The sequence below is a fragment of the Nitratireductor sp. J20-h4 genome, assembly GCF_056780505.1.
On sequence record NZ_CM165557.1, the window covers coordinates 2131022 to 2186904 of the forward strand.

Genomic DNA, 55883 nt, shown 5'->3' on the forward strand with positions numbered 1-55883 from the left:
CGCGCTCGTTGAGCCCCGTCACCGCGCCTTCTGCCGTCGACAGATAGGCATCCTCGCGAAACAGCGCCTCGGTTTCGGCAACCATCACGCCACCTCTTCGTAAGGCACGCTTATCTCGCTCGTCTTTTCGATCCAGTCGGGCACCGGCAACGACTTGCTGCGCAGAAAGTCCGGATTGAACAGTTTCGACTGGTAGCGGGAGCCGTAATCGCACAGCACGGTCACGATGGTATGGCCGGGACCGATCTCGCGAGCCAGGCGCACCGCGCCGGCTATGTTGATACCGGTCGAGCCGCCCATGCACAGGCCCTCTTCGCGGACGAGATCGAAAATGATCCCGAGCGCCTCGTCGTCGGCGATCCGATAGGAAAAGTCGGGCGCGAACCCTTCCAAATTGGCCGTGATGCGCCCCTGGCCGATGCCCTCGGTGATCGAGGAGCCTTCCGATTTCAGCTCCCCTTCGGTGTAATAGGAATAAAGCGCGGCCCCCATCGGGTCGGCGAGTGCGATCTTGACGTCCTTGTTGTGCGCCCGCAGCCCCTCGGCGATGCCGGCCAGCGTACCGCCGCTGCCGACGGAGGCGACGAAACCGTCGACCTTGCCCACGGTCTGTTGCCAGATTTCGACCGCAGTGGTTTCGACATGGCCCTGGCGATTGGCGACATTGTCGAACTGATTGGCCCAGATCGCGCCGTTGGGCTCGGTTCTGGCCAGTTGCTCGGCCAATCGGGCAGACAGTTTCACGTAGTTGTTCGGGTTCCTGTAGGGAACCGCCGGCACCTCGATCAATTCCGCGCCGAGAATGCGGATGGCGTCCTTCTTCTCCTGGCTCTGGGTTTCGGGAATGACGATCGCGGTGCGGTAGCCGAGCGCGCGGGCCACCAGCGTCAGCCCGATACCGGTATTGCCGGCCGTCCCTTCCACGATCAGCCCGCCCGGCCGCAACAGCCCGCGCTTTTCGGCATCGCGCACGATGAACAGGCCGGCCCGGTCCTTCACCGACTGGCCCGGATTCATGAATTCCGCCTTGCCGAGAATCTCGCAGCCGGTCTCCTCCGAAGCACGCTTCAGCCTGATCAGCGGCGTGTTTCCGATGGCGTCGATCACCGATCGGTCCATGTTTTCTTCCTTCGTCTGCCTAAGGGCCGCGCACCGGAGTGAAGGGCGGCATTCTTCCTCGTTCAGGTCTAAGCAGGCGACAGGAGGCTTTCAAGACGCGTTTTTTTGCCGAAACCGGCCAAACAGCGATTATTTTGCTGCCACACCGGCGCACCGCCCGGATCGGATTGCCCGGTTGATCCGGTTGGAGCCGCCGTCCGTATGTGGCACAAGAACGGCGCACAGGACCGGATCGAACCCGGTATTCGCGCACGGCCAGCCACTCGAGGTCCCATGACGTCCGCCGCACAGACCGTTGATTCGCTGATCGCAAGCCACGTAGCCGGCACCCTGCCGCTGCCGGCGCATGTGCTGGTAGCCGCCCATCTGCAACTCAGCGACCATAATCGCGGCTTTGCCGGCGATCTGGAACGGCTGGGCGGGCTCGGTCTGTCGCAGGCCCAACCGATCCCCCTGTCGGACCGCGACCGGCTCCTCGCCTCCCTGCTCGACGGCCCCGAACCGGCCGCGCCTCCCATGGTGCCGCAGCAACAAGTCGGTCTGTTTCCGCCCGCGCTGCGCGATTTCGTCGGTTTCGATGTCGCCGACGTACCCTGGCGCACCAAAATGCCCGGCTTCCGCGAGCACGATGTCGGCGAATTCGACGGCTGCCATATCAATCTGTTCTGGATCCGCCCCGGCCGCGCCATTCCGTGTCATACCCATGGCGGGCTGGAACTGACGTTGGTGCTCGACGGTGCCTTCAACGACATTAATGGCCGCTACGGCCGCGGCGACATCGCGATCGCCGACGAAGCGGTCGAGCATCGTCCGGTCGCCGAGACGGACCGGCCCTGCATCGGCGTGGCCGTCACCGACGCGCCGCTGCGCCTGACCGGCCCGCTCGGCCGCAGGCTGATCGACATCATCGGCGGCTGACGCCGCCGCGCCGAATTTCCCAACCGCACCCGACGAGGTTTTCGATGTCCCTTTATCGCGCCGGACCGCAGGATGGCATCGCCTGGGTGACGGGCGCAAGCAGCGGCATCGGCCGGCTTCTGGCGCTCGAACTCGCCCGCGAGGGTTACGCCGTCGCCGTCACCGCCCGGCGCGCGGAGCGGCTTGACGAACTCGCGCGCGAGGCCGGGCCGCTCGCCGGCCGAATCCAGGCTTTCGCCTGCGATGTCACCGACGAGGACGCCATGGCGGCCACGGTGGCGGCGATCGAACGCGACTGCGGACCGATCGCGCTCGCCATCTTCAACGCCGGAGACTATTTTCCCACTCGCGGCGAGGCCCTGGGCACACGCGAATTCGTCGACACGTTCACGATCAACGTGTTCGGCACGGTGTTCGGCCTCGTGCCGGTCGTCGAGCAGATGAAGGCCCGAGGCCGGGGCCACATCGCCATTGTCGGTTCGGCCTCCAGCTATGGCGGATTGCCGCGCGCCGCCGCCTACGGCGCGACCAAGGCCGCCCTCAACACCATGGCGGCCGGTCTGAAATTCGACTTCGATCCGCTCAATATCCGCATCCAGGTTTTCAATCCGGGCTTCGTGGCGACCCCGCTCACGAAACAGAACCGCTTCGCCATGCCGGCCCTGATGAGCGTGGAGGCCGCCGCGCGGCGCATCCGCGACGGCTTGCGCGCGGGCGGTTTCGAGGTGTCCTTCCCGCGCCGCTTCACCTGGGCGCTCAAACTGCTCGCGCTGCTGCCGTATCCCGCCTATTTCGCGGTCGTTCGCCGCGCCACCGGCTGGCACCGGCGACCCCGAAAAACCTAGAACCGCGTGCCGTACGACCGCGCGCGATTGCGCGGCCTGCCCAGCCGTCCTATTGCTCTAACGGCAAGGAAACGGAGGAGCACATGCGGCGCATGATCGGTTTCGTCGCGGTTGTGATCGCTGCGGGAGCGGCGGCCTGGTTCCTGGGACCGCGCGTGGCACGCGACACCACGATCAGCTTCGACCCCGCCGCGATCGGCCAGGATGTCGAAACCTGGCTCGCCGACAAGGAAGCCCGCGTGCCCAACCTGCGCCCCGGCGCTGAAAAGCAGATCGTGTGGGCGTTCCCCGCTTCGCGCGCCCGCACGCCGCTCGCCATTGTCTACGTGCATGGGTTTTCCGCCTCCAAGGGCGAGATGAGGCCGGTGCCCGACCGCGTCGCCGCGACGCTCGGCGCCAATCTGTTCTTCACCCGCCTGACCGGTCACGGCCGCGACGGCCCGGCAATGGCCGAGGCGAGCGTCAAAGCCTGGGTCGACGACTATGCCGAAGCGCTGGCGATCGGCCGCCGGCTGGGTGAGCGCGTCGTGGTGGTCGCCGTCTCGACCGGCGCCTCGATCGCCGCCTGGGCGGCGACCCGGCCGGACCTGGCTAAGAGCGTTGCCGGCTATGTGCTGATCTCGCCCAATTTCGGCGTGCAGGCCGGCGGCGCCGGCTTCCTGGCGGGCCCCTGGGGCCTGCGGATCGCCAAGCTCGTCGCCGGCGACGAGCGTGGCTTCGAGCCGCTCAACGACGCGCATGGCCGCTTCTGGACCACGCGTTATCCCACCGAGGCGCTGCTGCCGATGGCGGCGATGGTCGAACTGGCCGCGGCGGCCCCGGTGGAAAAAGCGACGGCCCCGGCGCTGTTCATACTGTCCGATCAGGACAAGGTCGTGCGGCCCGCCATCACCCGCGAAATCGCCGGACGCTGGGGGGCTGCGCACGAGCTGCGCACGGTCGAACAAAGCGACGACCCGTCCCATCACGTGATCGCCGGCGACGCGCTGTCGCCCGACAATAATGACCGGGTCGTTGACTGGATCGTCGAGTGGGTGCGCGCGCACGCCGAGTAGGCGTTTCCGGGCGCAGCGGAAGCCGGTTCACCATTCAAAAACACGTTAAAACAATAAGTCAGAAAACGGCTCTGGAGCCGCTGTCGGCCCACAAGCCTCCGCTCATGTCTCAGTCTGCCTCCCGGACGCGGCCAGGCGAGCCTGGTCAGGACTGCGGGCCCCCATCCCCGCCGCGTTCGTCCTCGACCGGTTTTTCCTCGTCGTCGTGCAGGATGCGTTCGGCCGCGCCGTCGAGATCGTCGTACTGCCCGCTCCTGAGCGACCACAAAAAGGCGGCAAGACCGACCACGCCCAGAAAAAGCGCGACCGGTATCAGGATGGCGAGATTGATCATGCCGTCTTGCCGGCGACCGGCGCGGCAGCAACCGGGGCCCGGTCCGAAACAAACGCGTCGGCTTTCGCGGCGGCCTTGCCGCCCCGCAGCCGCAGCGCATTGGCGATCACCAGCAGCGAGGACAACGACATCGCCGCCGCGGCGATCAGCGGGGTGACGAAGCCGGCGACGGCGATCGGCACCGCGATCACGTTATAGGCGATGGCGAGGCCGAAATTCTGCCGCACCAGCCGGTCGGCCCGGCGCGCGATCGTGATCGCGAACGGCACCGCCTGAAGGCTGTCGTGCAGAAACACGAAATCGGCGGCGTTGCGCCCGATATCGGCCGCCGTCGCCGGGGCCACCGAGACATGGGCCGCCGCCAGCGCCGGCGCGTCGTTGAGCCCGTCGCCGACCATCAGCGCCTTGTGGCCGTCGGCTGCCAGGCGCGCCAGCCTCTCGGCCTTGTCGCCGGGCAGCACGCCGGCGCGCACGGTCGCGATCCCGAGCTCCGCTGCCACGGTGTTGGCGTTGGCGGCCGTGTCGCCGCTCAGCAGTTCGATGTCGAACCCTTGGTCCCGCAATGCTGCGAGCGCGGCACCGGCATCGGCGCGCAGCCGGTCGCGCATGCCAAACCGCGCCAGGATTGTGCCGTCCCGCGCCAGCACCGGATCGCCGGCGTCCGCGCTCGTCCCCGCGTCGGCGCCCTTGCATGCCCAGCCCGCGCGTCCCAGCCGGTAGAGACTGCCGTCCGACCGGCCCTCGATGCCGCGGCCCGGCACTTCCTCGATATCGGTGAAAGCCGGCGCCTTGCCCTGCGGGTTGTCGAAGGCCAGCGCCAGCGCGCGCGAGACGGGATGGCGCGAATGGGCGGCCAGCGCGGCGACATGCGCGGCGGTCGCCGCGTCGATGCGGTCCATATCGGCGACAACCGGGCGACCGACGGTCAGCGTGCCGGTCTTGTCGAATACCACCGTGTCGATTTCGGCCAGCCGTTCCATGCCCGATCCGTCCTTGACCATCACGCCCCGTTCGAACAGTCGCCGCGCGGCGACGACCTGAACGATCGGTACGGCCAGGCCGAGCGCGCAGGGACAGGTGATGATCAGGACGGCGATGGCGATGGTGATCGCGCGGTGCCAGTCTCCCGTCGCCGCCATCCAGCCGACAAAGGTCGCCAACGCGGCGAGATGGACCAGCGGCGAATAAAGCGCGGAGGCGCGGTCGGCGATGCGCCGATAGCGCGCGCGGCCGCCTTCGGCCGCCTCCATCAGCCGCACCATTTCGGCCAGGAAGGACTCGCGCGCCGCCGCCGTCGCCTCGACCAGCAGCGAGCCGGTCAGGTTGACCATGCCGGCCCGCACCGCATCGCCGGCCGTCATCGGCTGCGGCGCGCCCTCGCCGGTCACCAGCGACACGTCGATGTCGGACCGTCCCTCCAGGATGCGCCCGTCCACCGGCACCCGGTCGCCGGCCGCGATCCGCAGCCGCATGCCGGGTTCGATCTCATCGAGCGTCAGAAACCGCGCCTGTCCGTCGGCGCCGATCACCGTCGCCCCGCCGGGCGCCATCCGCGCCAGCCCGCTGACGGCCACGCGCGCGCGTTCGCGCATCACATGGTCGAGCGTGCGGCCGATCAGGAGGAAAAACAGCAGCGACACGGAGGCGTCGAAATAGGCGTGCTGGCCGTGATTGATCGTCTCGTAGAGGCTGAGCCCGTAGGCCAGCGACACGCCGAGCGCGATCGGCACGTCCATGTTCATGCGCCCATGCTTGAGCGCGCCCCAGGCCGATCGGTAAAAAATGCCGCCGGCGAAAAACAGCGCCGGCATCGCGATCAGCGCCGACAGCCAGTGGAACAGGTCGCGCGTCGCCCCGTCCGCGCCCGACCAGACCGAAACCGACAACAACATGATGTTGCCGGCCGCAAACCCGGCAACGGCCAGCGCGCGCACCAGCTCCGACAGGGTCTTGTCCTTGCCGGCCGTGCCGTCGTCGCTCAGATGCGCGGCGTAGCCGAGGCGGTTGAGCGTGTCCACGATCGCCGGCTGCGTGTCGTCGCGCCAGCGCACCCGCACCCGCTTGGTCGACAGATTGACGCGCGCCTCCTCCACGCCGTCGAGCCGGCCAAGCGCGGTTTCGATCGTGTGGATGCAGCCGCCGCAATGGATCGCCGGCACGGATAGATCGCTCTGGCGCACCCCGCCGCCGAGGTCGCGGCTGCTCATGCGCAGCTCCTCCGGGCCGGGGCCGGCGGGAACGTCGTCGCGCCCTGCCCCCTCAACGCCCGGTGCGCAGCAGCTCATCTGATTCTGCCCCCGGCGACGCGGACCCGCTCGACCTGGCGATAGGGATCGGCCTGGCCGATATCGGTCAGGATTTCCACGATCCAGCCGCCATCGGCGATCTCGATCGTTCCGGCGAAATCGCCCGTGCCGTCGCGCGCGAGCGTCAGCGTGCGATCGCCCTGTTCCGACACGGGCCGGCGGAAGACCATGCGCACGGTCTCGACCGACACCGGATCGCCGGATCGGTCGGTCAGACGGTAGCGCACCATGCCGTCAGCGATTGTCAGCTCGCCGTGCCAGCCCAGCGCCTGCTGCGCGCGGGCAAGCGCCGCCTTGTCGTTGAACTGCTGGCTGGCGACATAGGAATTCTTGACCACCAGGCCCGTCCAGCTCCGGTTCGCAAACGTCGCCATGGTCAGGTTCACGGCGATGATGGTCCCGAAAAAGGCAAGCATGATGAACAACATGTGCCGACCGGTGAATTCGCCCTTGGGGCGTGTGCGGGACTTCATCACCTCGCCTCCGGCGCATTGAACGTCGCGGTGTAGGCGTCGCTTTCGAAACTCGCCTTGTCCTCGGCGACAAAGCGGAAACGCTGCGTCGTGCCGTCGATCAGGTCCTGCGGCTGGCGCACGAAGATTTTTAGCGTCCGCAGCCGGTCGGGTTCAACCGGAATCACCATCGACCGCCCTTCCGGCTGGTCGATGCCGTTCGCCGTCATCGTGGCGCCCGGCAGGCCGTCGAGCGACAGGAAGATCACGCGCGGCTCGGGGATCATGTTCAAGAGCTTGACCGTATAGCCGTTGCGGATCGAGCCATCGGCCAGCGTGACGAACTGCGGATTGCGGTCGTGCAACACGTTGACCTCGAGCCGGTCGCGCGAAAACAGCGCGTAGAGCAGCACGACGCCGATCAGCCCCCACATGCCGAAATAGACGAAGGTACGCGGGCGAAAGAGCTGGCGCAGACGGAAATGGCGGACCTTGTCCGACAGGCCGCCGCTGTCGTCGCGCACCCGCCGCGGGTCGATCGGCGCGGTGCGGCCAAGGGTCGCAAGGGACATGTTGGCATCATATTCGTCCAGCGTGGCGTAGGAGATCAGGCCGCGCTCCTTGCCGATCTTGTCCATAACCGCGTCGCAGGCGTCGATGCACAACGCACAGGTGATGCATTCGAGCTGCTGGCCGTCGCGAATGTCGATGCCCATCGGGCACACCGCCACGCAGGCATTGCAGTCCACGCAGTCGCCGACCGTCTGGCCCGCGGCCGCAGCCTTCTTGGCGCCGCGCGTGCGCGGTTCGCCGCGCCAGTCATTATAGGTCACGGTCAGCGAGTTTTCGTCGAGCATCGCCGCCTGGATGCGCGGCCACGGGCACATATAGGTGCACACCTGTTCGCGCATCAGCCCGCCGAACACATAGGTGGTGGCGGTGAGGATGGCGACGGTGATGTAGGCCACCGGCGCCGCCTCGCCGCGCGCGAAATCGACCACAAGGCCGGGCGCATCGGCGAAATAGAAGATCCACGCACCGCCGGTCGCCACCGCGATCACCAGCCAGATCGCATGTTTTGCGACCCGCTTGGCGATCTTGCCGGTGCCCCAGTCGGCCTTGTCGAGCTTGATGCGCGCGTTGCGGTCCCCTTCGACCCAGCGCTCGACAACCAGAAACAGGTCGACCCAGACCGTCTGCGGACAGGTATATCCGCACCAGGCGCGCCCCACCGTGGAGGTGATCAGGAACAGGCCGACACCGGCCATCACCAGCAGGCCGGCCACGAAGATGAACTCCTGCGGCCAGATTTCGATGAAAAAGAAATAGAACCGTCGATTGGCGAGATCGATCAGCACCGCCTGGTCCGGCGCGTAGGGCCCGCGGTCCCAGCGCAGCCATGGCGTCAGGTAGTAGATGCCGAGCGTGACCAGCATCACCAGCCATTTGAAGCGCCGGAACTGGCCGCTGGCCCGTTTGGGAAAGATCTTCTTGCGTGCGGCGTAGAGCGGCTGGCGCACCTTGGCCGAATTGACAGCCTCCGCCTCGTGGCGTTCGACTTCGCTCGTATTCAGCATTCTCGTCTCCTGGGCAGACGTGCCGCGGTCACTCGGCACGGAACAGGGCGGGACTGCTCGGCCCGTGCACGGCCGCGGCAGGCTGGAAATGCCCGATCCATATCGCGCCGACCTTGATTCAGGTCAACAAGGCCGACTAAAGATAAAAAAGGGGCCCGGCGCGAAGCCGGACCCCCCTCGCCCGGACGGCCCCAGGACGAATAGGGAGGTTCCCGCCATGCCCTATTCGCCGCCGCCAAGCGAATGCACGTAGACGGCCAGTTCCTTGACCGTCACGTCGCCGAGCCGCTCGCCCCAGGCCGGCATCACGCCGTGCTTGGGGGCGCGCATCTGGCTGGCGATATCGGCTACCGTCGATCCGTAGAGCCAGATCGCGTCCGTCAGGTTCGGCGCGCCGAGATCGGCCATGCCCGTCCCGTCATCGCCGTGGCACGCCGCGCAATTGTCGGCATAGACCGTCTTGCCGCGCTCGGCCGCCGCGGCATCGGCCGCGCCGCCCGACAGCGACGCCACATAATTGGCCGTATCCGTGATCTGGTTGCCCTCCAGATAGTCGAAGGCCGGCATTTCGGAAAACCGCGTCTCGTCATCGCCGGCGAAGCGGACGCCGTGGGCGATCGTCTGATAGATCTGCTCGATCGAGCCGCCCCACAACCATTCGTCGTCGTTGAGATTGGGATAGCCGGCCGAGCCCTGTGCGCCCGAGCCGTGGCATTGCACGCAATTCACCTTGAAGGCCGCCGAACCGGCCGACACGGCGAACTGGCGCAACTGTTCGTCGGCCAGAACCTCCGAAACGTCCTTGCTCGCCACCGCCGCGACATAGTCGCCCTTGGCGGCCTCGGCCACGTCGAGTTCGGTGCGCACGTCCTGGCGGCTCGAATAGCCCAGCATGCCGGTCGTCGCCGTCGAAATCAAAGGCCAGGCCGGATAGGCGATCGTGTAGCCGATCGACCAAACGATGGTGGCGTAAAACGTCCACACCCACCAGCGCGGCAAGGGATTGTTGAGTTCGCGGATGCCGTCCCACTCGTGACCGGTGGTTTCGATCCCGGTCACCTCGTCGATATGGTCCTTGCTCATGCCTCAGTCATCCTTCAGCGGGATCTGCGCCGCACGCTCGGCCGCCTTGCGCCCTCCGGGCCGGAAGACGAACAGCACGACGCCGATGAAAAAGATCATCAGGAACAAAAGCCCCCAGCTGTCGGCGAAGGCGCGCATGGTGTCGTAGTTGAAGAAGCGTTCCATCACCGGTATCCCGCAGCTTCGTCATAGGTGGAAAAGTCGACAAGCGTGCCGAGCATCTGCAGATAGGCGACAAGCGCGTCCATCTCCGTCAGCGCGGCCGGATTGCCGTCGAAATCGCCGACTTTGGCCTTCGGATAGCGCGCCTCGACGCCCGACGTATCGGCGTTCGGGTCCGCCTGGGCGACAAGGTCTGCCTTGGCCTCGGCGATCATCTCGTCGCTATAGGGAACGCCGACCCCCCGATTGGCCTTCAGATGATAGGCGATCTCGTCGACCGGCAGCGGCGTTTCCTTCAGGAACGCGTAGCTCGGCATCACCGATTCCGGCACCACCGAGCGCGGCTCGATCAGATGCTGGACGTGCCACTCGTTGGAGTAGCGGTCGCCGACGCGGGCCAGATCCGGCCCCGTGCGCTTCGAGCCCCATTGGAACGGGTGATCATACATCGATTCCGCCGCCAGGCTGTAATGGCCGTAGCGCTCGACCTCGTCGCGGAACGGGCGGATCATCTGCGAGTGGCACGTATAGCAGCCCTCGCGGACATAGATGTTGCGCCCGGCCAGTTCGAGCGGCGAATAGGGCCGCATGCCCTCCACCTTCTCGATGGTGTTTTCCAGGTAGAACAGCGGCGCGATCTCGACGATCCCGCCGACCGTGACCACCAGGAACGACCCCACCAGAAGCAGCGTGGCGTTCTTTTCGATAATTTCGTGTTTGTCCATCAAACCCATCGTGCGGGCTCCCCTATTCGGCCGGCTGGAGGGCGGGTGCGGATCCGCCGATCGGTGCTTCCTCGCGCTGATGGCCGAGGATCGTCATGGTGATGTTCCATACCATCACCAGCGCGCCGGTGAGGTAGAGGGCGCCGCCCATGGCGCGGACCACGTAGTACGGGAACATCGCGGCGACCGATTCGGCGAACGAGTAGACCAGGAAGCCCTGATCGTCGTATTCGCGCCACATCAGGCCCTGCTGGATGCCCGACACCCACATCACCGCCGCGTAGACGACGATGCCGAGCGTGGCCAGCCAGAAGTGCCAGGTCACCAGCCTGAGCGAATAGAGCCGCTCGCGGTACCACAGCTTCGGCACCATGTAATAGACCGCCGCGAACGAGATCATGCCGACCCAGCCGAGCGCGCCGGAATGCACGTGGCCGATCGTCCAGTCGGTATAGTGCGACAGCGAGTTGACGGCCTTGATCGACATCATCGGGCCCTCGAAGGTCGACATGCCGTAAAAGGCGATCGCCAGCACCATCAGCCGCAGCACCGGATCGGTCCTGAGCTTGTCCCAGGCGCCAGACAGCGTCATCAGGCCGTTGATCATGCCGCCCCAGGACGGCATCCACAGCATGATCGAGAACACCATGCCGAGCGTCTGCGCCCAGTCGGGCAGCGCGGTGTAGTGGAGATGGTGCGGACCCGCCCAGATATAGAGAAAGATCAGCGCCCAGAAATGGATGATCGATAGCCGGTAGGAATAGACCGGCCGGTTCACCTGCTTGGGCACGAAATAATACATCATCCCCAGAAAGCCCGCCGTCAGGAAGAAACCGACGGCGTTGTGGCCGTACCACCATTGCGTCAGCGCGTCCTGTACGCCGGCGAAGGCCGAATAGCTCTTGCTGCCGAAAACCGAGACCGGGATCGCCAGATTGTTGACCACGTGCAACATCGCGATCGTCACGATGAAGGACAGGTAGAACCAGTTGGCGACGTAGATATGCGGTTCCTTGCGCTTGAAGATGGTGCCGAGGAACACGACCAGATAGGCGACCCACACGACGGTCAGCCACAGATCGACATACCATTCCGGCTCGGCATATTCGCGGCTTTGCGTGATGCCGAGCAGATAGCCGGTGGCGGCCATAACGATGAAGAGCTGGTAGCCCCAGAACACAAACCAGGCGAGATCGCCGCCAAACAGCCGCGCCCGGCAGGTGCGCTGGACGACGTAGAATGAACTGGCGATCAGCGCGTTGCCGCCGAAGGCGAAGACCACCGCCGAGGTATGCACCGGCCGCAGCCGCCCGAAACTCAGCCAGGGTTCGATGTTCAGGTCGGGAAAGGCGAGCTGGAGGGCGACCACCACACCGACGAGAAAACCCGCGATGCCCCAAAACATGGTCGCGATCGTGCCGTAGCGAATTGGCCCGTCCATATAGCCCGAGCGTTCCTCCACGACCGGACCCGCGGGCGAGAAGCTCGTATTGCGCAACAGCACCACGGCCGACCCGAGCAGGACGAAGAACAGTACCCACATATGGGCGGCGAACTGCGCATCGCGCGCAAAGGCCGCTGCGACCAGGGCAAGAAAGGTCATAATGCCGATCCCTGCGATCGCGGTGCCGTGTCTCATTGCGAATCCCCTGACAATGCTCTCAAGCGACGAATCCCCTCTCCCGGCGATCCGCTTCATGCCTCTTCACGCAGCTAGCGTCCTGATGCCTTGATCTGAGTCAAGGTCGATTGCATCGGCCGCGACCACTGTGCCCAACAGAATAACCAGAACGGACAGTGATGCGGAACGTGGCGACCGGCAGCATGGACACGAGCTTTTCCTCGCCCTTTCCTCTCGACAACGGCTTGCCGCCGGCGGCGCTGCTGCGGCGCGCGCACGGCTTCAAGCTCGACCTTTGCCACGCCCTGGAGCGGATCGCCGACAATCTGCCCGACAATATCGACCGCATGGAATGCCTGCGGATCGCCAATATTCTGGCGCCGTCGATCCGCCAGATTCACGCCTACGAGGAAAAGCACATCTTTACCGCCTATGCCGCGGTGCTGGCGGCATCGGCGGATGCCGACATGGAGACCCTGCGGCGTCTCAAGGCCGAGCATGTCGAGGACCAGTGTTTCGCCGATGAGGTCACCGAAACCCTGCTCGGCATCGGGCATGGCCAGGCGATCGACAATGCCGAGGCGGTCGGCTTCATGCTACGCGGTTTTTTCGAAACCATGCGCCGCCACATCGCCTTCGAGCGTGCCCACATCCTGCCGATCCTCGATCGCTAGGCCATGAGCGTTCCACACCGCCCCGCGCCCGTGCGACGGCGATCCGGCTCAGTTGCCGCAGCGCAGCGCGAGCCTTTCCAGGCTCTCGACAATGACGCGACGGTTGTTTTCGATCGCAATCACCCCATCCGCGCGCAGCTTGGTCAGCTGCCGGCTTACCGTCTCGATCGTCAGACCCAGAAAATCGGCGATGTCGGCGCGGGTCAGCGGCAGGTCGAACGTGGTCTTTTCGGCCTCCGGCGAAAGCGTCGGATCGATGTTGCGCGCGATCAGGAGCAGAAAGCTCGCCACTTTCTCGCCGGCCGTCTTGCGGCCGAGCGTCACCATCCAGTCGCGCGCGTCGTCGAGTTCGGTCAGCGTCTGCTGCAGGAGCCGGTGTTCGAGCTTGGGCGATTCCTGCATCATCCGCTCGACCGCGGCTTTGGGAAAGCTGCACAAGGTCACGTCGGTGGTCGCCTCCGCGCCAAGCTTGCTTTCCACCTTGAAGGGGCGACCGAGAAAATCGGGCGCGAATTGCAGCCCGACGATCTGCTGGCGCCCGTCGGAGAGTCCCTTGGTGAGCTTGACCACGCCCGAAAGCACGTTGGAATAGGAATCGATCGCCTCGGCGTCGCCGACCAGCTCGGTCCCCGGCTCCACCTTGCGTTTCCACGACGCCTTCGACAGCGCCTGCAACTGCTGTTCGTCGAGCGCGGCGCACACCCCGCCATGGCGCGCCTCGCAAGACTGGCACAGGACAGGAATATCGGAATTGTGGATGTCTTTTCGGGTCGTCATCACGCCGCCTCGAATGCAGTCAGCACCTCATATAGCATCGGCCCGGCCGCAAATCCCGCGTCAGTTTGTCGTTCTCTCCGGCTTTGATCGTGAATTTGATCAACATCAAAGCGCCGGCGTATCAGGCTCGGCATGGCTGTTCCTGATCTCAGGCCCACGACGATCGGAGACGGCCCCATGCGCAAGGACATCATCGCACGCGCCGGCGAGCAGGTGCCCCGCTATACCAGCTATCCGACCGCGCCGCATTTCCACGCCGGGATCGACGCCTCCACCGCGGCGGACTGGATCCAGGCTCTGCCGGCGACCGAACCGGTCTCGCTTTACGTGCACATTCCCTATTGCGACCGACTGTGCTGGTTTTGTGCCTGCAACACCAAACAGACGCTGCGCTACGGGCCCGTGCAAACCTATCTGCGGGCGCTTCACCAGGAAATCGCCACGGTCGCAAACCTGTTGCAGCCGGACGTTTCGGTCAAGGCGCTGCATTTCGGCGGCGGATCGCCGACCATGCTCAGGCCGGACGACCTGGTCGCGCTGGCCGAACGGCTGCGCGCGGCTTTTGGCCTCAAGCCTGATGCCGAGATCAGTGTCGAGATCGATCCCAACGACATGGACGACGCCCGCTTCGAGGCCTTGGCGGCGATCGGCATGAGCCGCGCCAGCATCGGCGTCCAGGATTTCGACCCCAGGGTGCAAAAGGCGATCAATCGCGAACAGAGCTTCGCGCTGACCAGCGCGGTGGTCGACAAGGCGCGCCGGCACGGCGCGCGCTCGGTCAATCTCGATCTGCTTTACGGCTTGCCGCACCAGACACTCGAAAGCCTGACGGCGACGATCGGCCAGGCGCTGTCGCTTGGGCCCGATCGCGTCGCGCTGTTCGGCTACGCCCACGTGCCGTGGTTCAAGAAGCACCAGACCATGATCGACGAGGCAGCGCTTCCCGACGGCGCCGGACGTCTGGCGCAATTCCAGAAAGCCCGCGCCCTGATCGAGGCGGCCGGCTATCAGGCGATCGGCTTCGACCATTTCGCCCTGCCCGGCGATCCCCTGGCCGTGGCCGCGCGCCAGGGCCGCCTGCACCGCAATTTCCAGGGCTACACGGAGGACGATTGCGCGACGTTGATCGGCCTCGGTCCGTCCTCGATCAGCCGGCTGCCGCAGGGTTATCTGCAAAACACGCCCGCCACCGCCCAGTATGAACGGCTGGTCGCCGGCGGCAAATTGGCCACCTGCCGTGGGATCGCCTTTTCGCAGGACGATCGCGCCCGCTCCTGGGTGATCGAAAGGCTGATGTGCGATTTCAGCTTTTCCGCGCGCCAGGCCGAGGATTTGTTCGGCGCGCAGGGCCGCGAGATCGTCGTCGAAGCGGGCCAAATCGCCGCCGAAGGCGCCGACGCGATGCTGGAGCGGCGCGACGGCGATTTCGTCGTCCGGCCGGAGGCGCGGCCGCTGGTGCGCACGCTCGCCGCGCGCTTCGACCGCTATCTCGATGTCGGCGCCAAACGCCATTCGGCGGCCATATAGACCCGCCCCGTCAAGCCGGGTCCGTTGACGCCTTCGCGGCCCGTATAGCTCAGGCCCGCGCCTCGATCATCGCCGCCTTGAGGCTTGCCACCAACGACGAGACGGCGGCGGCCGGATCCGCGCCGCGCTGGCCGTCCGCATCGAGCGTGGCAGCGACCGTGTTGACGATCGCCGTGCCCACAACCACCCCGTCGGCCGCCGCCGCGATCGCAGCGGCCTGTTCGGGCGACTTGACCCCGAAGCCGACGCAGACCGGCAGCGGCGTGTGCGCCTTGATGCGCCCGACCGCCTGGCCGACCCGGCTCGTATCGGGCAGGGCCGAGCCGGTAATGCCCGTCATGGAGACGTAGTAGACGAAGCCGGACGTGTTCTGCAGCACGGTCGGCAGGCGCTTGTCGTCGGTGGTCGGGGTTGCGAGCCGGATGAAGTTGAGCCCCGCCTCCAGCGCCGGCACGCACAATTCGGCGTCCATTTCCGGCGGCAGGTCGACCACGATCAGCCCGTCAATGCCGGCCGCCTTCGCGTCTTTCAGGAAAGCCGCGACGCCATAGCTGTAGATCGGGTTGTAATAGCCCATCAACACGATCGGCGTCTCGTCGTCGCCGGCGCGGAAATCCGTGGCCATGGCGAGCGTCTTTTTTAGTGTCTGGCCGCCCTTGAGCGCGCGCAGCCCCGCGGCCTGGATCGCCGGCCCGTCGGCCATCGGATCTGAAAACGGCATGCCGAGTTCGATGATGTCGGCGCCGGCCTGTGGCAGGGCCCGCATCACCGAAAGCGCGCTGTCATAGTCGGGGTCGCCTCCCATCATGTAGGTGACCAGGGCCGGACGGCCTTGCTCCTTCAGCGCCGCCATGCGGCGGTCGATGCGCGTCGATGTCATGATGGTGTCGTTTCCTCTTCGATCCAGCGCGCGAACGCGGCGTTGGCGCTGCCGCCGTCGTGGCGGATGATGGCCGGCGTGTCATAGGGGTGGCGCTCGGCGATGAAGGTTGCCAGGGCCTCGGCGCGCGCCGTACTCGTCTTGAACAGGACGGACACCTCGTTCTCCTCGGCGATTTCGCCCTGCCACCAGTAGAGCGAGCGCACGCCCTGGAAAATGTTGGCGCAGGCGGCAAGACGCGCTTCGAGCACGGCGCGCGCCATCGTGCGCGCCTCATCGCCATTGCCGAACGTGACGTGATACTCGACGACGACGCGGCCTGGCGCGGCCGGTTCATTCGACATGTTCGCGCACCTCGATGGTGACGGCGAAGGCATAAAATCCGTCGCGCTCGATCCGGCTCTTTGCCTCGTCGGCGTCGAAGGCGATGCGCGGGCGGTCGTCGTCGGCGATCCTGGTCATGAACGCCAGATTGCCGCTTTCACGGATGCCGCGCGCGTTCTCGCCCGTGTCGTCGGCGCGTATCGCGACATAATGGTGCCGGTTCTGCCTTGACCGATAGATCTCGAACATGCCGATCCGCCTCCCGTGCGCTGGCTTGCCTTCACATATCCAGGCCGAGCATCTTGGCGACGGTGAAAATATCCTTGTCGCCGCGCCCGCACAGATTCATCACGATGATGGCCTCGCGATCCATCGTCGGCGCCCGCTTGACTACCTCGGCCAGCGCGTGCGCCGGCTCCAGTGCCGGAATGATGCCTTCGAGCCGTGTCAGGAGCTGAAAGGCCTCCAGCGCCTCGTCGTCCAGGATCGGCACGTAGTCCACGCGGCCCGCTTCCTTCAGCCAGGAATGCTCGGGGCCGATGCCGGGATAGTCGAGCCCGGCCGAGATCGAATGCCCGTCCTTGATTTGACCGTCGTCGTCCTGCAGCAGATAGGTCCGGTTACCATGCAGGACGCCGGGCCGGCCCGCCGTCAGCGAGGCGCAATGCTCCTCGCCCGACAGCCCCCTGCCGCCGGCCTCCACGCCGACCATGCCGACATCGGGATCGTCGAGGAAGGGATGAAACAGCCCGATCGCGTTCGATCCGCCGCCGACGGCCGCAACCAGGAGGTCGGGCAGCCGCCCTTCCGCGACCAAGATCTGTTCGCGCGTCTCGCGGCCGATCACCGACTGGAACTCGCGCACCAGCTCGGGATAGGGATGCGGGCCGGCGGCGGTGCCGATCAGGTAATAGGTGTCCTCGACATTCGTCACCCAGTCGCGCAGCGCCTCGTTCATCGCGTCCTTGAGCGTGCCGTGCCCGGACGTCACCGGCCGCACTTCCGCGCCGAGCAGCTTCATGCGGAACACGTTCGGCGCCTGTCGTTCGACATCGGTCGCGCCCATATAGACCACGCAGTCAAGCCCGAAACGGGCCGCGACCGTCGCCGTCGCCACGCCGTGCTGGCCCGCGCCGGTCTCGGCGATGATGCGGGTCTTGCCCATGCGTTTGGCAAGCAGGATCTGGCCGAGGCAATTGTTGATCTTGTGCGAGCCGGTATGGTTGAGTTCGTCGCGCTTGAAATAGATCTTCGCCCCGCCGAGATGCTCCGTCAGCCGCGCGGCGAAATAGAGCGGGCTCGGCCGGCCGGTATAATGCCGGTTCAGATCGTCCAGTTCGGCCTGAAACTCGGCATCGTTGCGCGCGCGCTGCCAATGGTCCTGCAGATCGAGGATCAGCGGCATCAGCGTCTCGGCGACGAACCTGCCGCCGAAAATGCCGAACATGCCGGCTTCGTCGGGTCCGGCGCGGAACGAATTCAAGCTGGGAGCGGCGCTGGTGGTCATGATGCGGTGTCCTTGACGCGGCGAAGGGGCCGGAACGGTCTGTATTCCTTTATCTGCGCATGGCATAAGGTGACAAGTCAAACACCCGAAACACCGCCGACTCGCGATTCGACCCACGGAAATGGCGGGTTTCGACCGTCTTGTCGCCTGAGGAAGGTAAACAACTTGTCCCTATCGTGCATCGACCGGCGGCGGCCGGCTCCTTCCTCCCCGAGGCCGGACGCCGCGCGTCCGATCATGGACCGCGCGTCGTGACCCGCACGCTGCCCGCCTATCGGCGCCTGGCGCAGCGTCTGGCCGCGGAACTCCGCACCGGCTTGTGGCGCCGCGGCGACGCCCTGCCGGCGGAAAGCGAACTCGCCCGCGGGTACGGCGTCAGCCGGCGCACCGTGCGCGGCGCGCTGGCGCTGATGCAAAGTGACGGGTTGATCGACAAGGGACAGGGTCGCAATGCCCGCTATTGCGCGCGCGTCATCGAAAGCCAGGGGCGTAACCTCGACGATTTCCCCACCGCCGCCCGCCAGGTCGGCATGACGCCGGCAACCCGTGTCCTGGGCGTTGCCGGCCGCAGGTCCGGCCTTGCCGAAAGCCGCGCGCTCGCCTTGCCCGTCGGCACGACGGTGACGGAGATCGAACGGTTGCGGCTGCTCGACGGGCGGGCCGTCGTCCGCCAGTCCAGCGTGCTGCCGCAATGGGTGGCCGACACGCTGCCCGTCGACCGGCTGATGCGGGATTCGCTCTACGATCTGATCCGCCGCGCCACCGGCTCGACGCTCAGGATCGGAACGCAGCATTATTCGGCCGTCGCCGCTTCGCCCGGCCAGGCCGCCGATCTCGGCCTGGAACCCGGTGCCTGCCTGTTGCGGCTGTGCCGGCTGGTCGTCGACGCCGAAGACCGGCCGGTCGAATATTCCGATTCGCTGGTGCGCGACGGCTATTTCCGTTTCGACGACTGACGGACGCCGAGCCGCCGCCGCGACGGAAAATCAAATTGATTCAGATAAATACACCCAAAAGCCGACTCACGTCGGCAAGGACCTGAATCGGTACTGAAACAAAAACGACCGGCGCACGGGGCGCCGGCCGTTCGCTCCAACCGGTGGTACCGGCTAGCCTTCGCAATCCCACCAGAAGCGCGAGAAATCCGTATCCCAGCTCTGCATCGGCACCCAGGCATAACCCTGCAGGCAGCTATTGGCGGCGAAGCGCTTCTTCTGGGTCAGCAGATAGATGTCGGACTGCCGGTCATGCAGTTTCTGCTGGATTTCCTTGTAGATCGCGTTGCGGGCCTCGACATCGGTCTCGCCGCGCGACTTGTCGATCAGCGCGTCGATCTCGGGATCCATCACCCATTCCATCGACGACCACGTGCCCTTCGCCTTGGAATGGTACTGGACGTAGAAGACGGAATCCGGGGACGGATAGGTCGGCCCGTAGAAGACCTGGGTCGAAGCCGGCGTCGTGTCGACCGCCGAGGCCAGTTCGGTGATCCGGTTCCACGGCTCCGGCTGCAGTTCGACCTCGAAGCCGATGGTCTCGAGCGTCGACTTGAGCAGCAACCCGATCTCTTCCTCGAACGCGGTCTTGGCGACATAGGCGTGGGCGAGTTTGATCGGCGTGTCGCCGGCATATTTCGACTTGGCGACCTCTTCCTTGGCCTTCTCCAGGTTGAATTCCGGCGACGGCAGGCTGTCGAGATGGGCGTCGGCGAACACCGGCGCCAACGGCCCCTTCAACTCGCCGCCCGGATAGATCACGTCCCGGATCGTGGCGTAGTCGGTCGCATAGGCGATCGCCCGGCGAATATGGACGTCGTCGGTCGGCGCCACCTGGTTGTTGAGCTTGATGTAGAAGCCGGTCGCCGTGTCGGCGGCGATGATCTTGTAATTGTCGAGCTTGTCGATCGCGTCATAGGTTTCGTTCGACTGGTACTGCGACGACATGCCCAGCTCGCCCTTGGTGGCGAGCGCCTTGACGGTCGCCTCGTCGCGCGTGATCACGAACCGCAACTCGTCGATCGGCTTCTGCTTCGGCCAGCCCATGTGGTAGTCGCCGTAGCGTTCCATCACCATCTGCGAGCCACGCGTCCAGCTCGCCAGATTGTAGGGCCCCGCGCCGGCCGAGGCGTCGGCCAGATAGGTCTCGCCCCATTCCTCGTCGCTCTTTTCCTTCACCAGGTCGGAATTGACGACCAGGATCAACGGCGTGTTGGAGATGAACGGCGCATAGACGCGGTTGAGCGTGATCTCGACCGTGTGATCGTCGAGCGCCTTGACGGCGTCCGGCTCCACCAGGCCGGTAAACAGATAGGCCGGGCCTTCGTTGATCGACAGCAGGCGCTGCATGGAATAGACCACGTCCTTGGCCTCGACCGGGCTGCCGTCCTGGAAGGTCGCGTCGGCTTTCAGCTTGAAGGTGTAGGTCTTGCTGTCGTCCGAAATCTCCCAGCTTTCGGCGAGCTGCGGCACCACCGCGCCCGTCGCGTCGACGGTGGTCAGCGCGTCGTAGAGATTCACGATCGCCATATATTCGGTGTAGTCGTTGACCTTGGCGGGATCGACCGTGCCGAAGATCTGCACCGCGTTGACGACCAACGACACCTTGTCCTGGGCAAGGGCCGCCGGCGCCAGCGCGCTGGTGCCCAGGAGGGCTGCAAATGCGACTGGAAGCATATGTTTCATGACTTTCTCCTCTGGATTTATAGTTGCGGTTCTTGAACGTCAGGCGGCTTTGGTCAGCTTTTCCAGGGGAACGAAATCCTGGTCGTAGCCGAAGTAGCGCGGGCCAACGAGGTCGAGTCCCGCCTTGGTGCGCCATTGCGGATCGCTCGGCATGCCGATGAACGACAGGGCAAGCCCGTAGCGAAGCTGCTCGGTGGTGATCGGCAGTCCGCCATCGGCGTCGAGGGCGCAGATCAGGTCGGGCGTGGTGGCAAGCGCGGTGCCCTCGCCGTCGCGGGCAATCAGGAACTCGTTCTGGAATTCGACCGAGAAACTGCGCCCCTGATCGGCGTCGACCCCCTTCAGGATCGCCTTGCCGCGCGCGAACCCGCCGGTCGTGCGCCGCTCGATATCGACCACGCGGGCGGTAAACAGGCGCCGCCCGTCGAGCCTTGTGATCAGCGCCTCGGCCGGATTGCGGTTTTGCGCCCGCTCGGTGGCGATCGTCTCGCCGACCTCCTTGATCAGCGAGAGCGTGTTGCGCAAGATCCCCTTCTTCATGCGCGCGCCCGGCATGGGATAGATCGCCACCAGCGCCGCGCCGCCCATCTCCACGGTCTGGGCGCGCGCCAGCTTTTCCGTCCACTGGTTCGAGATCGTGTTGATGACGGAGGAATTGCCCTTTTCGTCGGCGATCACCATCGGCGTGGCCGCCACCCCGTGCATGGTGAAGCTCACCATCTGCAGCTCGGGAAAGGCACGCCCCATGCCGTCGCCGTCGATCAGCGGCAGCCCGGTCGCCGCGGCGACCGCGAAGGGAATGGTCGAGTTGAGCCCGCCCGCCTCGATGCAGATCAGCGCGTCGGCCTTGCGCCCGAGAAAGGTCTCGAGCTGGGCCAGCGCCTCGCGCGCCTCGTCGCCGCGCGGCAGTTTTTCCACCATCACCGTCGGCGCGCCCATCATCGCCACCGGCACGCATAAAGCGTCGTCGGCAACCTCCTCGGCGTCGATCACACGCACCGGACCGTATTGCTCGATCGCCGCGCGCGCCATCAGCTTGCCGATATGCGGGTCGCCGCCGCCGCCGGTTCCCAAAAACGCGCCGCCCAGCGCGATCGGCTCCATATCGTCGGCCGAAACGGTGAATGTCGTCATGTGGCGCTCCCATGTGTCGGATCATCGGCTTCCATCGGCCGGTAGGCGATGTCGTCGAAGCCGAATCCCTTCGGGCCGACGACCTCCAGCGCCTCGGGCGTGCGCAGAAGCGGGTGGCAGGGCAAGGCCACCACCGCGACCCGCTGGCCGTAGCGCAGCATTTCGGTGGTGATGGCGTTGCCGGTGTCGATGTCGAGAATGATGATCAGGTCGGGCACGGCGATCTCGACCACGCCGTCGCGCTTGAACACCAGGTTCTCGTTCTGGATCAGCACTGCGGCCGTCTGGTCGTTACAGCCGTCGAAGCCTTCGATGATCGCCTCGCCGGTGACGAAGCCGCCCTTCAGGTGCCGCTTGAGGTCCTTGATCTTGCCGGTGAAGCAGACCTGCCCGCTCTCCATCTCGCAGATTGCGGCGATCGGGTCGGCGTGGCGCTGACGCGCCTCGATCACCGCGCGGCCCAGCGCCACCGCCTTGGTGTAGGACTCGGGGATGGAGAACTGCTTGACGAAGGCGCCGCTCATCGGCGCGCTGGCCAGCGTCGAAGCCCCGCCCTGCGAGATCACGCAGGCGCGCGCCATGCGCTCGTGCCATTTCTCCGAGATCGCATGGTCGAAAATGACGACATTGCCATGCGGGTCGCACATCACCGACGGCGTCGACCGGTGGCCGTAGATCGAATAGGTCGTCATCTGCATTTCGGGAAAGGCGCGCCCCATGCCGTCGCCGTCGACCACCGGCAGCCCGGCCAGCGAGGCGGTGATCAGCGGCTCCATCGCGTTCTGGCCGCCGATTTCCTCGCAGGCGATCGCGTCGGCCTTGAAACCGAGGCGCTCCTCCAGCGCGCGCACGCAGCGCAGCCCCTCGCGGCCTTCCTTGATGCGCTCGAACGAAATCAGCGGCGCGCCGATGCCGCCGAGCGACACCACCTTGGCGTCGTCGGGCAGATCCTCCATCTTGATCACGCTGAGCGTGTTGCCGGCGCGCAATGCCTGGCGCGCCCTGAGTTTGCCGATATAGGGATTGCCGCCGCCGCCGGTGCCCAGGATCGCCGAGCCGATCTCCAGCGCCTCGATGTCGGCTTCCGTCAACGTCCAGAGTTTGTCAGGCCGGGAGAGCATCGCCGCCTCCCATCTCGCCGACCACCTTGACGTGGATGCGCGTCGCGTTGCCCGGCAGATAGGCCAAGGGCACGTCCTCGCGCTCGATGACCTCGATCGTGGCGGCGGCGGCGCCGGCGCCGATCGCCTTTTTGGTGGCCTCCTCCTCCGCCTGTTGCAGGCAGCTTTCCCGCGTCAGCCCGTTTTCCAGCGAATAGATCCGGTCGACCTCGCCGCTGATCTGTGCGATCGCCGCGCCGACGGCGTTGGCGACGGCGAAATGATCCGGCCGCAGAACCTCGAGCTCGCCGAGCCGGTCCGGCATCAGGATCGAGCCGCCGCCGACCGCGATCACCGGCAGCGGTTCGGGCGAGATCCGGCTGCGCTCCACCGCCGCCTCCAGCATCGCCGTCATGGCGTCGCGTGCGCCTTGCGCGAGACCGGCATCGACCGAAGCGACCCTGGACTTGTCGCCGATCTCGGCTTCGCCGAGGGCGACCGCGATGTCGGTCGCCGTCAGCGTGTCGCCGCCAAACACCAGCGCCTCGCGGGTCAGGCGGTAGCCGACCGATTGCGGACCGACCGTCACCGCTCCGTCGGGACCGCGCCGCACCAGCGAGCCGCCGCCCAGTCCGATCGAAAACACGTCCGGCATGCGGAAATTGGTCCGCACGCCGCCAATGTCGACCACCGTCGCGGCCTGGCGCGGAAAGCCCAGTTGCAGCGCGCCGACATCGGTGGTCGTACCGCCGATATCGACGACGATGCCGTTCTTGATGCCGGTCAAAAACGCCGCGCCGCGCATCGAATTGGTCGGCCCGGACGCGAAGGTCAGCACCGGGAAGCGCTTGACCGTCGCCGCGTCCATCAGCGTGCCGTCGTTCTGGGTGATGAAAAACGGGCAGTGCAGGCCGGTCGATTTCAGCGCCGAACCAAAGGCGTCGACCGTGCGCTCGCTCAGCGCGAGCAGGCTGGCGTTCATGATCGCCGCGCTTTCACGCTCCAAGAGCCCGATGCGACCGATATCCGACGACAACACCACCTGCAGGTCGGGGCATTTTTTCAACAGCCGGTCCCTGGCGTCGAGCTCCATCTGCCGGTTGATCGGGCTGAAGACCGAGCTGATCGAGGCCGTGCTGATCTTCTTGGCCAGAATGTCGTCGGCGATGCGGTCGATCTCCTCGCCGTCGAGCGGCGCGATCTCGCGCCCGTCGAATTCGTAACCGCCGCGCACCAGATAGCCCAGGTCGCCCGCCGCTTCCCGCAAGTCCTGCGGCCAGTCGACCATCGGCGGCAGGCAGGCGGTCGCCGGCAGGCCGAGCCGGATCGCGGCCACCGGGCTGATATGCTTGCGTTCGATGACGGCGTTGGTGAAATGCGTGGTGCCGATCATCACATTGGCGATCTTGGCGCGGTCGACGCCGGCCTTCGACAGCACGTTTTCCAGCGCTTCCAGAACGCCGGAGGTCACGTCCTCCGTGGTCGCCGCCTTCACGCCGGCAAGCACCTCGCGGTCATGCATGACCACCGCGTCGGTATTGGTTCCCCCTACGTCGATACCCAGACGATACACCGCATTTCTCCTTTCGTGATTTGCCGGCGGCGCTCAGGCGACCGCATCGACAAGAAATCGTTGTCTTTCCTCCGCCGAGACGAAGGGTTTCATCTGTTCTTCCTCGTCGCCCATCACCGGAACGGCCGCGATCAGCGCGCGCGTATAGGGATGGGCCGGGTCGGCGAAGACCGTCTTCGGCTCGCCCTCCTCCACCAGTTCGCCGCGCAGCATCACAGCGATCCGGCTGCAGAAATTGCGCATCAGTGACAAATCGTGCGAGATGAACAGGTAGGTCAGGCCCAGCTCGTCGCGCAGGCGCTGCAAAAGCGCGATGACGTTTTTCTGCACCGACACGTCGAGCGCCGAGGTCGGCTCGTCGAGCACGATGATCTTGGGATTGGCTGCCAGCGCGCGGGCGATCGCCACGCGCTGCTTCTGGCCGCCGGACAGTTCGTGCGGATATTTCGACACGTAATGCGCCGGCAGGTCGACATGGCGCAGCAATTCGGCGATCCGCGCGTCGAAACGCGCCCGCTCGAGCCCGGCAAAACGCAGCGGCACCGACAGCGTCTGTCCGACCGTGCGTTTCGGGTTCAGCGAGGTGCCGGGATTCTGGTAGACAATCTGGGTCAGGTGGCGGAAGGCGTCGCTGCGCCCGGTCCCGGCCATCGTCACGCCGTCGACGGTGATGGAGCCGGCGCTTGGCGCGATCAGTCCCATGATCATGCGCGCGACAGTGGTCTTGCCGGAGCCGGATTCGCCCGCCAGCCCGAAAATCTCACCCTTGCGGATCGCCAGATCGACGTCCTTGACGGCGGTGTGTTCGCTGCCGCGCCCGATCAGCCGGCGCTCGGAAAACACCTTCGACACGCCCTCGAGCGCGATGATCGTCTCGCCCTCGACAGGAGGCTGGTCGACCACTTTGGGCCCGTAGAGCGGCGGGATCGCATCGACGAGTTCGCGCGTATAGGCCTCGCGCGGACTGGTGAAGAGTTGACGCAGCGGCCCGTGCTCGACGATTTCGCCGTGGCGCATGACATAGATGTCGTCGGCCATCTGGCGCACCACGCCGAGATTATGGGTGATCATCAACAATGACAGGCCGTTTTCGGAGACCAGCCGGTTGATCAGCTTCATGATCTCGTCCTGGGTGGTGACGTCGAGCGCCGTGCCCGGCTCGTCGGCGATCAGCAGCTTGGGCTGGTGCAACAGCGCAAGCGCGATCAGCACGCGCTGGCGCATGCCGCCCGACAATTGCGCCGGATAGGCCGAAAACACCCGTTCGGGATCGGACAGCTGGACCTTGCGCAGCACCTCGTAGATGCGTTTTTGGCGCTCCGCCGCGCCGGAGCGTTCGCCCAGCCGCATATCGGCGAAACGCATCACGTCGTCGAGATGGCGTCCGATGCGGAAGACCGGATTGAAGGAGGAGAGCGGGTCCTGCATGATCACCGAAAAGGACGTGCCCTTCATGCGGTCGCGCTCGGCTTCGGCAAGCTGCAGCACGTCGCGGCCCTCGAACAGGATCGAACCGCCTTCCACATGGGCGTTGCCCGGCAGGGTGCCGAGGATCGACTTGGCCGTCACCGACTTGCCGGACCCGGTCTCGCCGATCAGCGCCACACGCCCGCCCTCGGGGATCGACAAGGAGACGTTCTTGAGAACGTGGGCGCGGTAACCGTAGGTGCGGAAGGCGACGTCGAGATCGCGGATGTCGAGAAGGGTGTCCATCTTCACGCCTCCACGTCGAACATGTCGCGCAGCCCGTCGCCGAGCAGGTTGAAGCCGAGCGTGGCGTAGAAAATGGCGAAACCCGGCGCCAGCACCTCCCACCACATTTCCGGCAGGAACTGCCGACCGTCGGCAACCATCGAGCCGAGATCGGGCGTCGGCGGCTTCACGCCAAGCCCGAGGAAGGACAAGGTCGCGCCGAACAGGATGACGAAGGCGGCGTCCAGCGTCGTCTTGACCGAGATCACCGAGATGCAGTTCGGCAGGATCTCGCGCGTCAGGATGTGCCAGTGGCTGGCGCCGGCGAGCCTGGCGGCCTCGATGAAATCCTCCGCCGCGATCGATTTCGACACCCGGTAGACGAGCCGCGCATGCCAGGTCCACCACAACAGCGTGATCGCCAGCATGGCGTTGACCAGGTTGGGCTCCAAAACGTTGCCGATCGCCAGCGCCATGACCAGCGGCGGGATCGCCAGCATGACATTGGTGAAGCCGGTGATGATGCGCTCGGTCAGGCCGCTGAAATAGCCGGCGGCCAGGCCCAGCGCCGCCCCGACCGGCACCGCCACGCCAAGCACGCCGACGACCAGAAGCAGCGACACCCGAAAGCCGAACACGACCCGGCTCAGAATGTCGCGTCCGACCTTGTCGGTGCCCAGAAGATGGGCCAGATCGGGCGCGGCATGACGGTTGCGGAAGTCGACCACCGCCCCGACATGGTCCGGATAGGGGGCGATCAGCGGCGCGAAGATCGCGGCCAGGATGACGGTCGCCACCATGAACGCGCCGATCACCGCCGCCGGATTGCGGGTGAAACGGTACCAGGCCATATAGCGGGTCGACAGCGCCTCGGGCTGCGGCATCGCGGGAACCGTCATCAGCGCGCCTCCTTGAAACGCAGGCGCGGGTCGATCATCAGCAGCACCACGTCGATGATCAGATTGGCGACGATGAAAAAGAACCCGGAGACCAGCACCACGGCCATGACGGCGTTGAGGTCCTTTTGCAGGATCGCCTCCAGCCCGTAGGAGGCGAACCCGCCCCACGAAAACACCAGTTCGACGACGAAGGCGTTGCCGATCAGCGAGGCGAATTCCAGCCCCATGATGGTCAGCGGCGCGATCGAGGACAGTTTCAGCAAATAGCGGAAGATGATCACCCGGTCGGGCACGCCGAAGGATTTCAGCGTCAGCACGTGATCGCGGCGCTGGTGCTCGATCATCGCCGAGCGGGTGATGCGGGTGACCTGCCCGATACCGGCCATGGCCAGCGCCAGCGCCGGAAACGCCAGATGCTGCAGCGCGCTGGAAAAAACGTCGAAACGGCCATGGGCAAGCGAATCGATCAACAGCAGACCCGTCGGCCCCTGCGGCACGGTCAGCGTGTAGTCGATGCGCCCCAGGATCGGCCAGCCGGGAAAGAAGTTCGCCGCCGCGAGCTGCAGAAGAATGGCGAACAGGAAGCTCGGCATGGTCACGCCGATGATCGAGAAAAAACGGCCGGTATTGTCGATCCAGCTGTTGCGGTAGCGCGCGGTGACGACGCCGAGCGGCACCGAAATCACGATCATCAGGAATACCGTCACCAGCACGAGTTCCAGCGTCGCCGGCAGAAGTTCGAGGATCTCGCTTGCCACCGGCTTGCCGGAGATCAGCGAGCGGCCGAAATCGCCGCGCAGGGCGCCGCCGACATAATTCACGAACTGGATCAGGACCGGATCGTCGAGCCCCATTTCCAGGCGCATTGCGTCGACCTGCTCCTGGGTGGCGCTGGGACCGAGCGCGATGCGGGCCGGATCGCCCGGCACGACCCGCGCCAGCACGAAGATCATCAGCGACAGGACCAGCATGACGCCGGCGAAGCCGAGCAGCCGCCGCAGCATGACGTCGAGCCAATTGGTGTTCATGTGCCTCCGGTTCCGCCTGGTGGCGGCATGTGTTGCCGCGCTGTCGTTGCCGAAAGTGTGTCGCGATCACCGCTGGTCGATCAAGGGCGACATAGGATAGGTTTTTATAGAATAGGTATAGGTTTTTGAGGAAACTGGTCGATTGTGGCCGCTCATTCGACCCAGCCCAGCGCCTTGGCGGTGGCGATCGCCTCGGCCCGGCGCCGGCAGCCGATCTTGCGGTAGATGTTGGAGAGATGAAATTTCACCGTCGCCTCCGACAGGCCGAGCTGGCGGGCGACGAACTTGTTGGTGCCGCCCTCCACCACCAAAAGCAGCACCTTCATTTCCTTGCGCGTCAGCCCCGCCCGCCGCGGCCCGTCCGAGGCCGGCATGTCGAGCGCCTTGAGCCGGCGCACGGCCTGTCGGACATCGTTGGAAACCAGCACGAAGGAGCCGATGCGCTTGTCGTCGAGAAGCGGCTTCACGAGATGCGGTTCTTCGGCCAGCGGCATGATCGTGCCGAGCCGCGCGCACGCCTCCAGCGCCTTCAGCATGTCGGACCGGGCAGCGGTGATGTCGCGGTGAAGGCGTGCCAGATGCGCCGACCACAGGCGCAGGGTCACGCGCTGACGGTCGGTGAGGTGATCGTTGCTCAACAGGGCGGCGATCTGGTCGCGCAGCATCGGGCGCCTCGGCACCTCCCAGATCAGATGACGCAACCACGCCATCACCAGCGCGATTTCCTGCGGATCGACAAGACGGATCAGGTTTTCGACCGCACCTTCGACCCAGGTGCGGTTCGCCCGCGCCTGCACGGCGGTGAGCAGGTCGGCGGCCTCCTGCCAGCGATTGCCGTTTTGCAGGATGGTGACCTCGCGCAGGGTGATGACCAGCCGGAACCGGTTCGAACGCCATTCCTGCACGCGCCATTTATCGAGAAACACCCGCGCCGCCGCGCTCGACACGTGCCGGCTCAACGCCTGGCCGCCATAATTGATCGCCAGTTCGGCAACCGTCGGCCAGATCTCGCCATAGGCGAACCGGTCGAACTCGTCGTTGAGAAACCGCACCAGGGTGCGCACATCGCCCTGCTCGTAGCGGATCACCGCCTTGACCAGGCCGAGCAGGCGCCCGTCGGACGAGGTGTCGAACGAAACCCGGGCCAATGTCTGCTCGCCATGGCGGGCATGGCCGTCGGCGGCCGTCAGCGCGCCGCGCAGCAGGCACAGGATCGCCTGGTAGAGATCGACGTAAAAGCCGAGCAGATGCGCGCCGGCCTGCCGGTAATGATGGCGCGACCGCCTGGCGATCTCGTCGGCCGCGTCATATTCGCGCCGGCGCACCGCGACTTCGAGCATGGCGTTGTAGAAGCTGCCGCGCTGCAGATGATCGTCGAGCGGCACCTCGCCGAGCGCATCGAACACCAGCGCCCGCGACCTGTCGGTGATGGCGATGTCCTCGTACATGGCCATCAGGAACCGAAACAGCCTGAAATCGAGCGGAAAACGGGCCGGATCGTCCAGTACCAGGTTGAGGTCCAGCGACTCGGCGCCGAAGCGGCGAGTAATCAGATGCCGCGCCCGGCTGACATTGCCCGATTTGAGCGCATGCATGGTGTAGGCGAAGACCAGCACGTTGTGGCGATCGCGCCAGTCCTCGGGAAATCCGTCCAGAACCTGAAGACATTGGTCCAGCCCATGGAAATGCATGAAGAATTCCCGGCCGCCGGCGTAAAACAGACGTAGCGCCTCGTCGAAATCGCCTTGGTTCTGCGCCGCCAGGATCGCCGCCACGGTACCGTCGTTGCGCGGCGCGCCGCCTGTTTCGGATGCGCCGGCGTCGTTTCCCTGCCGTGCCAACACCGGCGTAACGGCGGCGCGGAACGCCGCGGCGACCTCGGCGGCGCGAAAGGTGAGCAAGCCACGGCCCGCGTCGACCCGCACCAGGGCGGGAAAGCGGTCGCACAGCTCCACCAGCCGCCCGGCATCGACCCGGTCCGTGGCCAGGCCGTCCGGCGCGCGCGCCAGCGTCTCCAGCAGCGTCCTTAGGGGATCGGAGAGCAGTCCGAGCAGTTCGGCCGCAATCAACGTGCCGGCGTCGCCGTCCGGCCCGCCTTCGGCCCGGACGGCACCCGGTGGTGCGGCGGGTTCAGTCTCCGTCTCGTCCTGCGCGTCCATGCGCCTTTTTGCCCCGAAAGCGTCGTCGGCCGGGACCATGCCGCATTTTGGGCGCCGGTCCAATGCCGGCGCCAATATTCAGCCCGCGATCTCGGCGATGCCGCCATTGGCCGCCGACCAGGCGAGCGGCGCCTTCAGGAAGCTTTCCACCTCCGCCAGCACATTTGGCGGGAACCGGCCCTCGTCCTTGCAGACTTTCAGGATGTCCCACCAGGTGGCCAGATAATGGAGCCGCATCCCGGCCGCCTTCAGCCGCGCGGGCGCTTCGGGAAAGATGTCGTAATAAAACACCGCAAACGTGTCCGTGACGCGCGCGCCGGCCCCATTCAGCGCCTCGGCAAACTTGATCTTGCTGCCGCCATCCGTGGTCAGGTCCTCGACGAGGAGGATACGCTTGCCCTCGACCGGCGCCCCTTCGATCTGCGCGTCGCGGCCGAACCCCTTGGGCTTCTTGCGCACGTAATGCATCGGCAGGCCGAGCGAATCCGACAGCCACGCCGCGAACGGGATGCCGGCCGTCTCGCCGCCGACCACACCGTCGAACTGCTCGAAACCGACATCGCGCAGGATCACCGAAGCCGCGAAGTCCGTCAGCGTGGCGCGGATGCGCGGATAAGAGATCAGCTTGCGGCAGTCGATATAGACCGGGCTCGCCAGCCCCGAGGTGAACGTATAGGGCTCGTCGGCGCGGAAATGAACGGCCTCGATCTCGAGCAACATCCTGGCCACGGTGGTCGAAATCACCGCGCGTTCGGGAAAAGTGTTGGAAAACATGCGTTCGTCCTCGGGCTGGTGACGGTTCGTGCGGACGCTCCGGGCTCTAGCCGACCTCGTCGGCCACGAACCAGTGGAGCGGAAACATCGGATCGAACACCGTTACCGGGCCTTCGCCGGTCTCGATGCGCGGCGGAACGGCGACCGGGTCCGCGGCGCGCCTCAAGACCATCCGCGCCTCGTTCGGCGGCAGGCCGTAAAAGGCCGGGCCGTTGAGCGAGGTGAAGGCCTCGAGCCGGTCGAGCGCCTTTTCCTCCTCGAACACATGCGCCAGACAGGCCATGGTGTTGATGGCCGAAAAGATGCCGGCGCAGCCGCAGGCGGTTTGCTTCGACGCATCGGTATGGGGGGCGGAATCGGTTCCCAGGAAAAAGCGTGCGTCGCCCGACGTCGCCGCCGCGCGCAGCGCCAGACGGTGGGTTTCGCGCTTGGCGACCGGAAGGCAGTAATAATGCGGGCGGATGCCGCCGGCCAGGATCGCATTGCGGTTGATGATCAGATGATGGGTGGTGATCGTGGCCGCAAGCCCCTTGGGGTTGGCCAGCACGTAGTCGACGCCGTTCTTGGTCGTCACGTGCTCCATCACCACCCGCAGGCCCGGCACGCGCCGGCGCAGCGGCTCCAGCACGCGCTCGATGAACACCGCCTCGCGGTCGAAAATATCGACATCGGCGTCGGTCACCTCGCCGTGGATGCAAAGCGGCATGCCGATTTCGGCCATCCGCTCCAGCACCGGCACGACCTTGTCGATGTCGCGCACGCCGCTTTGCGAATTGGTCGTCGCCCCGGCGGGATAAAGCTTGACCGCGCGCACCACCCCGTCGGCAAAACCGCGCGCGACGTCGTCGGCGTCGGTCGCCTCGGTCAGATAAAGCGTCATCAGTGGCTGGAACGACGATCCCGGCGGCAGCGCCATCTCGATGCGATTGCGATAGGCCGCCGCGTCGGCCGTGGTCACCACCGGCGGCACCAGGTTCGGCATGATGATCGCGCGCGAAAAATGCGCCGCGCTATAGGGCAGAACGCCCGCCAGCATCGCGCCGTCGCGCAGATGCAGGTGCCAATCGTCGGGTCTGGTGATGGTGAGGCTGTCCACGCTGTGCTTCCGATCCTTGCCGGCGCTCCGCTTTCCCGGCGGGCCGCGCGGCCATGCCGCCAGCCGGTTCGAAACGATAGCAGCCCAATGCCATGAAGCCGCGCCCGAAAAAACCGGCTAGCACGCGAAATCCGCAACTTTGTTCACGTCGGCACCGCCGGAAGCGCCCGGCACGGCGCCAATCCGGGCAATTCCCTTTCGAACCCAATGATATTAGAAACGCGTGACATTGGCATCTTAGGCATCAGATCATGACCCCGGACGACCTCAAGAGCCTGCTGGACATGCCGCCGCGCGCCGCCCGCGTCGCCGTGGCCGAACGATCCGGCAAGGGCGACCATGTCGTCGAGCGCCTGGCCTTCAATTTCGGCGACGACCGGCCGGTGCGCGGCCTGCTGACGCGGCCGGCAGGCGCCGGCGGACCGTGTCCGGCGGTGCTTTACTGCCATGCCCACGGCAACAAATACGCGATCGGCGCGTCCGAACTCCTTATCGGCCGGCCGAGCCTCATCGGTCCCTATGGGCCGCTTATGGCCGAAGCGGGCTTCGTGAGCCTGTGTCTCGACATGCCGACCTTCGGCGAGCGGGCCGACGCCAGGGAAAACGCGCTCGCCAAGGCGCTGCTGTGGCGCGGGACCACGCTGATGGGCCTGATGCTTGCCGATCTGCGCGCCGGCTTCGAGTACCTGGCCGCCCGCGCCGAGGTCGACGCGACCCGCATCGCCACGTTCGGCCTGTCGATGGGGGCGACCCACGCCTATTTTCTGGCCGCCCTCGAGCCGCGCGTGGCGCGCGCGGCGCATCTATGCGCCTATGCTGATCTCGACAGCCTGATCGAAACCGGCGCCCACGACCTGCACGGCCACTATATGACGGTGCCCGGCCTGCTTGCCGCCACCTCGACCGGGCGCGTCGCCGGCATGGTCGCGCCGCGCCCGCAGCTGATCTGCACCGGCGACCACGATCCGCTCACCCCGCCCGACGCCGTCGACACCGCCTACCGGCAGACCCGCGCGGCCTACGAGACGGCCGGCGCGGCAACGGCGCTTACGCGCCTGTCGCAGCCCGAGACCGGACACGAGGAAACCCCGCAAATGCGTCGCGCGGTGCTCGATTTCCTCTCCGCCATGCGCTGAGGCCGCGCCGCCCTACTCGGCCGGCGCGATCTGCGGCTGCTCGGGCTCCGGCGCCAGTTCGCGCCGGGTGATCAACGTGTAGAACATCGGCACCACGAACAGCGTGAACAGCGTGCCGACCAGAATGCCGGAAAAGATCACCAGCCCCATGGAATAGCGCGCCGCGGCGCCCGCGCCCTGCGCGGTGATCAGTGGCACGACGCCCAGCGCCATCGCCGCCGTGGTCATCAGGATCGGCCTGAGGCGCACCTTGGCCGAGGCGATGATCGCCTCGAACCGGTCGAGCCCGTGCTCGTGGCGCTGCTGATTGGCGAACTCGACCAGCAGGATCCCGTGCTTGGTGATCAGGCCGATCAGTGTGATCAGCCCGACCTGGGTATAGATGTTGAGCGTGCCGAGGCCGAGATTGAGCGGCACAATGGCGCCGAAGATCGACAGCGGCACCGACATCATGATGATGAACGGATCGCGGAAACTCTCGAACTGGGCCGCCAGCACCAGATAGATGACGATCAGGGCGAGGCCGAAGGCCAGCAGGATCGTGTTGCCCTGCTCGGCCTCGAGCCGCGACTGGCCCGAATAGTCGATGAAGAACCCGTTCGGCATCAGGCCCTCGGCGATCTCCACGATCGTCGCCAGGCCATCGCCGGTGGTGACGCCGGGCAAAGGCAGGGCCGAGATGGTGGCCGAGTTCAACTGGTTGAACTGCTCGATCGCCGAGGGGGCGGCATTGGTGTCGATCGACACGACCGCCGACAAAGGCACCATCTCGCCGGTGGCGCTGCGCACGAAGAACTCGCCGATACGGCGCGGATTGTCGCGATATTCCTGTGGCACCTGGGTGATGATGTCGTAGCTGTTGGATTCGCGGTCGAACTGGGCCACGGCGCCGCCGCCGACCAAGAGGCTGAGCGTCGAGCCGATATCGCGGATCGGCAGGTTGAGCGCCGCCGCCCGGTCGCGATCGATGGTCACGGTGACCTGCGGCGCGTCGAAGGCGAGCGAATTCTGCACCACGATGAAGCGCCCGCTCGCCTCGGCCTCGCGCTTGATCTGCTCGGCGACCTCGAACACCTGGCTCGATGCGCCGGTCGCCCGGACAACGACGGAGATCGGCAGCCCCCCGCCCGCCCCCGGCAGCGAGGGCGGCGCGAACACCAGCGCCTGCACGCCGGCGACCTTGGACAGCCGCGCGGTGATGTCGGCCTGGATTTCAGACTGCGAACGCTCGCGCTCGGCCCAGTCCTTGAACGACCAGACCGCGATTGCACTGTTGGTCTGCCCGCCGAGGCCGACAATGGAGAAATTGGCGTCGAGCTCCGGCAGGTCCTTGGTCAGTTCCCGCATCTGGTCGGTATAGAGCTTGGTATAGTTCGTGGTCGCGTAGCGGGGCGCGTTGACGAGCGCGAACAGCGCGCCCGAATCCTCTTCCGGCGCCAGTTCGCTGGACGTCTTGGTAAACAGATAGCCGGTCAGGCCGAGCAGCACGGCCACGATCATCAAGGTGACCGCGCGGTAGTTGAGCGAGCCGGCCACCAGCCGCTCGTAGACATTGGACACCCGCTCGAACGTGCCGTCGACGATGCGCTGAAAGCGGCTGTGATGGCCGGCCTTGAGCAGGCGCGCCGACATCATCGGCGTGATCGTCAGCGCGACAAGTCCCGAAATGATCACCGCGCCGGCGAGCGTGAAGGCGAATTCGCGAAACAGCGAGCCGGTCAGACCGCCGGTAAAGCCGAGCGGGGCGAACACGGCCGCAAGCGTGATCGTCATCGCCACCACCGGGCCGGTGATCTCGCGCATGCCGCGATAGGCCGCCTGCATCGGGCTCATGCCATCCTCGATGTGGCGATGGATGTTTTCCACCACCACGATCGCGTCGTCGACCACCAGGCCGATCGCCAGCACCATCGCCAGCAGCGACAGAAGGTTGATCGAATAGCCCAGCACCAGGAGCAGGAAGCACACGCCGATCAGCGACAACGGGATGGTGACGATCGGCATCAGCACCGAGCGGAACGAGCCCAGGAAGAGCAGAATCACCAGGATGACGATCACCACCGCTTCGGCGATCGTCTTGAAGACCTCGTCGATCGAGGCGCTGATCGTCTCGGTGGCGTCATAGACCATGGTTGCGGTCATGCCGTCCGGCAGGCTCGCCTGGATCGCCGGCAGTTCCTTGAGCACCGCCGCCGAGGTGTCGAGCGGATTGGCCGAAGGCGTGGGGAAGATGCCGACAAAGGTACCCGGCTTGCCGTTGAAGCTCACCACCGTGTCGGTGCTTTCGGCGGCCAGCTCCACGCGCGCCACCTCGCCCAGCCGAACGACGTCGTCGCCCGACGCCTTCAACGGCAGCGCGGCAAACGCCTCCGGCGTCTGCAGGGTCGATTTCAGCGTGATCGAATGGGCGACATAATCGTTTTCTATCTTGCCGGGCGCCGACAGGAAGTTCGAGGCGTTGATGGCGTTGAGCATTTCGGCGGCGGTGATGCCGCGCGCGGCGAGCCGCACCGGATCGACCCAGACCCGCATCGAATACTCCGCGGCCCCCAGGATCTGCGCCTCGGCCACGCCCTCGACCGTCGACAGGCGCGGCCGGATGACCCGGTCGAGATATTCCGTCAGCTGTTCGGCCGTCATGTTCGGGTTCTGCATGGCCAGATACATGATCGCGAACTGCTGGCCAGTGCCCTTGACGATGGTCGGATCGCGCGCATCCGTCGGCAGGTTGCCGCGCACCTCCTGCACCTTCGACATCACTTCCGTCAGCGCGACGTCGGGGTCGGCGCCCAGTTCCATCTGCACCGTCACCACGCTGGCCGACGGCCGGCTTTGCGAGGTGACATAATCGACGTTTTCGGTCGTCGACACCGCCGCGGCGATCGGCGCGGTGATAAAACCTTGGATCAGTTCGGCGCTGGCGCCGGGATAGATGGTGGTGACGGTGATCACCGTTTCCTCGACCTGCGGATATTGCCGCACAGTGAGGTTCATCATGCCCTGGAAGCCGAGCAGAAGGATCAGGAAGCCGACGACGGTCGACAGGACCGGACGGCGGATGAAGATATCGGAAAAATTCATTGCGCGGCCGCCTCCCCGGAACGGGTCGCCGCCGGCTCGACACTGTTGTCGACCGTAACCGGGCCGTTATTCGTCAGACGGTTCTGTCCGGCGGTGACGACCTCGTCGCCCGCCGATACGCCCGAGACGACCTCGATCACGCCGCCGGCCCGGCGCCCGGTCTTGACGAAGACCTGCCGCGCGACGAGGCCAGGCTCGCCCTCCGATGCGTCGCCCTTGCCCTCGGCCGGCGCGACCACGAACAGATAGTCGCCGTAGAGGCTGGTGACGAGCGCCGTCTGCGGCACCACCAGAACGTCGCCCTCGGCCGGCAGTTCGACCCGCACCTGGACGAACTGGCCCGGGCTCAGCCGGCCGCCCGCGTCGGTGATTTCAGCGCGCAGCGCGACCAGGCGCGTTTGCGGGTCGACGCGCGGCTCGATGCCGGTGACCTTGCCGGAGAAGTCGAGCCTGTCCTCCGACAAGCCGTAACGGACCGGCAGTCCGATCTTCAAGAGCGGCAGATTCTGTTCCGGCACGCTGAAATCGGCGCGCAACGTGTCCAGATCCTGCAGCGTCGCCACCGTATTGCCGGGCGCGATATATTGGCCCTTTTCCACCCTGGGAATGCCGATCGTGCCCGAAAACGGCGCCTTGAGTTCCTTCTGGGCAAGCACGGCCTCGAGCTTGGCGACCTGCGAGGCGGAGGCCGTCGCCGCCGCCTGCGCGCTTTCCACCGCCGTCTCCGAGCCGACGCCGCGCTTCAAAAGTTCCTGCGCGCGTGTCAAAACCTGCATGTCGAGCTGCGCCTTGGCGCGGGCGGCTTCGAGATCGGCGCGCTGCACGTTGTTGTCGAGCACGACCAGGACCTGGCCCTCTTCGACGCGATCATTGGCGTCGAACCTGACATCCTGGACGATGCCGGTCGTCTCGACCGTCAGATCGACGCCGCGCGCCGCCCCGACCGTGCCGATCGCCTGGATCCGCGGCGTCCAGGTCAGGGCTTCGACCTTTGCCGTCGACACCGTCACCGCCGGCCGGGGCCGATTGGCGAAAAACTGGCTGATCGCCTCGTCTCTGAACATGTTGAAACCGACAAGTCCGCCCGCAACGAGGGCGACCAGAACGAAGGCGATGAGAAAGCGTTTGACCATGCGGGGCGGGCTCCGGCGGTTCGGGTCTGGGCATGCTACGCGCTGACGACACATCCGGCGAGGACAATAGCCGTTACGGGCGCTTGCGCGTCGGAGCGCCCAACTGTACCGTCTGGTCGGTAAAGTCAATATCCACGGATCAGGTTTCGATGGCGCCGAGACGCCCTTCCTCCCGCGCAAGAATTCTCAAGGCGGCCGCCGATGTCGCCCGCGAGGCCGGCATCGGCCATTTCTCGCTCGACGCGGTTGCCGCGCGCGCGGGCCTGTCGAAGGGCGGCTTGCTATACAACTTCCCCTCCAAGTCGAAATTGCTGGAGGCGCTGGTCGAAGACCATCTGCTCGCGGTCGAGGCCGAGCTGAACGACCATGCCGCGCGCAGCGCCGGCCGGCCCAACGCGCTCGCGGCGTCGTTTCTGGCCGTCGCCCGCGATCAGGAGCGCCTGCGCGACGAACAGCCCTCCGGCCTGCTGGCCGCGCTTGCCGAGGATCCGAGCTTCCTCGAACCCGTGCTGCGCTTCAACCGGCAGACGCTGACACGCATGACCGCCACGGCAAGCGATCCGCACATGGCGCTGGTCGCCTTCCTGGCAATCGAGGGACTGCGGCTGACCCGCCTGCTCGGCCTTAACGTGCTCGACGCCTCGGAACGCGCCACAGCCTACGCCAAGCTCGAAACGCTGCTTGCCGCCTCAAAACCGGCCTGACATCTGCGCCGCAATATCCGCCTCAAAGCGTCGTCCAGGCACCGTTTTGTTGCGATGATCTCACACACGCCTCGACGAAGGCGACGCCTTCCACCCCATCCTCCACGGTCGGATAGACGACGGCGTCATCGACCGTGCCGCCCGTACGCCGCGCGGCGCGGATCGCCCGGGCCGCCTCGGCGTAGATATTGGCAAACCCTTCGAGATAGCCTTCAGGATGACCCGGCGGCACGCGCGAAAGCCGTCCCGCCGCCTCGCCCGCGCCCGCCCCGTTGCGGGTGATCAGCCGCTTCGGCGCGCCGAACGGCGTGAACCACAAATGGTTCGGGTGCTCCTGTTCCCATTCCAGCCCGCCCTTGGTGCCGTAGACCCTGAGCTTGAGCGCGTTCTCGTTGCCGGGCGCGACCTGGCTCGCCCACAGCATGCCCTTGGCCCCGCCCTTGAAGCGCAGCATCACATGCGCGTTGTCGTCGAGCGGCCGGCCGTCGACAAACGCCGTCAGATCGGCGGCGAGACTGTCGAGCTCGAGCCCGGTGACGAAGCGGGCAAGATTGAAGGCATGCGTGCCGATGTCGCCGGTCGCGCCGCCGACGCCCGAGCGCGCGGGGTCGGTGCGCCACGAGGCCTGTTTCTGGCCGGTGCCCTCGAGCTTCTCGGTCAGCCAGTCCTGCGGATATTCGACCTGGACGACGCGCAAGGCGCCGAGTTCGCCTGCGGCCACCATCGCGCGCGCCTGGCGCACCATCGGGTAGCCGGTGTAATTATGCGTCAGCACGAACAGTTTGCCGGATTTTTTCACCAGCGCGGCGAGTTTTTTCGCGTCCTCGAGATTGGCGGTCATCGGCTTGTCGCAGATGACGTGAATGCCCGCCTCCAGAAACACCTTGGCGGCCGGATAGTGCATGTGGTTGGGGGTGACGATCGCCACCGCCTCGATGCCGTCGGCGCGCGCCGCCTCCGCCGTCGCCATCTCCTTGAAAGAGCCGTAGCCGCGTTCGGGATCGATCCCGAGCTCGGCCGCCGAGGCGCGCGCGCGCCCGGGATCGGAGGAGAGCGCGCCCGCCACCAGCGCAAACTCGCCGTCGAGCCGGCCCGCGATGCGGTGTACCGCGCCGATGAAGGCGCCCTGCCCGCCGCCGACCATGCCGTAACGGATCGGTCCGTTCTCCGTCCGTGTTCTTGATGCGCCGACCATGACGGCCCTCCCTACTCGATCCCCATCATCGTCCTGAGCGCCGCCTTGTCGGTCTCGCCGCCGGCGAAATCGTCAAAAGCCCGCTCCGTCACCCGGATGATGTGCTGCTCGATGAACGGCGCGCCCTCGGCCGCGCCGTCCTCCGGATGCTTCAGGCAGCACTCCCATTCCAGCACCGCCCAGGAGGCGTAATCATATTGCGCAAGCTTGGAAAAGATGCCGGCGAAATCGACCTGGCCGTCGCCCAGCGAACGGAACCGCCCAGCCCGCTCGACCCAGCCCTGATAACCCGAATAAACACCCTGGCGCCCGGTCGGATTGAACTCGGCGTCCTTCACGTGGAAAGCCCTGATATGCTCGTGATAGATGTCGATGAAGGCGAGATAGTCGAGCTGCTGCAAGAGGAAATGCGATGGATCGTAATTGATCGCGCAGCGCTTGTGGCCGCCGACCGCGTCCAAAAACATCTCGAAGGTCGCGCCGTCGAACACATCCTCGCCCGGATGGATCTCGTAGCCGAGATAAACGCCGTTGTCTTCGTAGACGTCGAGGATCGGTTTCCAGCGCCGGCCGAGCTCGGCGAACGCCTCTTCGATCAGCCCGGCCGGGCGTTGCGGCCAGGGATAGAGATAGGGAAAGGCGAGCGCGCCGGTAAACGACACCGACACGTCGAGCCCGAGATTGCGCGATGCCTTGGCCGCCATCGTCACCTGCTCGACGGCCCATGTCTGGCGCGCCTTCGGGTTGTTGTGCACGTCGGCCGGCGCGAACGCGTCGAAGGCGCTGTCATAGGCCGGATGCACGGCGACGAGCTGGCCCTGCAAATGCGTCGAGAGCTCGGTCACGGCGACGCCGGCTTCCGCGCAGATGCCCTTGACCTCGTCGCAATAATCCTTCGAGCCGGCCGCCTTCTCGAGATCGAACAGGCGTGCGTCCCAGGTCGGGATCTGGACGCCTTTGTATCCGAGGCCGGCGGCCCATTGGGCGATCGCCGGCAGCGAATTGAACGGCGCCTCGTCGCCGGCGAACTGCGCGAGAAAAATCGCCGGGCCCTTCATTGTCGTCGGCATTGTCCCCTCCCTGTTGGGCGTGATGCTACCGGGACCGCACGCGAATGCCGGAGCGATAACCGCTCCCGGCGCCGTTCGGCGCGCCCTCCTCCCCGGAGGAGCAAGCGTCCAGTCGCGCCGGTTCCGGGAGGCCCGCGATCGCGACTGGACATGACCCGCTCGCTTATTTGGTATTACCAAATTTTCCGTCGCGGTCAAGGCGCGCGGCGCGCGGCCTTTTTCATGAGGCCGGCACGAACTTTCCAAAATATGCATTATTTTTCAGATCATTATTCTGAATACACGACTCTTTTCCGGACGCGCTTGCGAGCGGTTTGGAAATCCGCTAGAAAATCAGGAACGCCAGACTGGTCCAACCAGTTTGCCAGTCGGGCCGTTTCGAGGGAGGAGAGCGTGCGCCCGTGGCGGCGGCGCTCGCAAGCGATTTTGGAGAAGGACCGACCATGCACCTTTCGACGCACAACTGGATGCGCGCCGAGCCGCTCGAGCGCACGCTCGCCCGGATCAAGAAGTTCGGTTACGAATCGATCGAGATTTCCGGCGAACCCGCCCAGTACGACACCAAGGAGACGCGCGCCCTGCTCAAGCAGCACGGCATCCGCTGCTGGGGCGCGGTGACGCTGACGCTCGGCGAGCGCAATCTCGCCGCCAAGGATCCGGCCCAGCGCGCCGCCTCGGTCGACTACGTCAAGAGCGTGATCACCATGGTCAACGAGCTCGAGGGCGAGATCATCACCCTGGTGCCGTGCACCGTCGGCAAGGTGGTCCCCGACGCCACGGAGGAAGAAGAGTGGCAATGGGTGGTCGACTCGACCAAGGAATGTTTCGAGCATGCAAAGAAGAAGGGGGTTCGCGTCGCCGTCGAGCCGCTGAACCGGTTCGAGACCTATCTGTTCAACCGCTGCGCCCAGGCGCTGGCGCTTGCCGACGCGGTCAGTCCCGAATGCGGGGTCTGCCTCGACGCCTTCCATCTCAACATCGAGGAAGCCGACATCTATGACGCGATCCGGCTCGCCGGCGACCGGCTGTTCGACTTCCACGTCGCCGACAACAACCGTTTCGCGGCCGGGCTGGGCCATCTCGACTGGGCCAAGATCGTCGCCACGCTGAAGGAGATCGGCTATGACGGTGCGCTGACCAACGAGTTCGTGGCGCCCGTCGATCGCACTCCGGCTGCGATCTATCCCGACATGGTCGACCGCAATCCGAGCGACATCCCGCCCGAACAGCTCAAATTCATCCAGGATCACGGATCGAGCGTGCTGACGGAGGCATTTTATGCCGACCAGATGCGCATCACGGCGGAAACCATCCTGCCCCTGATCCGCTAGGATCGGGACGGGTACGGCCGTTCCCGCCGCGACTGCGGGAACGGCACGGGGAATAAGATGCGTATAGCGCGTATTGAAGCTTGGTGGGTGCGCGTCCCCATCGACAGGAAGAACCAGCATCGTAGCGATTTCGGACAGATCGCGACATTCGATGCCGCCATCGTTCGGGTGGAAACCGAGTGCGGCATCGTCGGCTGGGGCGAAGGCAAGAACGCCGCCGGCAGCGCCGGCGACTATGCCGCCCTGGTGCATCTGATCAACCGCGAGGTCGCGCCGGTGTTGATCGGCCGCGACCCGCGCGAGCCGGGCGTGATCTGGGAGACGCTTTATAACGGCGTACGCCACCGGACCGCCGCCCGCGCCGGCCACGCCATGCCGCAACTGGCCCGCCGCGGCCACACCCTTGCCGCCATCAGCGCCATCGACATCGCGCTATGGGACATTTTGGGCAAAGATCTGGGCGTGCCGGTCTGGCGGCTTTTGGGCGGACGCAAGGCCGACAGGCTGCCCGCCTACGCCTCCGGCGGCTGGGCCGGCGTCGACACGATCGGCGAGCAGCTCTCCTCCTATGTCGAAAAAGGCGGCTTCCGCGCGGTGAAGATGCGGGTCGGCGCGATCGATGGCGCCCCGCACGTCTCGGCCGCGCGCGTGCGCGCCGCCCGCGCGGCGCTCGGCCCCGGCATCGACATCATGGTCGACGCGCACGGCACCTTCAATGTCGGCGACGCCAAGCGTTTCGCCGCCCTGATCCAGGATCAGGATGTCGCCTGGTTCGAGGAGCCTGTGATCGCCGACGACAAGCCCGGCATGGCCGAGATACGCGCGGCTTGCTCGATCCCGATCGCTGCCGGCGAGAGCGAGGCGACGCGGTTCGCGTTTCGCGATCTCGCCGTGCTGCGGGCCGTCGACATCTTCCAGCCCGATCTCGGCTATTGCGGCGGCATCAGCGAAGGCTTGAAGATCGCCGCGCTCGCCTCCAGCTTCAATTTGCGCCTCGCCCCGCACCTGTGGGCCGGCGCGCCCTGCTTCTTCGCCGGCCTGCATCTATGTGCCGCATCGCCTGCAAGCTTCATCATCGAATATTCGCTGGGCGCAAATCCGATGATACACGATCTCGTCGAGGAGACGGTTTCGGTGCAAGACGGCATGATCGATGTTCCGGACCGACCCGGCCTCGGTTTTACCATCTCGGAGGACTATGTGAGAAACCACGCGGTGGACTGAACGGAATGACCGAAAAAAGCCTGCTTGCCGACCTCGCCGCCTACCTGTTTGCCCACACCGACAAACAGAGCGCGCGCACGCCCTCCGAGCGCGAGCTCGCCGAGCACTTTTGCGTCAGCCGCGGCCAGATCCGCGAGGCGCTGGCCATCCTCGAAGCCATGCAGATCGTCGAGCGGCGCGCCAAATCCGGCATCTACCTGACCCAGAGCCGGGCGAGCGTGGAGGCGCTGGCGCTGTTTGCCCGCGCCGGGCTGCCGCTCGACCCGGTGCAGATCTACGAGGCGGTGGAACTGCGCAAGATCCACGAGATCAAGGCCTCCGAACTCGCCTGCGAACGGGCCACGGAAGAAAATTACCAGGCGCTGCGCGAGGTGCTCGACCGCTCCGAAAAGCGGCTGGCGGCGGGCGAACCGCTTAACAAGGAAGATCGCGACTTTCACCTCGAGATCGTGCGCGCGACCAAGAACAGCGTGTTCTACCGTGTGTGCAGCGTCTATTACGTGATGGGCGAAGCCAGGCTGCCGGTCTATTTCAGCGATCCCGAGCGGGGCCGGAAATCCCATGCCGAACATCTGCAGATCTTCGACGCGCTGGTGCGCCGCGACGGCAACCTGGCCCAGGCGCTGATGAGCGCGCATCTGCAGGGCGTGGAAAGCTACTGGAAGGGCTTGATCGAAAGCGGCACGCCGGTGGATGGTTCGGGTCCGGCCAAACCCGATCCGCAGCTTGAGAATGTCTGACAAGAGCCCGCGCGTCCTGTCCACCCATCCGCTTCACCCGCAGGCCGCGGCCAAGCTGGACGGTGTCGCCCGGCTGACGATCGCCTCCGCCCTCGACCCCGCGACGCTCGTGCGCGAGGCCGAACAGGCCGAGATCGTCATCGTGCGCGCGCCCCTGCCCGCATCGCTGTTCAAACGGGCAAGCCGGCTGCGCGCCGCGGTGCGCCACGGCGCCGGGCTCGACATGATCCCGGTCGAGGCGGCAACGGCCGCCGGCGTTCTGGTCGCCAACGTGCCCGGCGTTAACGCGCGCACCGTGGCCGAGCATGTGCTGTTTGCCGCCATGGCGCTGTTGCGCCGCTTCCGCCTGGTCGACCGCGACCTGCGCACCAAGGGCTGGCTCGCCGGCCGCGCCCACGCCGTTGACACCAACGAGCTTTTCGGCCGTACGATCGGCATTGTCGGCATGGGCAATATCGGCCGCACCGTGGCCGAGATCGCCACCCGGGGCTTCGGTCTCGACGTGATCGCCAACAGCCGCAATCCGCGCTCTGTCCCCGACACCATTCCCTATCGCGATGTCGACGCCCTGGTGGCCGAAAGCGATATCGTGGTGCTGTGCTGTCCGCTGACGGACGAGACCCGCGGGCTGATCGACGCAAGGCGCCTTGCGCGCATGAAGCGCGAGGCCATCCTCATCAACGTCGCGCGCGGACCGGTAATCGACGAGGCCGCGCTGGTGGACGCGCTGCGAAACGACCGTATCGGCGGTGCGGCGCTCGACGTCTTCGACACCCAGCCCTTGCCCGCCGACCACCCGCTGCTAGGGTTCGACAACGTGCTGCTGACGCCGCACATGGCCGGCATTACCGAGGAAAGCATGGCCCGCATGGGCCTCGGTGCGGTCGAGGAAAGCCTGCGCATCCTGGCCGGCGACCTGCCGGTCAATTTCTGCAACCCGGACGCCGAGCCGCGTTACCGGTCCCGCTTTCCGGCCGCGTAAGACGAGCCGTCTTCGCTCTACGCCAAAGAGCTCCGCGACCGGCGCCGCTCTCTTTGGCGTGCCAAAAAACCCTACGAGGCGTGGTGCAGGCTCAGACCCGAGGCCCGGTCGAAGACATGGACCTTTTCGGGATCCCAGGCAAACCGCACCTGCTCGTCATAGGCGACCCTGGTCTGGGCCGAGACCGTCGCGCGCAGCACCGAGGCGCCGGCATGCAGGGTCAGGATCTTTTCCACGCCATGGTCCTCGATGTCGTGGATCGTGGCTTCCCCCGGCGCATCGGCGGCAAGCCGCACATCCTCGGGGCGGATGCCGAAGGTCAGGTCGCGGCCGGCGACCGCGCCGTTGAGCGTACCGGCGAGCGGCAGCGTCTGGCCGGCCCGCGACAGCGCCGCGCCGCCATCCTCCACCTTGCCGTCGAGCAGGTTCATCGGCGGCGAGCCGACCGCCCGGGCGACAAACGTGTTGCGCGGGCGGGAATAGATCTCCTGCGGCGTGCCGATCTGGACCAGGCGTCCCTCGTTGAGCACGCCGATCTTGTCGCCCATCGACATCGCCTCGACCTGGTCGTGGGTGACGAACAGGAAGGTCGCGCCGAGATTCATCTGCAGGTTCTTCAACTGCGTGCGCAGCGCCTCGCGCAGCTTGGCGTCGAGCGCCGACAGCGGCTCGTCCATCAAGAAAACGCGCGGCTCGCGCACGATGGCGCGCCCGATCGACACGCGCTGCATCTCGCCGCCGGACAGGCGGTCCGTCTTGCGCTCGAGCAGGTGTTCGATCCGCAAAACCTTGGCGACTCGCGCCACTTTTTCGTCGATTTCGGCGCGCGGCGTGGCGCGAATCTTCGATTTCAGCGGAAATTCGAGATTTTCGCGCACGGTATAGCGCGGATAAAGCGAATATTGCTGCAAAACCAGCGCGACGTCGCGCTCGGCCGGGCCCCAGTCGTTCACCCGTTCGCCGTCGATGAGCACCTCGCCCGTCGTCGGCGCCTCGAGGCCGGCGATCACGCGCAGCGTGGTCGTCTTGCCGGCGCCGGTTTCGCCGAGCAGGACGAAGAACTCGCCGTCGGCGATCTCGACATTGAGATCCTTGAGTGCGGCGTGGCTGCCGAATTTCTTGCTGATGTTCTTGAGCTGGATATGGGCCATGCGTGTTATCCGTCCTGGCGTGCGGCGGCGCTGGCGGGCGCGGCGGAAAGGCGGCGGCGCGCCCTCACAACTGCACGCCCAGCGAATTGCCCGAGGCGGCGTCGAAGAAATGCGCCTGGGCCGGGTCGATCCGGGCAAACACCTGCCGGCCCGGGCCGCCGACGAAGCCGCTGCGGGTGCGGGCGCGCAGATAGTCGTCGCCGACCTGGAGGTCGACGATGTCGTGCGAACCGAGCGGCTCGATCAGATGCGCCTCCAGCGGCAGGTAGCCGTCGCGCGGCTCGAGCGAAACGTCGATCCCTTCCGGCCGGATGCCGAGCTTGAGGCCGTCCGCGCCGGCCCGCGCCGATTGAAGATGCGACAACAGCGTGCCGGGAAACGCAAACCCCTTTTGCGAGCCCGGCGGCACCACTTCCGCGCCGCCATCGGCGTCCGCAACCCGGATGTCGGTGACGTTCATCACCGGGCTGCCGACGAATTGCGCGACGAACAGGTTGGCCGGGCGGGAATAGACCTCCTGCGGACTGCCGACCTGCTGCAGAATGCCCTCGTGCATGATCACGATCCGGTCGGCGAGCGCCATCGCCTCGATCTGGTCGTGGGTGACGTAGATGGTGGTCGAGCCCTGCTCCAGGTGCAGGCGTTTGATCTCGGCGCGCATCTCCTCGCGCAGCTTGGCGTCGAGCGCGCCGATCGGCTCGTCCATCAGGATCGCCTTCGGCCGGCGCACCAGCGCCCGGCCGATCGCCACCCGCTGCATATCGCCGCCCGACAGCGCCGAGGGCCGTTTCGACAGCAGTTCGGTGATGCGCAGCACCTTGGCCACGCTCTCGACCTCGCGCTCGATCCCGGCGCGGTCGCGGCCCATCGCCCGCAGCGGAAAGGCGATGTTTTCGAACACCGTCATATGCGGATAGAGCGAGAACGACTGGAACACGAACGCGATGTCGCGATGCGCCGCCTTGATGTCCTGCACGACCTTGCCGTCGATCAGGATATCGCCCTCGTCGATCGTCTCCAGCCCGGCAATGGCGCGCAGCGTCGTCGTCTTGCCGCAGCCGGACTGGCCCAGAAGCACGATGAATTCACCGCTCTCGATGTCGAGGTTCAAGTCCTTGATGACCTGCACCTCGCCAAAGAATTTCTGCACCCCGCGAAGTTCGATCTGGGTCATGCCTTGCCCTCGCGATGGTCGGAAACGTCGAAAACGTTGTCGGAGACATCCGCCTCCTCGGCGTCCGCCTCGCCGGGACCGATATGGGTCGTGATGATGAAACCGATCAGCCCGGCAATGATGATGGTCAGCCCGTAGCGGTGTAAAAACAGGTTCCAGGGCTGGCACAGGGCCACCATGCCCAGGATCATCACCGTCTGCGAGGCCGGCTGCAGGACTTTCTGGTTGATCTCGCGAAAGCTCATTTGCGGATCGCTCCGAAGGACATGCCGCGCAGCAGGTGATTGCGAAGCAGGAAGGTAAAGATGGCGACCGGCAGCAGGAACAGCACCGTGCCGGCCGCGATCACGGTCCAGTCCGGCAGGCCCGAGCCGATCTGGCTGGGGATGAAGGGGGGTGCGGTCTGCGCCCGGCGGTTGGTCATGATCAGCGCGAAGGCGTATTCGTTCCAGGCGATGATGAAACAGAACACCGCCGTGGCCGCGATGCCGGTGGCCGCCTCCGGCAGCACCACCTTGAAGAAGGCCTGCAGCCGCGTATAGCCGTCGACCAGCGCCGCCTCCTCGTATTCGCGCGGGATCTCGTCGATGAAGCCTTTCATCAGCCAGACCGAAAACGACAGGTTGAAGGCGGTATAAAGGATGATCAGCCCGACATGGGTGTCGGTCAGCCCGAACACCCGGTACATCAGGAACATCGGGATCGCGACGACCACCGGCGGCAGCATGCGCGTCGACAGGATGAAGAACAGCCAGTCCTGTTCGCCCGCCACCTTGAAGCGGGAAAACCCGTATGCCGTCAGCGTGCCCATGCCGACCGCCAGCACGGTGGACGATATGGCGATGATCAGCGAATTCATGAAACGGTCCGGATAGGCCGACCAGCGCACCTCGCCGGTGCCTGAGCGCACCACCTTCTCGCCGCCGTCAAACACCATCTGCTCCCACCACGGGGCCGCGGCATAGACTTCCTCGCTCGGCGCCTCGCGCAGTTGCGAACGCCGCAGGAAGAGTTTCACGAACGGCGACACTTCCGGCTCGAACATCACCGTGGGCGGCACGGTGGTGGCCAGATTGCGCGGCTTGAAGGCCGTCGCCGTGATCCAGTAGATCGGGGCCAGGAAGATCAGCGTCACCAGAAGGACGCTGACGATCGCCAGGCGATTGAGCGTGCGTTCGGCCGGGGTGCGGACTGCAGCCATTCTAGCGCTCCTTCACCTTGTTCAGATATTTGACGTAGATATTGGTGATCGCCACCACCACGATCAGCATGATGTAGGCGAGCGCGCAGGAGCGACCGGTCTGCCATTCCTGGAACGCCATCTTGTAGAGCCGGATCGACAGCACCTCCGTCGTCGGCTGGCTGGTCAGGATGTAGGCCAGGTCGAAGGTCTTGAACGCTTCCATGGTGCGGAAGATGATCGCGATCATCAGGATCGGCGCCACCAGCGGCAGGGTGATGCGGAAGAAGGTGTAGAGCGAGCCGGCCCGGTCGATCGCCGCCGCCTCGTAAAGATGCTTCGGCACCGCCGACAGCCCGGCCAGCGACAACAGCATGACGAAGGGCGACCACATCCAGATGTCGGTGATGGCCACGGCGTAAAGCGCCATGTCGGGATTGGCGAGCCACTCGAACGTGCCGAGCCCGAGCGCGTAGTTGATGATGCCGAAGGACGGGTCGTAAAGCAGTTTCCAGAACAGGCCGACCACCGCCATCGACAGCATCATCGGCAACAGCAGCAGCGTGGTGATGAGGCCCTTGAAGGGAATGTCGCGGTTGAGCAGCAGCGCCACGCCGAAGCCGACGATCACCTGGCCGGCGACCGAGACGATGACGTATTTGGCGGTGATGACGAAATTGTTCCAGATGAACGGGTCGTTCAACAGCTCGCGATAATTCTGCAGACCGACGAAATTGGCCGCTGCATTGGTCGAGGCGCGGAAATCGGTGAAGGAATAATAGAGCGAATACAGCAGCGGGAAGATGTTGAAGACGATCAGGAACAGGATCGTCGGGATGATGAACAGGTTGCGGATCGAAAGATCGCTCAGTCCGCGCTTGGCCGCATGCGAATGCGGGTCCAGTCTGGTAATGACGTCGGTCGTCAAGACGCTCCTCCCCTGAGAGCATGATCAAAGCCGGCCGGCGCGGTCGCCGGGCGAAACGGGACGTCTCGCCGCGATGCACGGCCTGGCCCCTTTTGGCCGCGAAACGGTTTGCCCAAGTGGCGTCCGTTTGCGAGGCACGCGGGCTCGCACGAGCCTCTGCGAACCTCGTAAGCGGACATCGGCGAGCGGCGGAAGGGGCCCTGCCCCTCCCGCCGTCCCAGCTATTTGATGCGGTCGTACTTCTTGAAGGTGTCGGTCCAGTCCACCGCCAGCGCGTCGAGCGCTTCCTTGGCGGTGCCTTCGCCGCCGACGATATAGGGATAGATGCGCTGGTTGATCTGCTGCAGCAGCTCGGCGAATTCCGGCACAGCCCAGAAGTCCTTCACCTTGAACATCGTCTGGTAGAAGGCCTCGTTATAGGGCGTGGCGTTGCGGAACTCTTCCGATTCCAGCGTCTTGGCGTGGCAGGTATAGCCGCCGAGCTCCGCCCAGCGCTTCTGCACGTCGTCGCGGATGAACCACTCCAGGAATTTCATCGCCTCTTCCTTGTTCTGGGAATAGGACACGATGGAGATCCCCTGCCCGCCGAGCGCGGCGAACTGGTCGCCGTCCGGCCCGGCCGGATTGGCGAAGAAGCCGGTATTCTTGGCGTGCGGATTGGTCGCTTCGTTGAGCAGAGCCGGGAAGAAGGCGAAATAGTTCATGCTCATCGCCGCCAGGCCCTCGGTGATCGCCTGGTTGTTTTCCACGAAGAAGGTCTTCGCCCAGCCCGGAGGCGTGAACTGGTAGAGCTCCTTGTAGGCTTCCAGCGCGGCGACCGCCTTGTCGGAATTGATGTAGCCGTCAACCTCGTAGGTCTCGTAATTGCCGAGTTCCCCGCCGTAGCTGAAGATGGCGTTTTCCACGCCCATCACCAGCGCGTCGTAGGAATTGTCGGTATAGATCGCCACGCCGTAGCGCTTTTCGTCGGGGCGATGGAAGAACTCGGCGATGTCGCGAAGCTGCTTCCAGTCCTTCGGCGGCGCGAGGTCGTAGCCGTATTTGGCCTTGAACGCCTCCATCTCCTTGGGATCCTCGAACCAGTCCTTGCGATAGGACCAGCCGACCGCGTCGCCTTCGAGCGGGATCGCCCAGTATTTGCCGCTATTGCCGGGATATTCGGCGTAGTATTTCACCGTCGCCGGGGCCATCACCTCGCCGAGATTATGCTCTTTGAAGAAGTCGGTCAGATCGACATAATGGCCGCCGGTCGAGCCCGCCCCGAGCCACTGCGAATCGCCCACGACCAGATCGTAGGCGTCGCCGCGCGCATTGAATTCCGTAAAGGCCTTGGTCTGAAAGTCCGACCACGGCGTCGTCTCGACCGTCACGCGCACGCCGGTCTCCGCCTCGTATTCGTTGACGAGTTCCTGCAGATAGTTGGCCGGATCCCACTCCGCCCAGAAAATGGTCAGTTCCTGCGCCAGCGCCGACGTGCCGCTGGCGAGCATAAGGCCTATACCGGCGGCGATGCCGGCGATTTTTCTTCGCATGATCTTGCTCCTCCCTGTTGCGCCGTCTCAAGCGTCGCTGCCGTGGCGGGCCGACTGCGTCTGGCCCGGTTGCCGCGTCGCCTTTCGCCGGCAACCTCCACATGCCGGCATAGTCGCCAACGATCCGCCTGCAGCCAAAGCCCTGCGGCGACCGTCGCTTCTTAAAACTGGTAGTACCAATTGACGGGGGCGGTCAAGCTTCTTTTTCCCCTTTTCGGAACGGCTCTAAACCGTTTTGAGAATCAGCGCCTTATTACGGCGCCATACCAGCTGGCCATCACGCCGCGCCCGCTGCTCCGCCTGAAATGCACGACACAAACGCCAAAAACACCCGGCTTTGGTAAGACCAGTTATGCCATATCAGCCGGCTCCACCGCCGTCATCTCTCCCGCGGTCGCGGCGCGCAGCAGCGCCTCGGCCGCCCAGGCCGCGATGCGGGCCGTTTCGTCCGCGTCGCAGCCCCAGATATCCTTGAGCACCACGAGCGCCTCGACGCCGAAAACCAGCGAAAGCGCCTTGGCGAGACGGTCGAACTCGGCATCCGGCAGCTCGCCCGCCAGCGGGCTCAGCGCATCGCGCAGCAAGGCGGCCCTGTGGCCGCGGCGAAAACGGGTGTCGTCGTCGGGCCGGCCGGCCTGCGAGGGCTCGCGATGGTCGAGCGCGAGTTTCAGCGCGGCCCGGAACGTGGCCTCGAACTCGTCCATGCGCGGCCATGACGACGCGAACAGATCGCGGACGCGCTCGACGGGATCGTTCGCCTTGCAACGCCAGTCGAGGATCGGACCGAGCGCCCGGTCGACAACCGTGCCGACCAGGGCGGCCTGGCTGGGAAAATAACGATAGGCGGTGGCGCGCGAGACTTCCGCCTCCTCCGCCACCTCGGCGACGGAGGGCACGATGCCGGCCTGCATCATCCGCACCGCGGTTTCGATCATCAGCCGCCGCGTCCTGGCCCGCGGACCTTTTTCCGGTTCGGCGGCGGCATTCGCGGCTTGATTTGAGATATTCATATCATTACGATACGCTTGTCTCAAAATTTACGCAACCGGCACGTCATCCGTGCGCAACGATCACGGCCAAACAGTCATGAAGCGGGTTTACGTCGTCGGCACGGCCGACACCAAAAGCGCCGAACTGGCCTATCTCGCCGCTCGGATCGCGGCTTGCGGCGCGGCCGTGACCGTGGTGGATATCGGAACCGGCGCCACGGCCGATGCATCGGCCTTCGCAGGCGCTGATTTCGTGCCTGCCACCGAGGTGGCCGCCCATGGCGGCGGCGCGACGCTGCAGGCGCTGGCCGCGTCGGACCGCGGCAGCGCCGTTGCAGCCATGACTGTAGCGTTTTGCGCCTTCGTCACCACCCGCACCGACATTGCCGGCATGATCGGCATCGGCGGCGGCGGCGGCACGGCGATGGCGACGGCGGGCATGCGCGCCCTGCCGATCGGCCTGCCCAAGCTCATGGTCTCCACGCTGGCCTCGGGCGACGTGGCGCCCTATGTCGACGTGTCCGACATCATCATGATGCCGTCGATCACCGACATGGCCGGCCTCAACCGCATCAGCCGCGTCATCCTGGACAACGCCGCCCGGGCGATCGCCGCAATGGCCACGCAGCCGGCAGCGCCCGCAGACGACCGGCCTGCCGTCGGGCTGACCATGTTCGGCGTCACCACCGCCTGCCTGACCGCCGTCGTCGAGGCGCTGAAACCGACACATGACTGCCTGGTCTTCCATGCCACCGGCACCGGCGGGCGGACGATGGAAACGCTTGCCGCCTCCGGCATGTTGGAAGGCATGCTCGACGTCACCACCACGGAGATCTGCGATCTGCTGGTCGGCGGGGTGCTGCCGGCGCGCGACGACCGGCTCGACGTGGTGGCGACAACAGGACTGCCTTATGTCGGCTCGCTCGGCGCGCTCGACATGGTCAATTTCTGGGCGCCCGACACCGTGCCGGCCGCGTTCGAAGGCCGAACCTTCTACGAGCACAACCCCAACGTCACGCTGATGCGCACCACGAAGGACGAATGCCGGCGCATCGGCGCCTGGATCGGCGACAAGCTCAATGCCTGCCCGGGCCCGGTCCGCATCCTGATCCCGGAAAAGGGCGTCTCCGCGCTCGACATCGCGGGCGGCCCGTTCTTCGATCCGCACGCCGACGCGGTTTTGTTCGACACGCTCGAAGACACCGTCGAATGGACGCAGGACCGCCGGCTGCAGCGCCTGCCGCTGCATATCAACGACCCCGCCTTCGCCGCCGCGCTCGCCGAGGCCTATCGCGAAATCACCGCCAAGAAGGGCAAATGATGCCAGCCATTCCCCGCCGCCAGATTCTTCAACGCCTGCACGACATGGTCGACCGCCGCATTCCCATCGTCGGCGGCGGCGCCGGCACCGGACTGTCGGCCAAGGGCGAGGAGGACGGCGGCATCGACCTGATCATCATCTACAATTCCGGCCGCTACCGCATGGCCGGGCGCGGCTCGGCGGCCGGGCTGCTCGCCTATGGAAACGCCAACGAGATCGTCAAGGAGATGGCGGTCGAGGTGCTGCCGGTGGTCAAGAAGACCCCTGTTCTGGCCGGCGTCAACGGCACCGATCCTTTCGTGCTGATGCCGCAGTTTCTGGCCGAACTGCGCGCGATGGGCTTTTCCGGGGTGCAGAATTTCCCCACTGTCGGCCTGTTCGACGGCGTCATGCGGCAGAGTTTCGAGGAAACCGGCATGGGGTACGGGCTTGAGGTCGACATGATCGCCCAGGCGGCCGCGCTCGATCTCTTGACCACGCCCTACGTGTTCAATCCCGACGAGGCCGACGCCATGACCAGGGCCGGCGCCGACATCATCGTTGCCCATATGGGCGTGACCACCGGCGGCTCGATCGGCGCGACATCGGCCAAGTCGCTCGACGCCTGCGTGGCCGAGATCGACGCCATCGCCGCGGCCGCGCGCGCCGTGCGCGACGACGTCATCGTGCTGTGCCACGGCGGCCCGATCGCAATGCCGGACGACGCCCAGTACGTGCTCGGCAAAGCCCAGTCCTGCCACGGGTTCTACGGCGCCAGTTCGATGGAGCGGCTGCCGGTGGAAACCGCGCTGGCCGAGCAGACACGCAGGTTCAAGGCAATCACGTTCGACCGCTGAGGCGGCCCGGTGGGAGGAAAACGATGATCAAGGTCCGCACATCAACCGTCATCGACGCGCCGATCGAAGCCGTCTGGGCGCTGGCGTCCGATTTCAACGGCCTGCCGGCCTGGCATCCGGCCGCCGCCGAAAGCCATATTGAAGCGGGCAAGGCGAACAACGAAATCGGCTGCGTGCGCAATTTTGCCCTCAAGGACGGCTCCGGCCGCGTGCGCGAAACGCTGCTGGCCGCCTCCTCGATCGACCATACGATCACCTACGACATGGTGGGCGGCCCCCTGCCCTTCCTCGACTATGTTTCCGTGCTCCGCTTCGAGCCGGTTACCGACGGCGATCGCACCTTCGCCGTGTGGACGGCCGAATTCCGGGCAGGCGACGGCAAGCCGGACAAATGGGGCCCCTTCGTACGCGACGAGGTCTTCCTTGGCGGCCTCAAAGCGCTCGAACGGACGGTCAAGGCCCGGTAGGGCTGTCATCGCCAGCGCCGCCACAATACTGGACAAAAAAGTTCAGGTATTTTTCGCTTTGCCCTAGCGTCCGATTTGGAATCCTTCTAAACAAGGGGAGGACAAGCCGCGTACCGGCGGCGATCCCGAAGAGGACGATCATGAGGCTTACCCGTCAGACCAACTACGCTGTGCGTATCCTGATGTATTGCGCGGCCAATGACGGCCAGCTCAGCCGTATCCCCGAAATCGCCGCAGCCTATACGGTGTCGGAACTGTTTTTGTTCAAGATCCTGCAGCCCTTGGTAGAGCACAAGCTGGTCACCACGGTGCGCGGCCGCAAGGGCGGCGTCAAACTCGCCAGGCCGGCCGAGGAGATCACCTTGTTCGATGTCGTGCGCGTCACCGAGGAAAGCTTCGCCATGGCCGAATGTTTCGAAAACGACACGGCCGACTGTCCGCTGATCGACTCCTGCGCCCTCAACAGCGCCCTGCGCGAGGCGCTCGGCGCGTTTTTCGAGGTTCTGGGCCGCCACAGCATCGCCGACCTGGTCAATGACAGCCCCGCCATGCAGGTCAGGCTCGGAATCGCACTGCCCGAAGCGCGCGCCGCCATCAACTGATCGGCGTTTCCCCGCCCCAGTCAAATACAGTCGACGCGCATCCGAAACTCACCGACGATTGACCGGAACGTTCGATGCCGAGCCGTCAAATCGCTCACAGCGACGCGGCGTGCGGCAGGACGTAAGGCTGCCCCGCCTGCGGCGGCACACCGACCCGCAAGGCGCATTCGAACACGCGCGACATCAGCCCATCGCTCAGCACCTCCTGCGGCGTGCCGGTTGCCGCGACGCGCCCGCGATGCATGACGACGATCCGGTCGGCGAACATCGCGGCCAGGTTGAGGTCGTGCAGGATGGCGATCACCCCGCCGCCGCGTGCCGCAAAGTCGCGCGCGATGCGCATGATGACGAGCTGGTGCTTGATGTCGAGGCTGGAGACGGGTTCGTCCAGGAACAGGTAGCGCGGCCGCCCCTCCAGCACCGGCGCCCAGACCTGGCACAACACGCGCGCGAGCTGGACGCGCTGCTGTTCGCCGCCCGAAAGCTCCTGGTAGAAGCGCCCGGCGAACCCGTCGAGGTCGACCCTGGCGAGCGCCCGTTCGGGCAGGTGCGGCGCCTCGCCGGCCAGTGCGCCGGACCTGCCGCCCGACAGTCCCAGCCCCACCACCTCGCGCACGGTGAAGGGAAACGACAGCGCCGTTGCCTGCGGCAGCACGGCCCGCATGCCGGCGAGCTGGTGGGGTTTCAGGCCCGCCAGGTCGTGGCCGTTGATGGCGATCTCGCCCTCATAGGCAAGATCGGCCGACAGCGCGCGCAACAAGGTGGTCTTGCCTGAACCGTTCGGCCCGACGATCGCCACCAGCGTGCCCGCCGGGGCCTCGAGATCGGCCCCGGAAACGATGCGCTTGCGGCCGATCGAGACCGAAACATTGCGTGCCTTGATCATTGAGTAGCATCCGTGTTTAGAGGTCGAGGAGCCCGCGCCGGCGCAGCAGGATCCACAGGAAGAACGGCGCGCCGACGGCCGCCGTCACGATGCCGATTGGCAGTTCGGCCGGCGCGACGATGGTGCGGCTGACGGCGTCGGCCGCAAGCAGTAGGCTCGCGCCCAAAAGTGCCGAGGCCGGCAGCAGGTAGCGGTTGTC

Annotated in this window: 54 protein-coding genes (2 of these 54 running past the window's edge); 16 read left to right on the top strand and 38 right to left on the bottom strand. The window is 65.8% G+C overall.

The annotated features are described in order from the left end of the window. Positions 1 to 85 carry the start of an alanyl-tRNA editing protein gene (locus ACT2B0_RS10420; protein ID WP_473464389.1) on the bottom strand. 656 nt of this gene lie to the left of the window's left edge, so only the first 85 of its 741 coding nucleotides appear in the window; the start codon lies at positions 83 to 85; its stop codon lies off the left edge, out of view. Further along, on the bottom strand, positions 85 to 1119 hold the full coding sequence (locus tag ACT2B0_RS10425) for a cysteine synthase A (RefSeq protein ID WP_473464391.1): 1035 nt from the start codon (positions 1117 to 1119) through the stop codon (positions 85 to 87). The genes ACT2B0_RS10420 and ACT2B0_RS10425 overlap by 1 nt, the downstream gene beginning before the upstream one ends. Positions 1120 to 1392: 273 nt before the next feature. Between ACT2B0_RS10425 and ACT2B0_RS10430 the strand changes: the two genes are divergently transcribed. The 3 genes from ACT2B0_RS10430 to ACT2B0_RS10440 all read left to right on the top strand — a co-directional run bounded on the left by ACT2B0_RS10430 (position 1393) and on the right by ACT2B0_RS10440 (position 3937). After that, complete coding sequence (locus ACT2B0_RS10430; RefSeq protein WP_473464393.1) at positions 1393 to 2037, top strand: ChrR family anti-sigma-E factor; 645 nt, start codon at positions 1393 to 1395, stop codon at positions 2035 to 2037. Positions 2038 to 2081: 44 nt separating this feature from the next. Further along, positions 2082 to 2882 carry an SDR family NAD(P)-dependent oxidoreductase gene (locus tag ACT2B0_RS10435; RefSeq protein ID WP_473464396.1) on the top strand — a complete coding sequence of 267 codons (801 nt, stop codon included), beginning with the start codon at positions 2082 to 2084 and terminating at the stop codon, positions 2880 to 2882. 83 nt (positions 2883 to 2965) lie between these two features. Further along, positions 2966 to 3937: an alpha/beta hydrolase gene (locus ACT2B0_RS10440; protein WP_473464398.1), complete on the top strand. Its 972-nt coding sequence runs from the start codon at positions 2966 to 2968 to the stop codon at positions 3935 to 3937. Positions 3938 to 4082: 145 nt separating this feature from the next. On the opposite strand, the gene ccoS is transcribed toward ACT2B0_RS10440, so the two are convergent. The 8 genes from ccoS to ccoN all read right to left on the bottom strand — a co-directional run bounded on the left by ccoS (position 4083) and on the right by ccoN (position 12215). Then, positions 4083 to 4271 (bottom strand): cbb3-type cytochrome oxidase assembly protein CcoS, encoded by a 189-nt coding sequence (ccoS, locus tag ACT2B0_RS10445; RefSeq protein WP_473464401.1) that lies wholly within the window; start codon positions 4269 to 4271, stop codon positions 4083 to 4085. Then, complete coding sequence (locus ACT2B0_RS10450) at positions 4268 to 6556, bottom strand: heavy metal translocating P-type ATPase (RefSeq protein WP_473464403.1); 2289 nt, start codon at positions 6554 to 6556, stop codon at positions 4268 to 4270. Before ACT2B0_RS10450 ends, ccoS begins: the two co-directional genes overlap by 4 nt. Beyond that, on the bottom strand, positions 6553 to 7050 hold the full coding sequence (locus tag ACT2B0_RS10455; RefSeq protein WP_473464406.1) for a FixH family protein: 498 nt from the start codon (positions 7048 to 7050) through the stop codon (positions 6553 to 6555). The genes ACT2B0_RS10450 and ACT2B0_RS10455 overlap by 4 nt, the downstream gene beginning before the upstream one ends. Further along, positions 7050 to 8606, bottom strand: a complete 1557-nt coding sequence (gene ccoG, locus ACT2B0_RS10460; protein ID WP_473464408.1) for a cytochrome c oxidase accessory protein CcoG — start codon at positions 8604 to 8606, stop codon at positions 7050 to 7052. Before ccoG ends, ACT2B0_RS10455 begins: the two co-directional genes overlap by 1 nt. Before the next feature lie 222 nt (positions 8607 to 8828). Further along, entirely contained in the window at positions 8829 to 9689 is an 861-nt protein-coding gene (ccoP, locus tag ACT2B0_RS10465) for a cytochrome-c oxidase, cbb3-type subunit III (protein ID WP_473464411.1), read from the bottom strand. 3 nt (positions 9690 to 9692) lie between these two features. Further along, positions 9693 to 9854: a cbb3-type cytochrome oxidase subunit 3 gene (locus ACT2B0_RS10470; protein WP_106571781.1), complete on the bottom strand. Its 162-nt coding sequence runs from the start codon at positions 9852 to 9854 to the stop codon at positions 9693 to 9695. Next, on the bottom strand, positions 9854 to 10585 hold the full coding sequence (ccoO, locus tag ACT2B0_RS10475) for a cytochrome-c oxidase, cbb3-type subunit II (protein ID WP_473464415.1): 732 nt from the start codon (positions 10583 to 10585) through the stop codon (positions 9854 to 9856). Before ccoO ends, ACT2B0_RS10470 begins: the two co-directional genes overlap by 1 nt. Before the next feature lie 13 nt (positions 10586 to 10598). Next, complete coding sequence (ccoN, locus tag ACT2B0_RS10480; RefSeq protein ID WP_473464418.1) at positions 10599 to 12215, bottom strand: cytochrome-c oxidase, cbb3-type subunit I; 1617 nt, start codon at positions 12213 to 12215, stop codon at positions 10599 to 10601. A 161-nt stretch (positions 12216 to 12376) separates the two neighbouring features. Here ccoN and ACT2B0_RS10485 point away from each other — a divergent pair, with 161 nt between their 5' ends. Continuing rightward, a complete protein-coding gene (locus tag ACT2B0_RS10485) occupies positions 12377 to 12871 on the top strand; it encodes a hemerythrin domain-containing protein (RefSeq protein WP_473464420.1) in 495 nt (164 codons plus the stop codon). Positions 12872 to 12919: 48 nt separating this feature from the next. Here ACT2B0_RS10485 and ACT2B0_RS10490 read toward each other — a convergent pair whose 3' ends face one another. Next, entirely contained in the window at positions 12920 to 13648 is a 729-nt protein-coding gene (locus ACT2B0_RS10490; RefSeq protein WP_473464421.1) for a Crp/Fnr family transcriptional regulator, read from the bottom strand. 177 nt (positions 13649 to 13825) lie between these two features. Between ACT2B0_RS10490 and hemN the strand changes: the two genes are divergently transcribed. Next, on the top strand, positions 13826 to 15175 hold the full coding sequence (gene hemN, locus ACT2B0_RS10495; RefSeq protein ID WP_473464423.1) for an oxygen-independent coproporphyrinogen III oxidase: 1350 nt from the start codon (positions 13826 to 13828) through the stop codon (positions 15173 to 15175). A 49-nt stretch (positions 15176 to 15224) separates the two neighbouring features. Here the strand turns inward: hemN and trpA are convergent, their stop codons facing one another. The 4 genes from trpA to trpB are packed head-to-tail and all read right to left on the bottom strand — an operon-like array spanning position 15225 to position 17886. Continuing rightward, a complete protein-coding gene (gene trpA, locus ACT2B0_RS10500; protein ID WP_473464424.1) occupies positions 15225 to 16055 on the bottom strand; it encodes a tryptophan synthase subunit alpha in 831 nt (276 codons plus the stop codon). After that, positions 16052 to 16399: a divalent-cation tolerance protein CutA gene (gene cutA, locus ACT2B0_RS10505; protein WP_473464426.1), complete on the bottom strand. Its 348-nt coding sequence runs from the start codon at positions 16397 to 16399 to the stop codon at positions 16052 to 16054. The genes trpA and cutA overlap by 4 nt, the downstream gene beginning before the upstream one ends. Continuing rightward, a complete protein-coding gene (locus tag ACT2B0_RS10510) occupies positions 16389 to 16628 on the bottom strand; it encodes a hypothetical protein (RefSeq protein ID WP_473464429.1) in 240 nt (79 codons plus the stop codon). The genes cutA and ACT2B0_RS10510 overlap by 11 nt, the downstream gene beginning before the upstream one ends. 31 nt (positions 16629 to 16659) lie before the next feature. Beyond that, the gene (gene trpB, locus ACT2B0_RS10515; RefSeq protein WP_473464430.1) at positions 16660 to 17886 is read right to left on the bottom strand and encodes a tryptophan synthase subunit beta; all 1227 of its coding nucleotides are present in this window, start codon (positions 17884 to 17886) and stop codon (positions 16660 to 16662) included. 251 nt (positions 17887 to 18137) lie between these two features. Between trpB and ACT2B0_RS10520 the strand changes: the two genes are divergently transcribed. Continuing rightward, positions 18138 to 18842 (top strand): GntR family transcriptional regulator, encoded by a 705-nt coding sequence (locus ACT2B0_RS10520; protein ID WP_473464432.1) that lies wholly within the window; start codon positions 18138 to 18140, stop codon positions 18840 to 18842. A 153-nt stretch (positions 18843 to 18995) separates the two neighbouring features. Here ACT2B0_RS10520 and ACT2B0_RS10525 read toward each other — a convergent pair whose 3' ends face one another. The 10 genes from ACT2B0_RS10525 to pyrC all read right to left on the bottom strand — a co-directional run bounded on the left by ACT2B0_RS10525 (position 18996) and on the right by pyrC (position 31962). After that, a complete protein-coding gene (locus ACT2B0_RS10525; RefSeq protein ID WP_481658483.1) occupies positions 18996 to 20558 on the bottom strand; it encodes an ABC transporter substrate-binding protein in 1563 nt (520 codons plus the stop codon). A gap of 48 nt (positions 20559 to 20606) precedes the next feature. Beyond that, complete coding sequence (locus ACT2B0_RS10530; RefSeq protein WP_473464436.1) at positions 20607 to 21701, bottom strand: DUF917 domain-containing protein; 1095 nt, start codon at positions 21699 to 21701, stop codon at positions 20607 to 20609. Continuing rightward, complete coding sequence (locus ACT2B0_RS10535; RefSeq protein ID WP_473464437.1) at positions 21698 to 22822, bottom strand: DUF917 domain-containing protein; 1125 nt, start codon at positions 22820 to 22822, stop codon at positions 21698 to 21700. The genes ACT2B0_RS10530 and ACT2B0_RS10535 overlap by 4 nt, the downstream gene beginning before the upstream one ends. Next, positions 22806 to 24374, bottom strand: coding sequence for a hydantoinase/oxoprolinase N-terminal domain-containing protein (locus ACT2B0_RS10540; protein WP_473464439.1), 1569 nt, complete (start codon positions 24372 to 24374; stop codon positions 22806 to 22808). Before ACT2B0_RS10540 ends, ACT2B0_RS10535 begins: the two co-directional genes overlap by 17 nt. A 33-nt stretch (positions 24375 to 24407) precedes the next feature. Continuing rightward, complete coding sequence (nikE, locus tag ACT2B0_RS10545; protein WP_473464442.1) at positions 24408 to 26087, bottom strand: nickel ABC transporter ATP-binding protein NikE; 1680 nt, start codon at positions 26085 to 26087, stop codon at positions 24408 to 24410. A gap of 2 nt (positions 26088 to 26089) precedes the next feature. Beyond that, on the bottom strand, positions 26090 to 26965 hold the full coding sequence (locus ACT2B0_RS10550) for an ABC transporter permease (protein ID WP_473464444.1): 876 nt from the start codon (positions 26963 to 26965) through the stop codon (positions 26090 to 26092). Then, on the bottom strand, positions 26965 to 27993 hold the full coding sequence (locus tag ACT2B0_RS10555; RefSeq protein ID WP_473464445.1) for an ABC transporter permease: 1029 nt from the start codon (positions 27991 to 27993) through the stop codon (positions 26965 to 26967). Before ACT2B0_RS10555 ends, ACT2B0_RS10550 begins: the two co-directional genes overlap by 1 nt. Before the next feature lie 152 nt (positions 27994 to 28145). Beyond that, positions 28146 to 30152 carry a helix-turn-helix transcriptional regulator gene (locus tag ACT2B0_RS10560; protein WP_473464447.1) on the bottom strand — a complete coding sequence of 669 codons (2007 nt, stop codon included), beginning with the start codon at positions 30150 to 30152 and terminating at the stop codon, positions 28146 to 28148. A gap of 78 nt (positions 30153 to 30230) precedes the next feature. Then, the gene (locus ACT2B0_RS10565; RefSeq protein ID WP_473464449.1) at positions 30231 to 30926 is read right to left on the bottom strand and encodes an orotate phosphoribosyltransferase; all 696 of its coding nucleotides are present in this window, start codon (positions 30924 to 30926) and stop codon (positions 30231 to 30233) included. A gap of 46 nt (positions 30927 to 30972) precedes the next feature. Beyond that, positions 30973 to 31962, bottom strand: a complete 990-nt coding sequence (gene pyrC, locus ACT2B0_RS10570) for a dihydroorotase (RefSeq protein ID WP_473465909.1) — start codon at positions 31960 to 31962, stop codon at positions 30973 to 30975. Positions 31963 to 32273: 311 nt separating this feature from the next. On the opposite strand from pyrC, the gene ACT2B0_RS10575 reads away from it, so the two are divergent. Continuing rightward, a complete protein-coding gene (locus tag ACT2B0_RS10575) occupies positions 32274 to 33158 on the top strand; it encodes an alpha/beta hydrolase family protein (RefSeq protein WP_473464451.1) in 885 nt (294 codons plus the stop codon). A 12-nt stretch (positions 33159 to 33170) separates the two neighbouring features. On the opposite strand, the gene ACT2B0_RS10580 is transcribed toward ACT2B0_RS10575, so the two are convergent. Both ACT2B0_RS10580 and ACT2B0_RS10585 read right to left on the bottom strand, forming a co-directional pair. After that, a complete protein-coding gene (locus tag ACT2B0_RS10580) occupies positions 33171 to 36239 on the bottom strand; it encodes an efflux RND transporter permease subunit (protein ID WP_473464454.1) in 3069 nt (1022 codons plus the stop codon). Further along, complete coding sequence (locus ACT2B0_RS10585; RefSeq protein WP_473464456.1) at positions 36236 to 37372, bottom strand: efflux RND transporter periplasmic adaptor subunit; 1137 nt, start codon at positions 37370 to 37372, stop codon at positions 36236 to 36238. The genes ACT2B0_RS10580 and ACT2B0_RS10585 overlap by 4 nt, the downstream gene beginning before the upstream one ends. Before the next feature lie 149 nt (positions 37373 to 37521). Here ACT2B0_RS10585 and ACT2B0_RS10590 point away from each other — a divergent pair, with 149 nt between their 5' ends. Continuing rightward, positions 37522 to 38076 (top strand): TetR/AcrR family transcriptional regulator, encoded by a 555-nt coding sequence (locus ACT2B0_RS10590; RefSeq protein ID WP_473464458.1) that lies wholly within the window; start codon positions 37522 to 37524, stop codon positions 38074 to 38076. 22 nt (positions 38077 to 38098) lie between these two features. On the opposite strand, the gene ACT2B0_RS10595 is transcribed toward ACT2B0_RS10590, so the two are convergent. Further along, a complete protein-coding gene (locus tag ACT2B0_RS10595) occupies positions 38099 to 39271 on the bottom strand; it encodes a Gfo/Idh/MocA family protein (protein WP_473464461.1) in 1173 nt (390 codons plus the stop codon). An 11-nt stretch (positions 39272 to 39282) separates the two neighbouring features. Beyond that, positions 39283 to 40341: a sugar phosphate isomerase/epimerase family protein gene (locus ACT2B0_RS10600; protein ID WP_473464464.1), complete on the bottom strand. Its 1059-nt coding sequence runs from the start codon at positions 40339 to 40341 to the stop codon at positions 39283 to 39285. 443 nt (positions 40342 to 40784) lie between these two features. Between ACT2B0_RS10600 and ACT2B0_RS10605 the strand changes: the two genes are divergently transcribed. The 4 genes from ACT2B0_RS10605 to ACT2B0_RS10620 are packed head-to-tail and all read left to right on the top strand — an operon-like array spanning position 40785 to position 44618. Beyond that, complete coding sequence (locus ACT2B0_RS10605; RefSeq protein WP_473464467.1) at positions 40785 to 41672, top strand: sugar phosphate isomerase/epimerase family protein; 888 nt, start codon at positions 40785 to 40787, stop codon at positions 41670 to 41672. A gap of 57 nt (positions 41673 to 41729) precedes the next feature. Next, positions 41730 to 42896, top strand: a complete 1167-nt coding sequence (locus tag ACT2B0_RS10610; protein ID WP_473464470.1) for a mandelate racemase/muconate lactonizing enzyme family protein — start codon at positions 41730 to 41732, stop codon at positions 42894 to 42896. Positions 42897 to 42901: 5 nt separating this feature from the next. After that, positions 42902 to 43636 carry a FadR/GntR family transcriptional regulator gene (locus ACT2B0_RS10615; protein WP_473464473.1) on the top strand — a complete coding sequence of 245 codons (735 nt, stop codon included), beginning with the start codon at positions 42902 to 42904 and terminating at the stop codon, positions 43634 to 43636. Beyond that, entirely contained in the window at positions 43629 to 44618 is a 990-nt protein-coding gene (locus ACT2B0_RS10620; RefSeq protein ID WP_473464475.1) for a hydroxyacid dehydrogenase, read from the top strand. Before ACT2B0_RS10615 ends, ACT2B0_RS10620 begins: the two co-directional genes overlap by 8 nt. A gap of 71 nt (positions 44619 to 44689) precedes the next feature. On the opposite strand, the gene ACT2B0_RS10625 is transcribed toward ACT2B0_RS10620, so the two are convergent. From ACT2B0_RS10625 to ACT2B0_RS10655, 7 genes are all read right to left on the bottom strand, one after another. Continuing rightward, on the bottom strand, positions 44690 to 45769 hold the full coding sequence (locus ACT2B0_RS10625; protein WP_473464478.1) for an ABC transporter ATP-binding protein: 1080 nt from the start codon (positions 45767 to 45769) through the stop codon (positions 44690 to 44692). A gap of 64 nt (positions 45770 to 45833) precedes the next feature. Next, the gene (locus tag ACT2B0_RS10630; protein WP_473464480.1) at positions 45834 to 46943 is read right to left on the bottom strand and encodes an ABC transporter ATP-binding protein; all 1110 of its coding nucleotides are present in this window, start codon (positions 46941 to 46943) and stop codon (positions 45834 to 45836) included. Next, complete coding sequence (locus tag ACT2B0_RS10635; RefSeq protein ID WP_473464483.1) at positions 46940 to 47188, bottom strand: hypothetical protein; 249 nt, start codon at positions 47186 to 47188, stop codon at positions 46940 to 46942. Before ACT2B0_RS10635 ends, ACT2B0_RS10630 begins: the two co-directional genes overlap by 4 nt. Next, complete coding sequence (locus tag ACT2B0_RS10640) at positions 47185 to 48144, bottom strand: carbohydrate ABC transporter permease (RefSeq protein ID WP_473464485.1); 960 nt, start codon at positions 48142 to 48144, stop codon at positions 47185 to 47187. Before ACT2B0_RS10640 ends, ACT2B0_RS10635 begins: the two co-directional genes overlap by 4 nt. A 1-nt stretch (position 48145) precedes the next feature. Continuing rightward, positions 48146 to 49051: a carbohydrate ABC transporter permease gene (locus tag ACT2B0_RS10645; RefSeq protein ID WP_473464487.1), complete on the bottom strand. Its 906-nt coding sequence runs from the start codon at positions 49049 to 49051 to the stop codon at positions 48146 to 48148. A 221-nt stretch (positions 49052 to 49272) separates the two neighbouring features. Beyond that, entirely contained in the window at positions 49273 to 50583 is a 1311-nt protein-coding gene (locus ACT2B0_RS10650; RefSeq protein ID WP_473464489.1) for an ABC transporter substrate-binding protein, read from the bottom strand. 350 nt (positions 50584 to 50933) lie between these two features. Continuing rightward, entirely contained in the window at positions 50934 to 51593 is a 660-nt protein-coding gene (locus ACT2B0_RS10655) for a TetR family transcriptional regulator (protein WP_473464492.1), read from the bottom strand. Between the two features lie 76 nt (positions 51594 to 51669). On the opposite strand from ACT2B0_RS10655, the gene ACT2B0_RS10660 reads away from it, so the two are divergent. The 4 genes from ACT2B0_RS10660 to rirA all read left to right on the top strand — a co-directional run bounded on the left by ACT2B0_RS10660 (position 51670) and on the right by rirA (position 54798). Beyond that, complete coding sequence (locus ACT2B0_RS10660; RefSeq protein ID WP_473464494.1) at positions 51670 to 52893, top strand: Tm-1-like ATP-binding domain-containing protein; 1224 nt, start codon at positions 51670 to 51672, stop codon at positions 52891 to 52893. Then, a complete protein-coding gene (locus ACT2B0_RS10665; RefSeq protein WP_473464498.1) occupies positions 52893 to 53729 on the top strand; it encodes a phosphoenolpyruvate hydrolase family protein in 837 nt (278 codons plus the stop codon). Before ACT2B0_RS10660 ends, ACT2B0_RS10665 begins: the two co-directional genes overlap by 1 nt. A 23-nt stretch (positions 53730 to 53752) precedes the next feature. Then, positions 53753 to 54196, top strand: coding sequence for an SRPBCC family protein (locus tag ACT2B0_RS10670; protein WP_473464500.1), 444 nt, complete (start codon positions 53753 to 53755; stop codon positions 54194 to 54196). Between the two features lie 140 nt (positions 54197 to 54336). Then, positions 54337 to 54798 (top strand): iron-responsive transcriptional regulator RirA, encoded by a 462-nt coding sequence (gene rirA / locus ACT2B0_RS10675; protein WP_473464504.1) that lies wholly within the window; start codon positions 54337 to 54339, stop codon positions 54796 to 54798. 94 nt (positions 54799 to 54892) lie between these two features. Here rirA and ACT2B0_RS10680 read toward each other — a convergent pair whose 3' ends face one another. Together ACT2B0_RS10680 and ACT2B0_RS10685 are read right to left on the bottom strand one after the other, a co-directional pair. Beyond that, the gene (locus ACT2B0_RS10680) at positions 54893 to 55684 is read right to left on the bottom strand and encodes a heme ABC transporter ATP-binding protein (RefSeq protein WP_473464506.1); all 792 of its coding nucleotides are present in this window, start codon (positions 55682 to 55684) and stop codon (positions 54893 to 54895) included. Positions 55685 to 55700: 16 nt separating this feature from the next. Next, on the bottom strand, positions 55701 to 55883 hold the end of the coding sequence (locus ACT2B0_RS10685) for a FecCD family ABC transporter permease (RefSeq protein ID WP_473464508.1). The gene runs 921 nt beyond the window's last position; 183 of the gene's 1104 nt are visible here — the last part of the coding sequence; its start codon lies beyond the right edge, outside the window — the gene reads right to left on this strand; its stop codon occupies positions 55701 to 55703.

Coding starts and splice junctions, on each gene's coding strand:
- ACT2B0_RS10510 (WP_473464429.1), bottom strand. CDS start 16,628: ATGTTCGAGATCTATCGGTCAAGGCAGAACCGGCACCATTATGTCGCG.
- ccoN (WP_473464418.1), bottom strand. CDS start 12,215: ATGAGACACGGCACCGCGATCGCAGGGATCGGCATTATGACCTTTCTT.
- cutA (WP_473464426.1), bottom strand. CDS start 16,399: ATGTCGAATGAACCGGCCGCGCCAGGCCGCGTCGTCGTCGAGTATCAC.
- ACT2B0_RS10425 (WP_473464391.1), bottom strand. CDS start 1,119: ATGGACCGATCGGTGATCGACGCCATCGGAAACACGCCGCTGATCAGG.
- ACT2B0_RS10635 (WP_473464483.1), bottom strand. CDS start 47,188: ATGAGCTTTCGCGAGATCAACCAGAAAGTCCTGCAGCCGGCCTCGCAG.
- hemN (WP_473464423.1), top strand. CDS start 13,826: ATGCGCAAGGACATCATCGCACGCGCCGGCGAGCAGGTGCCCCGCTAT.
- ACT2B0_RS10550 (WP_473464444.1), bottom strand. CDS start 26,965: ATGACGGTTCCCGCGATGCCGCAGCCCGAGGCGCTGTCGACCCGCTAT.
- ACT2B0_RS10650 (WP_473464489.1), bottom strand. CDS start 50,583: ATGCGAAGAAAAATCGCCGGCATCGCCGCCGGTATAGGCCTTATGCTC.
- trpB (WP_473464430.1), bottom strand. CDS start 17,886: ATGACCACCAGCGCCGCTCCCAGCTTGAATTCGTTCCGCGCCGGACCC.
- ACT2B0_RS10665 (WP_473464498.1), top strand. CDS start 52,893: ATGCCAGCCATTCCCCGCCGCCAGATTCTTCAACGCCTGCACGACATG.
- ACT2B0_RS10430 (WP_473464393.1), top strand. CDS start 1,393: ATGACGTCCGCCGCACAGACCGTTGATTCGCTGATCGCAAGCCACGTA.
- ACT2B0_RS10440 (WP_473464398.1), top strand. CDS start 2,966: ATGCGGCGCATGATCGGTTTCGTCGCGGTTGTGATCGCTGCGGGAGCG.
- ACT2B0_RS10555 (WP_473464445.1), bottom strand. CDS start 27,993: ATGAACACCAATTGGCTCGACGTCATGCTGCGGCGGCTGCTCGGCTTC.
- ACT2B0_RS10660 (WP_473464494.1), top strand. CDS start 51,670: ATGAAGCGGGTTTACGTCGTCGGCACGGCCGACACCAAAAGCGCCGAA.
- ACT2B0_RS10610 (WP_473464470.1), top strand. CDS start 41,730: ATGCGTATAGCGCGTATTGAAGCTTGGTGGGTGCGCGTCCCCATCGAC.
- ACT2B0_RS10525 (WP_481658483.1), bottom strand. CDS start 20,558: ATGCTTCCAGTCGCATTTGCAGCCCTCCTGGGCACCAGCGCGCTGGCG.
- ACT2B0_RS10575 (WP_473464451.1), top strand. CDS start 32,274: ATGACCCCGGACGACCTCAAGAGCCTGCTGGACATGCCGCCGCGCGCC.
- ACT2B0_RS10580 (WP_473464454.1), bottom strand. CDS start 36,239: ATGAATTTTTCCGATATCTTCATCCGCCGTCCGGTCCTGTCGACCGTC.
- ACT2B0_RS10615 (WP_473464473.1), top strand. CDS start 42,902: ATGACCGAAAAAAGCCTGCTTGCCGACCTCGCCGCCTACCTGTTTGCC.
- nikE (WP_473464442.1), bottom strand. CDS start 26,087: ATGGACACCCTTCTCGACATCCGCGATCTCGACGTCGCCTTCCGCACC.
- ACT2B0_RS10470 (WP_106571781.1), bottom strand. CDS start 9,854: ATGGAACGCTTCTTCAACTACGACACCATGCGCGCCTTCGCCGACAGC.
- pyrC (WP_473465909.1), bottom strand. CDS start 31,962: ATGCTGGCGGGCGTTCTGCCCTATAGCGCGGCGCATTTTTCGCGCGCG.
- ACT2B0_RS10490 (WP_473464421.1), bottom strand. CDS start 13,648: ATGACGACCCGAAAAGACATCCACAATTCCGATATTCCTGTCCTGTGC.
- ACT2B0_RS10600 (WP_473464464.1), bottom strand. CDS start 40,341: ATGCCGACGACAATGAAGGGCCCGGCGATTTTTCTCGCGCAGTTCGCC.
- ccoP (WP_473464411.1), bottom strand. CDS start 9,689: ATGAGCAAGGACCATATCGACGAGGTGACCGGGATCGAAACCACCGGT.
- ACT2B0_RS10585 (WP_473464456.1), bottom strand. CDS start 37,372: ATGGTCAAACGCTTTCTCATCGCCTTCGTTCTGGTCGCCCTCGTTGCG.
- ACT2B0_RS10670 (WP_473464500.1), top strand. CDS start 53,753: ATGATCAAGGTCCGCACATCAACCGTCATCGACGCGCCGATCGAAGCC.
- ACT2B0_RS10435 (WP_473464396.1), top strand. CDS start 2,082: ATGTCCCTTTATCGCGCCGGACCGCAGGATGGCATCGCCTGGGTGACG.
- ccoS (WP_473464401.1), bottom strand. CDS start 4,271: ATGATCAATCTCGCCATCCTGATACCGGTCGCGCTTTTTCTGGGCGTG.
- ACT2B0_RS10530 (WP_473464436.1), bottom strand. CDS start 21,701: ATGACGACATTCACCGTTTCGGCCGACGATATGGAGCCGATCGCGCTG.
- ACT2B0_RS10485 (WP_473464420.1), top strand. CDS start 12,377: ATGCGGAACGTGGCGACCGGCAGCATGGACACGAGCTTTTCCTCGCCC.
- ACT2B0_RS10655 (WP_473464492.1), bottom strand. CDS start 51,593: ATGAATATCTCAAATCAAGCCGCGAATGCCGCCGCCGAACCGGAAAAA.
- ccoO (WP_473464415.1), bottom strand. CDS start 10,585: ATGGGTTTGATGGACAAACACGAAATTATCGAAAAGAACGCCACGCTG.
- ACT2B0_RS10625 (WP_473464478.1), bottom strand. CDS start 45,769: ATGGCCCATATCCAGCTCAAGAACATCAGCAAGAAATTCGGCAGCCAC.
- trpA (WP_473464424.1), bottom strand. CDS start 16,055: ATGACATCGACGCGCATCGACCGCCGCATGGCGGCGCTGAAGGAGCAA.
- ACT2B0_RS10680 (WP_473464506.1), bottom strand. CDS start 55,684: ATGATCAAGGCACGCAATGTTTCGGTCTCGATCGGCCGCAAGCGCATC.
- ACT2B0_RS10640 (WP_473464485.1), bottom strand. CDS start 48,144: ATGGCTGCAGTCCGCACCCCGGCCGAACGCACGCTCAATCGCCTGGCG.
- ccoG (WP_473464408.1), bottom strand. CDS start 8,606: ATGCTGAATACGAGCGAAGTCGAACGCCACGAGGCGGAGGCTGTCAAT.
- ACT2B0_RS10565 (WP_473464449.1), bottom strand. CDS start 30,926: ATGTTTTCCAACACTTTTCCCGAACGCGCGGTGATTTCGACCACCGTG.
- ACT2B0_RS10620 (WP_473464475.1), top strand. CDS start 43,629: ATGTCTGACAAGAGCCCGCGCGTCCTGTCCACCCATCCGCTTCACCCG.
- ACT2B0_RS10560 (WP_473464447.1), bottom strand. CDS start 30,152: ATGGACGCGCAGGACGAGACGGAGACTGAACCCGCCGCACCACCGGGT.
- ACT2B0_RS10630 (WP_473464480.1), bottom strand. CDS start 46,943: ATGACCCAGATCGAACTTCGCGGGGTGCAGAAATTCTTTGGCGAGGTG.
- rirA (WP_473464504.1), top strand. CDS start 54,337: ATGAGGCTTACCCGTCAGACCAACTACGCTGTGCGTATCCTGATGTAT.
- ACT2B0_RS10595 (WP_473464461.1), bottom strand. CDS start 39,271: ATGGTCGGCGCATCAAGAACACGGACGGAGAACGGACCGATCCGTTAC.
- ACT2B0_RS10605 (WP_473464467.1), top strand. CDS start 40,785: ATGCACCTTTCGACGCACAACTGGATGCGCGCCGAGCCGCTCGAGCGC.
- ACT2B0_RS10535 (WP_473464437.1), bottom strand. CDS start 22,822: ATGCTCTCCCGGCCTGACAAACTCTGGACGTTGACGGAAGCCGACATC.
- ACT2B0_RS10450 (WP_473464403.1), bottom strand. CDS start 6,556: ATGAGCTGCTGCGCACCGGGCGTTGAGGGGGCAGGGCGCGACGACGTT.
- ACT2B0_RS10590 (WP_473464458.1), top strand. CDS start 37,522: ATGGCGCCGAGACGCCCTTCCTCCCGCGCAAGAATTCTCAAGGCGGCC.
- ACT2B0_RS10455 (WP_473464406.1), bottom strand. CDS start 7,050: ATGAAGTCCCGCACACGCCCCAAGGGCGAATTCACCGGTCGGCACATG.